A 56,452-nucleotide genomic window follows, 5' to 3' on the forward strand; every position below is an offset into this window, starting at 1 on the left:
CCACAGCAATCTCGTCCGGAGTCACACACTCTCAACGCCACACCGGACCCCCAGGACACGCACCACCACAACCGACCTGACCAAGCCCTACTAGGAGGGTGATCAGGGCGGCGGCGCCGGCCATGGCCAGGACGGAGGGCAGTCGCAGGGCGAGGAGGCTGTCTCCGAAGACGGCGAAAACGCCGTGCATGAACAGGTAGTAGAGGCCGTGGACGACATCGACCCGGTCCAGCAGGCGCCAGATCTCGGGGACGGTCCTATGAGCCACCTGCCAGGTCGCCGCCTCGTCGCGCCACATGCTGTTCTCGCGCGTGATCCCCCACAGGCCGAGAAGAAGGGTGAGGGCTGACGGACCGACCGCCCCGAGGACTGTTTTGGGCATGACAAATCTCCGGGTCGGCGTGAAGGAGGAGGCGACCGGAATGCCAGGCAGCCGCCGGACGATCCCGATCACGTGCGACACGCTAGGCAGCGGGGGTGATCGGGGTCGTCACCTGCGGTGACGAGCCCGGGGGTCCGCCGCAGGAACTACGGCGAGCCCAGCTGCGGCCGTTGGACGTAGTCCTCAAGTGCCCGGCCGACCGGAAATCGCAGGGGCATACGAACGACCGGCGTCACCGGATCTCCCGTGGATACCTCGGCCATGAGCCTCGCCGTCGGTTGGGGTGACGGGCATCGCTGATCGTCAGAAGGACGCGGGTCAGGACCCGCCCCCCCCGTGATCGAGAACTTCCCGGAAGGAACGCACCTGCATTCACTCGCTGACCTGGGGATTCACGGAACTCCGGGGAGAGCCCCGATACGAACCGAAAATCCCCACCCCTGCTCATGTTCCCCAGTTGCTTTGGGCTTCAAGGAAGTGAGGATCGTGGGGAGCATGAGCGCGTGGGCGCGGCCGACAGCGGTTTTCAGGTGGTGTACGACGGGCGAGGAGTGGACGACACGTGCCTGGTTGGCGCCGCCTGCGATGGGCGGGTGCTACGACAGATGCCATGAACGAAAGCGAGAGGCGGCCATTCGTCCCACCCGAGGTGGATCTTGTGTCGAAGGACAGGATGCTCGCTCTCACCGACGGCGTGGTGGCCATCGCCATGACGTTGCTCGTGCTGGACATCAAGCTGCCCGAGGGGCTTCGCGGGGCGGAGCTGCGCCGGGCGCTGGATGAGGTTCAGTCCCAGGCGGGCGCCTTCCTGCTGAGTGCGGTGGTGATCACGCTGTTCTGGCGGGCCCACCACGCGGCGCTGCGGAACGCGGGGCCGATCGACTCGTACCTGTTCTGGCTCAACGTGACATTCCTGGTATTGGTGTCGTTGATTCCTTTTCCCACCCAGGTCCTGGAGGCCTACGGCGACCAGTTCCTCGGTCCCGGTCTGTACGGGGCCGTCATCGGTACGGCCGCACTGGTGCTGTATGCGATGGACCTGCGCACCAGCCGCTCGGCCGGCGCACACTGGCGCCGCGTCCCGCTCCCTGCTCAGGCCGTCGTGTTTCTGCTCTCGGTGGGGATCGCGCGAGTCTCGCCCACCGCTGCGATCTACAGCTGGGCCGCCACCGTGCCTCTTTCCATGGTGGCCGCCCGGATCGCGGCACGGGGTCGCTGACCGGATGTTCCAGGCTGCTCGGGGGAACGACCTGTGTCGTGCAGGAAGGTGCGGGCGGCGCGGCCCCTATGGTCAGCTGGCATGACGCACGAATCGCAGGACGCATCCCACCTGAGCCGGCGCACCGCGCTCGCCGGGCTCGCCGGTGGGACCGCGGTCGCGCTGGCTGCCGGTTGCACCTCCTCGAACGGAACCTCCGCACAAGGGACCGCACCCAGGCCCACGGCGTCGGCAGCCGGGTCGGCGGACGACGCCACGCCCGGGGTGATGACGCTCTTCCAGGACCCGGCGTTCAACTTCAGCGGCCTCTGGGCCCTCGGCGGGGCCGGGTTCGGCGGCAGCGAGGTGGGCGAGGTGCTCACCGCCGTGAACACGATCAACAAGGCCGGCCTCTCCGCGCAGACGTACGTCGAGACCTTCAAAAAGCTCGGCGACCAGCTGATGGGTGCGCCCGAGGGCAGCAAGCCCGACCGGCAGACCAGGCGCCTTCGCGCGCTGCGGGCGGCGCAGTACTACGCCCAGGCTCTGTTCTTCGTCCTCGGCTCCAACGACCCCGACAGCGAGGAGCAGTTGTACAGGGCAGGGCGCGGCGCCTGGGACAAGTTCTGTGAGCTGTGCGACCCAGCGCCGGTGACGGCGAATGTCCCGTACGGGAAGACCCCGCTGCCCGTGTGGTTCTTCCGCCCGGACGACTCCGGCAAGCAGCGCCCCACCGTGATCCTCACGAACGGCAGCGATGGACAGAACGTCGACATGTGGGCCTATGGCGTCTCGGCCGCCCTGGAGCGTGACTGGAACGCCCTCGTGTACGACGGGCCGGGCCAGGGGCAGTTGCTCTTCGTGGACCGCGTGGTCTTCACACCGCGTTGGGAGACGGTGGTCACGCCGCTCGTCGACTGGCTGGTCGCCCGTTCCGACGTGGACGCCGACAGGATCGCCCTGACCGGGCTGAGCATGGCGGGCGACCTGGCCCCCCGGGCCGCGGCCTTCGAGAAGCGGATCGCCGCCCTGGTGGCGATGCCCGGATGCCTGGAACCCTGGCTGGGCTTCCCGCCGGAACTCCGGGAGATCCTCACCCCGAGCAAGGTGGAGACCAACAAAATCTGGAACAAAGAGGTCGTCCCCGAGCTACCTGCGGCCGATGCCGCGACGATGAAGAAGCGCTTCGAGCCCTTCTCCATCGAGGCGATGCTCGCCGCCCGCGAGGGCAAGGTCTTCACCGACTTCTACACCCCCGCCAAACGCATCGAGTCACTGACCATCACGAGCGTCGTGGGCCGCATCGCGATGCCCACCCTGGTCCTTGACTACGAGTACGAGCAGTTCTATCCCGGACAGCCGCGCCAGATGTTCGACAAGCTGACGTCCCCCAAGGACTACGTGAAGCTCACCGCGGCCACCGGCGCGCAGCTGCACTGCTCCCCGATGGCCCCGCAGCAGCACTGCGACGTCGTCTTCGACTGGCTGCAGGAGACGCTGCCGGGGCGCTGACCGCCGCTCCAGCGCCAGCTCGACCGCGCCGACCGTGATCAGCCCCGGTCCCCGTTCCCAGCGCCTAGCGATCCGAGCCCGCCGCCGCGAGAGACGGTCGCCGCCAGCACCCCACCGGCCGACCCGCCCATCGGCGCCAACGCGATCGGGTGCTGCATACCGAACAACTTCGTGAACGCCGTCGGCAACGCCATATCCGCAATCATCGCCGTTGGCGGCGTACGGGGTTATCAAACAAATGAATCGGCCGCCGACGCCCTGAACTTCCGCAACGGCCTGACGCCCGCCGAGCCGACCATGACCAACGCGGCGCACACAAACGACGACCTCACCAACCCAAGGCCGCCGCCGACAGATCACCCGCTGCGGCGACTCCACCGCTGCCGAATCGCGTCCAGGGCCGTGTCCTGATGCGGCGGCCCATCTCGCCGACGCGACAGGTGATAGCGCCGCCGTGCGTGAATACGTCGGACTCCCCAAGCAAGACCGCGACGTGCCGGGTGTGCCGCTGATACCAGCCATTGCTCACGACGAGTGATCATGTTGAGAAAGGCGCAGGCCGGACGGCCATCGTCCGACGTGCCACCTACGGACGGGTGTGCGGTTGGCCAATCCAGGGGGACCATGGAAGCCGAAGCACTCAGCAGATCAGGTGCCGCCCACAGATCAGTGGACGGGCCACGGACCATAGCCGGGCGGCAGCCCAGGTGGTCCGGCCGGTGGAAGGAGTGCCCGCGTGAGCGCAGCCGATGGGAGTTCGGCTGACGTCGGTCAGCCCGTGGAGAGGCCGTCGCAGCCGAGCGGGCTGATGGACCTCCTCGGTGTCGCGGCGGTGCTGCTGGACGCCGATGGGCGGATCGTTCTGTGGAGCCCGCAGGCCGAGGAGCTCTACGGCTACACCGCCGAAGAGGCGCTCGGGCAGTACGCGGCGCCGCTGCTCGTCCACGAACAGTACTGGGAACTGATGATCAAGCTGTTCGCCCAGGTCATGGGGACCGGTGAGGGCTGGGCCGGAGCGTTCCCCATCCGGCACAAGGACGGCAGCACTCGCCTGGTGGAGTTCCGCAACATGCGGCTGCTGGACGACCGCGGCGACTTCTATGCGCTCGGGCTCGCCACCGACGAGCCGACATTGCGTGAGCTGGAGCGGGATGTCGCGCTGTCCACCCGGCTGGTCTCCCAGTCCCCCATCGGGCTGGCGATCCTCGACACCGAACTGCGCTACGTGGCTGTCAACCCTGCCCTGGAGCGAATGCACGGCATACTCGCGAAAGATCATCTTGGCCGGCACTACCGCGAGATCATGACCTCCGCGAAGTTCGAGGTGCCCGAGGCCGGGATGCGGCAGGTCCTCAAGACTGGGATTCCCATGGTTGACCAGTCCACCATCGTCGGCCACAGCCCCGGCGACCCGGACCAGCACGCCTGGTCGATCTCTCTGTACCGGTTGGAGGACCCACGGGGGCGCGTTCTCGGGGTGGCCGACCTGGTCGTGGATGTCACCGACCGGTATCAGGCGGCCATGGAGGCCGCCACGGCCCGGCGGCGCCTGGCCCTGATCGCCGACGGCTCCGCCCGCATCGGAACGACCCTGGAGGTGGAGCAGACCGCCCGGGAGCTGGCCGAGGTCACCGTTCCCGAACTCGCCGACGTGGTCGCCGTTGACATGCTCGACTCTGTCCTGGATGAGAACCGCCCACCCCCCACAGACGGGCCTGCGCTCTTTCGCGCCCTCGCGGTGAAGTCCGCCTACCCGACCGAAGCCGTCGAGGCCGCCGACTCACCCGGCGATATCGCTTCCTACGCTGCCGACCGCCTGGCCACCCAGACCGTACGCACCGGCCGGTCACGCCTGATCTCCCACGCGGACGACAACGACCTGGCGCGCATCGCCCGCGACGACCGCGCCGCCACCCTGCTGGCCCGCGCCGGCGTGCACTCCTACATGTCGGTGCCGCTCATCGCGCGCGGTCACATCCTCGGCTTCCTGGGGCTCACGCGGGCCCGCAACCCGGTGCCCTTCGACGAGGACGACCTGGCCCTGGCCGGTGAGCTGGCCTCCCGCGCCGCCGTGTGCATCGACAACGCTCGCACGCACCAGCGCGTGCGCAGCGCCGCCGAGACCTTGCAGCGCAGCTTGCTCCCCAGCCCCCCGTCGCGCCTTCCCGGTCTGCAGATCGCCTCCCGGTACCGGCCGGCGCAGGCCACGTATGAGGTCGGCGGCGACTGGTTCGACGTCCTGCCGCTCGACGGCGACAAGACCGCACTCGTCGTGGGCGACGTCATGGGGAGCGGGATCGCCGCCGCCGCCGCCATGGGCCGCCTGCGCTCCGCCACCAGTGCCTTCGCCGACCTCGACCTCGACCCCGCCCAGGTCCTCCAGCACCTCGACAAGATCACCTCAGGGCTGGAGCACTACATCGCTACCTGCCTCTACGCCGCCTACGATCCACGCCGCGCGGAATGCCACCTCGCCAACGCCGGCCACCTGCCTCCTGTCCTCGTACGCAGCGGCAAGCGGCCCGAACTGCTCGATCTGCCCACTGGCACTCCGTTGGGAGTGGGCGGCGTCGCCTTCGAGACCATCACCTTCGACCTCGGTCCTGGCGACCAGCTGGTCCTGTACACCGACGGCCTGGTCGAAAGCCGTCACCATCCCATCGACGAACGTCTGGAAACCCTCCTCCACCTGCTCGACAGGCCCGACCGCTCTCTGGAGGAAACCTGCGACCGGCTCCTTCACGAACTCCGGCGGCCCGACGACTCTGATGACGTCGCACTGCTCATCGCCCGCATCGAGACCTTCACGCCCGGCTCTGAAGATCCTCAGCCCAGCTCGTCGCTCCTTTGATCAACGGCGCGGGGGCGCTGGAGACCTGGATGGTTCACGTATGACGCGCCCTTGGCCCCCCACCCCGCTCGAACCGGTCGGGTACCGCCGTGACGGGGGGCCGATCCATCCGGTCCTCGGGGCATCTCCCGACGACGACTCCAACAAGTTGCCCGCGACGTCCTGTCTACGCGCTTGTCGGCGCCGCCTGCTGCACGACCTCGAAGGACCACAGCGTGGACCCGCTCGCCGCGGGCTTGGGACGCTCGCCGCTCTCCGCGTCACCGCCCTGGTGGGCCGCTTTCATGGGGCCCTCCATCCAGGCTTGGAAGGACTCCTCGTCCCGCCACCGCGTGTAGACGAGATAGCTGTCGGTGCCTTCGACGGGGCGGAGGAGTTCGAACCACTCGAACCCGTCGGAGCTCTCCACGGCATGGGCACGGGAGGCGAAGCGCTTCTCCAGCGTCTCCCGCTGCTCGGTCGGGACGGTCAGTACGTTGATCTTGACTACGCTCATGGCCCCATCCTGCCGCACGGCGGCCGGCAGACGAGGAGCGGCTCGTGCATGACACGGTTCCGCGGGGCGCCGCCCGGACCGGCACCGGGCACGTGACGCCCCCGCGGTTCCTGTCCTGCCCAGTTGAGTCCGAGTTGGGCGAGCTGCGCGCGCTGCTGCTGGGTGAGTCGTGCGCGTCGGGTTTTGGTGTTGGACAGGAACACCCCCAGCCGCACTGCCGTGCTTCCTCCAGGGTCGCTACATGCCCTCGTGGCACGGTGAGGGTGCCGGTGCGGTTCTTGTATTGCCGTAGGGCGGCCGGCTCCTTGGGGGCGGGTATTGGCGTGATGCCGAGTTCCTCGAGCCGTTCGGTGCCCTTGCCGGACAGCTGTCCGACGCCGTACGCGCGGCGCTGTTCCGCGACCAACTGCCTGAGGGGGTAGGCACCCTCGTTGTGGTCGTAGGGCATGCGCCTGTACGGGCTTCGCGTTCGACGTACCGGCGTGCGGCATAGCCGCGGGCGAGCAGGCCGAGTGCGGCTCCGCATGCTTCTGGAATCGGTCGTCCGCGCAGGGGGCTGGTGATCTGTTCGGCAATTTGGGTTTAGTCGTGAAATGCGATCCTCTCTCTAGTCTTGACTGATTCCAGTTAAGCCGTACGGTGGAGTGAGAGTTTGTACCGTATCCGTCTCCCGAAGGCCGTCATGGAACGCACAGTCCCCGGAGAATCCCGCAGGTGGGCACCGGCTGCCCTTGGCCCTGACCTGCCCGTGCCCCCCGCCAGGACGTGTGTGGAGCCGTTCGTGGGTGGGCCGTGGTTTCTGCCGTGGTCACCGGCCGCGTGTGGTGTGGCAAGGAGGGTGATAAGCGACGTACTGCCCCGGTGGGGTCTGGGGGAGCTCGTGGCGACCGCCGAGTTGCTGGTGAGTGAGTTGGTGGGCAACGCGCTGCGGCATGCCGCAGGCCCGCTGTGCCTGACCCTGGAGTGGGCGTCGGATGTGCGCTGTCTGGTCAGTGACGGCTCTTCGCATCCTCCTCGCCTGACGGAAGCCGGCCTGGAGGATGAGGGGGGCCGGGGACTGGCGCTCGTGGACATGCTGGCCGCACGGTGGGGCCATGAGCACGGGCCGGTCGGAAAGCACGTGTGGTTCGAACTGCCCGTCGACGCCGACCCCTCTGGCCTGGAGCAAATGGACCCGCCGGGGGAGGGGCAGCACGGCCTGGATGGGCTGGAGGCCCTGGCGGGCGACAGGAAGAGCGAGGCGGCATGATGCCCGCGACGACCGGCGCTGAGCCCATGGCACAGGCGGCGACACGGTTGCGTGAGACCGGCATACGGGTGACGGCCCAGCGCATGGCGGTGCTGGTAGCGGTGTCCGAGTCGCTGGACCATCTCGATGCCGACACTGTGCGAGAGCGGGCTCAGCAGGTGACAGGGCACCTGTCCTTGCAGGCGACCTACAACGTCCTGCGCGCGCTCACGGATGCCGGTCTGGTGCGGTGTACGCAGATTGCCGGTCATCCGGCCCGCTATGAGACCGAGCGTCACGACAATCATCACCATTTCGTCTGCCGCCATTGCGGCGACATCCGTGATGTCGAGTGCACAGTGGGTGCGGCTCCGTGCATGGAGCCGCAGTTGCCGGAGGGGTATCTCACCCAGGAGGCCGCCGTGACCTTCTGGGGCTTGTGCCCCGGCTGCCGGGCGGCGTCTCAGGCGTCCTGACAGTGCGCGGCTTCCGCCCGCATCCCGGTCTTCGGATCGGACTGTTCATGCGCTCCCGTGGCGCGACCGCCGCTGCAGCATCGGGCAGCAGGGTGCTGGACGAAGGTGTTGTTGCGGCTGTTGCCCGATCCCCGGCCGCCCGCATCGCGTTCCGTGTCGCCCGGGTGGCCGCTCATCCCGGTTTCCGGGCGCCCATTCCGACACGGCCGGGTCACCTCGCCCGGCAGCCCGCCCTCGCCGGCAGGGGGGACACCGGACGGACATGGGCAACAAAGAAATCCCGGCCGCCGAACCGGAAGGCCGCTGGATGTGCGTCCGGTTCAAGGGCCGGGGGCCCGTAGCGAGCTCCCGCCGACTTGCGTGATCTTTCGGATACGCCCGCGGGGGCTCGGGGTGGGATGGGCATGGTTCTCGGGCCATGTCGTGCTGTTACGTGCTGTTGTGTGCGGATGCGGGGTGGGCTTTTCCGGAGGGTAGTGGTTGTTCTGCCCAGATGGTTTTGCCTTGGGGGGTGTAGCGGGTTCCCCATCGTTGGGCGACCTGGGCGACGAGGAAGAGTCCGCGTCCGCCTTCGTCGGTGCTGAGGGGGCGGCGTAGGTGTGGCGAGGTGTTGCTGCTGTCGGATACTTCGCAGATGAGGGTGCGTTCGCGGATCAGGCGGAGGCTGATGGGCTGGGAGGCGTGCCTGATCGCGTTGGTGACGAGTTCGCTGACGATGAGTTCGGTGGTGAACGCGACGTCGTCGAGGTTCCAGGCGGTCAGTTGCCGGTTGGTCATCTGCCGGATGGTGTGGACGGCTGAGGGGACGGCGGGTATGTCCCAGGAGGCGACGTTGTCGGCGCTGAGTGCGCGGGTTCGGGCGACAAGGAAGGCGACGTCGTCGCGCGGATGCTCGGGCAGCAGCATCCGGACCATGGTGTCGCAGATTTCGTCAAGCGGACGGTCGGGGTGGGCCAGTGCGAAGCAGAGCCGTTCGAAGCCGACGTCCACGTCACGGTCGGAGGCTTCGATGAGGCCGTCGGTGTAGAAGGCGATCACGCTTCCTTCCTCGACGTCGATCTCGGCGGACTCGAATGGCAGGCCGCCCAGTCCGAGGGGTGGGCCGGCAGGTATGTCGGGGAATTCCACTGGTTCACGCAGGTGCGCTATGGCCGGGCTGGGATGTCCGGCCCGTGCCACGGCGAGTTTGCGTGAGATGGGGTCGTAGACGGCATAGACGCAGGTCCCGCCGATCACCCAGGCGCCGTCCGCGGCGGCATCGTCTTCGTCTGCGAGTCGGATCACCAGGTCGTCGAGGCGGGCCAGGAGCTCGTCGGGAGGCAGGTCGAGGTCGGCGAGTGTCTGCACCGCGGTGCGCAGTCGGCCCATGGTGGCCGCGGCCTGGATGCCGTGTCCGACGACGTCCCCGACGACCAGGGCGACCCGTGCGCCGGACAGCGGGATGACGTCGAACCAGTCTCCGCCGACCCCGGCTTCGGTGTCGGCGGGAAGATAGCGGTAGGCCGCCTCGACCGCGCTCTGCTCGGGCAGGCCGTGGGGGAGCAGGCTGTGCTGGAGGGCGAGTGCGGTGTTGTGTTCGCGGGTGAAGCGTCTGGCGTTCTCGATGCAGACGGCCGCGCGGGCTGCCAGTTCCTCGACGAGAAGCTGGTCGTCGTCGTCGAAGGGGTCTGGGTGCTTCCAGCGCAGCAACGTGGCCACGCCCATGGTCATGCCTCGGGCCTGAAGGGGGACGACCAGGTGGGAGTGCACGCCCAGGAGTTTCAGTTTTGCCTTGCGCAGCGGGTCCTGCACCAGCCACGACGTCGACTCGTCGACGACCGGATCGCGGATCGAGCGACCGGTGTTCAGACACCGGCTCTGCGGGGAGGTCGGCGGGTAGCGGGTGGGGTCACCGGCCGCGACCACGACCTCGGGGTGATCTTCCTGGATCGAGAGGTGCGCTGCGCGGCGCAGCACCGTCTCGCCGTCCACCGCGACGGGCGTGAGTTCGCCGACCGCCAAAACCGAGTCCAACAGATCGACCGCGACGAAGTCGGCAACCTGGGGCACCACGATCTCCGCCAGCTCGTGCACGGTGCGGTCCAGGTCCAGGGTGGTCCCGATGCGGCTGCTCGCCTCGTTCACCAGGGCGAGTCGCTGGCGGGCCCGGTCGTGGTCGGTGACGTCCACCGCGGTGTGGCACACGCCCAGGACGCGGCCTGTGCGGTCCTGCAGCCGGAAGGACGCGCAGAGCCTGACGCGCTCACGGTCCTGTCGGTAGGGCTCGTCCGGTTCAGGAACGGCATGCTGGAACGTCAGTAGCGTCTGCCCGCTGCCCAGCGCCTGCCTGGCCTGCCACTCGAGGGTGGATTCGGCTTCCCCGGGCACGGCTTGCCCGACTCTGCGGCCGACGCGCAGCTGGACGGGCACGCTGTCCATGCGTTCCAGCACGTGGTTGACCAGCAGGTACCGCAGCTCGGTGTCCACCACGGCTATCCCTATGGGCGACTGGTCGAGCAGGCCGTGCAGTACCGCCTGGTCCACTTCCCACCTGTGGGACGCGCTCACCTCGGTGACCACGGCAAGCCAGCTTCGGCGCCCAGCACTGTCCTGGACTGGGCAGGCTCGCAGTGCCAGCTCCACGCGGTGGCCGGCGCGATGCCTGACAGCGATCAGGCCTTCCCAGCCGTTGCCCGCACGGCGTGGCTCGGACACGGCGGACGCGAGGTCTGCTCCGCCGGTCAGCAGCGAGACGGCAGGCAGGCCCAAAATCTCACGCGCCCGGTAGCCGAGCAGCACCTGTGCGCCCTTGCTCCATCGCTCGATCAGACCGTGCGCGTCGATGCCGACCACAGCCGCATGGGTGATGTCGAACGGCTCAGCGAGGTATTCGTACGCCGTGCCCTGTGTCGCCATGGTGTGGATCCCCTCGAGGGGCCTGGCTCATAGGACCAGAGTCTCACGCCAGTGCACGCCCTTGCGCGGGCACCGTGCCTCCCCGAGGTGCTGTCCCGCCGGATGCCCCGGGCGCCCGCCCCGCCGGCGAGACGGCAACCCTGCAGAGCCGGCCGACGGTCCTTTTCGACCCCTCCAGCTCCGGCCCCTCCAGCGCCGGGCAGTGAACCTCAACGTGTGTGTGCCCGCGCAGCGGCGTTGGACGGCGTGGGTGTCGATGCCGAGGCGGGCGCCGTGTTCGATCACCAGCCGATGAACGGTCCGGCCGATGCTGATGGCGAGGGATGGCCGATGGGGGAGGGATGCAGGAGCTCATCGAAGGCGACCCGGAGCAGATCGGGCCCTCCCGGCTGCTGGGACCGCTCGGGGCCGACGGCAGGGGGCACCGTATACCTCGCCCAGTCGCCCAGTCGCCCAGTCGCCCAGTCGCCCAGTCGCCTAGTCGCCTAGTCGCCTAGTCGCCTAGTCGCCCAGTCGCCCAGTCGCCCGGCGGCCGACCGGCACTACGCCCGCGGAGCAGAGGGACCAACACCGTCCGCTACCGCGCCCGGTGGCGCCGAGGTCTCCGGCCTCTCCTTCGCGAACCCCACCGAACGCCTCCTCGCCCTCCTCCTGCTCCGCCGCCTCTGACACGAGCAGACTGTCTGGGTACGCGAGCCGACCGTCTGGGTACCGAGCCGACCGTCCACATGCGCTTGTCCGTCATTGCGGCACCGCACTACCTTGCCGATGTGGATCTCTTCTCACGTTCTTGGACGGCGTTGCGCACGGCGGTCGCCGAGCTCCCGGACGCGGACTTCGCGCAGCTGTCCGGCTGTACCGGCTGGCTCGTGCGGGACCTGGTGTGCCATCTGGTCATCGACGCTCAGGACGTCCTGATCACCCTCGTGACTCCAGCCGAAACGGAACCGACCCGCGACGCGGTGACCTACTGGGACGTCGCCGAAACGCCGCCGACCGGCGACGACCCGCTCGACGCGCTGATCGTCCGGCTGGCCGCCGCGTATGAGGAGCCTCGGCTGCTCAAGTTCCACTTCGACGACGTCGGCTCCGCCGCCGGCCGCGCCGCCGAACTCGCCGACCCGGGCCTCCGGGTGGGCACCCGCGACGAGGTCCTCACCGCGGGCGACTACCTCTCCGCGTACGTCCTGGAGTGGACGCTGCACCACCTCGACCTGGTCGCGCACCTCCCGGACGCGGCGGAACCGCCCGCGGAGGGGCTCGCCCGGTCCCGCGAGATGCTGGAGAAAATCGCCCAGGCCGCGTTCCCCGCGTCGTTCTCCGACAAGGACGCGCTGCTGGTCGGCACCGGACGGCGTGCCCCGACCGACGCGGAGAAGGCCGAACTGGGCGAGCTGGCCGTGAAACTCCCGCTCGTCCTCGGATGATCGTCTAGCTGAACGGAACCTTCGGCGCGGGCAGGACGACGGCGGCGCGGGAACTGGTCACCCGGCTTCCCGACGCGCGGATCTTCGACGCCGAGCACGTCGGTTTCCCGATACCGATGGGCGGGACGAGCTCGAAGTCCATGCGCGCGTGCTGCCATGACGGACCCTCAACATCATCCCTCAGGAAGAGCTACACCCGTCGGGGTTATGCCGTCAGTCTGACGTCTTGCAAGAGACCGCTTTTTCAACGACGTCGCGCTCCACGTCGGCGTAGGCAGCGACGTCGCGCTCCGCGTCGGCCGACGGTGTCGGCGCCGAACACCCCGAAGAAGAACTCGATGACGACGGCTCCGGCCGCGGACCGACGTCGGCTCAATCCCGTCATTGATCGACTCCGTGAATGACCAGTTGACGACTGCGTGGCTGTGTGTGGCATCTCCGATCGTCCAACGCTGCTGATGTCCGCCGTCGTTGATGTCAGTTGGTGATGTCAGGTTGGATGGCCCCATGGAGCGTGTCGAGGCGGAGCTGTTCACGGATGGCGGGAACGACGCTGTGGTGCGCCTGCCCGGTACTCCGCTGCGCCGGAAGCACACGAGATTCCGCGGCCGTACTGAGCGCTCAGGGACCTCGGCTTGGGAAGTTGCGGTGATCCAGGCCTGGCTGTGGGGCTGACCCGGCCGAACGGCTGAGTCGTGGCCCTTGCGGGCTCGGCTGCTTTCACCGTCATTTCCCCGCTAGTTCTGGTGCGGTTGTGGTGCGGAGCCGGCGCCGGTCTGGTGCAGTTGTGGCGCGCTGCTTGGGTTACTCGTAGACGACTGCGGCGCCCAACGCGCGGGCGAAGAACGTCCAGTCGCCATTGCGGGGCATCTCCTGGTGAAAGTTCCTGTACCAGCCTGGGGAGTCGTCGATCCAGCCGGCCAGCGCATCCAGGAAGCGGTCCAGGGTGGCGTTCTCCCACTGCTCGCCTCGCTCAACGAAGTCGTCGCGGAGGTGAGCGATGAAGGCCACCAGGGCTTCCCTGCTCATGACTTCGTCTTCCGGGCTGGGCGGTAGCTGCAGCATGGCGACACCCTAGCCCGCGCCCCCGCTTCCCCATCGAGGGATAACCGCTTCAGGAGAGAGGCGGGGGCATCCTGTCGTTGGCCTGCGGCTTCATTGCACAAGACAGGGGGCACGAACATGCCTGCCGGTTACCCTTGTTGACCGCTGCTGCCCCCTGGATGTGGCACGGGGGGCGTTCCTGCGCGGTTGAAGAGCAGTGCGCCGTCTGACCTCTGCGGACACTGGTTCCGCCGTGCTGGCGGTCGTCAGTCCAGGAAGTAGGACCAAAACGGAATTGTGGGGTACCGGTGGTCTTCGGGCGTCGGCGCGGGGCGGCCGAACTCGTGGTGGAAGTAGTCGACCAGATCAGTGCCGTAGTAAATGATGTCCGTCTGGTACATCGACAGCACAGGCATACCGGTTCGGCTCGGATCTGCCGCCAGGTACCGGTGCGAGAAGATCGGCACCATCACAGGGGCCTTGGCCAACTGGGCGCGGGCTATGTCCAAGGCATCCTGAGTGTTCGCCGGCCGTGGTTCCCACTCCGGGTGCCAGAACGTGTTGTGCTCCACGTCGAACAGCAAGCCGTCCACCGGCCGGGCCAGGCGCTCCGCCAGGACTTCCGGAGAACTGTTGCGCCAGTCGGGCCAGCTCCGACTCCCCGTGGGCAGTCCTTCGCTCAGAAGCATCCGGTGCTCTGGAGCGAACCGGAACTCCCACCGCTCCTCGACCCGATTGAGCTCCCGTTCGCTCATGCCCCGCTCGACCTCGTTCCCGGCAGGGAGCATGGCGAGCAGCGCCCTGGCGTCTTTCGAGGTCAACGGTGTCTCGGGACTGATCCGGGTCATGGTCGAAACGGTAGGGCATCCGAACGACTGCGGGTGAAGACCGTCCGGCTCTGTCGAGACATCAGCTCGGGAAGCGACGGCGCCTGGGCATACGAATACCTGCTGACCTGGCCTTATGCACCGTGATATGGGGCCCTGGTAGGCACGCCCGCACTGCTGTTGACCGAGGTTGACCGTTCTTATGGGCACGCTATGGGCACGCGCTCGGTTCGGAGGCGTGGAGGGGGCCGCTTCGCGTCAGCCGCCGTGCTGGTCGAGGTGATCCACCCGAAGATCAACGACGCGCCCCATCTGCCCGTAAGCCCCAACGCCCGAGGAGCATCAACTGTGCGCCGGCATGACTCGGGAAGCGCAAAGGCGCCCGGTGACATCAAGTACCCGGGCGCCCTTGGAGGACCAAAACCACCCCCTACGAAAGGAACTTGTAGCCGCTCCAGCCGCTCGCGATCTGCGCCCGCGCACCGAACGAGCCCTTTCCGTCCCCACTGTTGCGCCACACCTTGCCACTGGTGTCGCGGGAGACCAGGTCCGGCCTGCCGTCGTCCGTGATGTCGCCGACCCCGACGACCGCGTTGTACGAGCCGCCCCAGTTCGACAGCACCTTGACGCGGGCCGCGAACGTGCCGTCGCCCTTGCCGTTGTAGCGGTAGAGGTTGTTGGACGTGTCCTGGGCCAGGAGGTCGGCCTTGCCGTCGCCGGTGATGTCACCGGTGCCGACGATCTTCTTGTAGCCCTTCCAGTTGTCGTAGAGCTTGACGCGGGAGGCGAGCTTGCCGTCGCTCGTCCCCTTGTAGAGGTAGACCGCTCCGGTGGACGAGTTCCTCGCGATCAGGTCCGGGCGTCCGTCACCGCTCACGTCGCCGGGCGAGGTGAGCGCGTTGTACTGCGTCCAGCCGCTGGTCGCGAGGGTCGTGTACGTCGTCGACGGCTTGACCGCCGCCCCGCAGCCCGGCTTGTACAGTCGCAGCGCGCCGCTGCTGTAGCGGACGAGGACGTCGTTGCAGCGGTCGCCGCTGAGGTCGCCGAAGGGGATCGCCATGACGGTCGTGGGCCAGCCGGTGCTCGTGTACTTGTCGCCGAACTTGCCCGTCCCCGTGCCGCTGTGGAAGGTCAGCCCGCCCGAGGAGTTCAGCGTGAGCAGGTCGCCGCGGCCGTCCGGGCCCTCGGGGCTGACGAAGTCGCGGCGCACCGCGGCTCCGCGCTGCAGGTAGCCCTTGCCGCTGGTCACCGTGTTCGGCGTGGCGGTGCCGAGGCCGGTTGCCTTCAGGGTCCAGGTGAAGTGGCCGTTGGGGAAATAACTCCCGCTCGCCGTCTTGCCGTTCCAGGTCGCCGTCACCCGGTCCGGGGTCGCGCCGCCGGTGAGAGTGCGGGTGGCCTTGCCGTTCGCGCCGCTCTGGACCGAGGTGAAGGTGAGCGACCAGGAGGTGACCGGGCGGGACAGCACCCAGGTGCCCTGGAAGGACACCCCCGGGGCCACGTAGTCGCCGACCGACGTCTCGAAGGCCGTCACGGCGGACGGGGCGATGCCCGTGGTGGTGACGTGGGTGCGCTCGTAGTCGTCGAACCAGGCGACCAGGCCGGTGTACTCGTCGACCGTCCAGCGGTAACGGCGGTCCACGGTCAGGCCCTTGTCGGCCAGGTCGGAGGCGATCGTGCGCGTGGTGCCGGTGGCCGCCTCGGTGAGGACGAGCGTGCCCGCGCCATGGTCGTGGCGGACGGTGAAGCCGTCGCCGAGAAGCACGTCGCCGGGGGTGACCGCCGTCGACGTACCGGCCTTGGTGTCGTACACGCCCGCCGAGTCCGTCCCGCAGGCCCAGTACACCCAGCGTCCCGCCGCCTGGAGTTCGCTCGGCACGCAGGCCAGGCCCGGGACGGTCACCGTGGTGAGCGTCGTCTCCTGCGGGATGCTGTACGAGGTCAGCTTGCCGCCGGTGGTGGCGCTCCACAGGGTGGAGCCGTTCAGGGCGGCGGCGCGCACGGACCGCTTCAGCTTCTGGCCCTGGCCGAACTCACCGACGTACTGCGCCGGGGTGGTGCCGCCGGAGTTGAAGACGGCGTAGTCGTCGGAGACGTCGACGATTCGGCCGCCCTGGCTGCCGAAGTCCAGATCGTGGCCGCCGATTTCCACCAGCCGGTCATCGCCGAGGCCCTCGCCCTCGTCGGTGCCGCCGTTCGCGTCGAGGTAGACGTCCCGGGCGTCGAGGTTCCCCCACAGCGCCGAGCACGTAATGCCCTCGTACGGGCAGAGGGCGGCGTAGATCGAGCCGCTCGCCGTGGCCTCGGACGCCGTCAGCGTGGCGGAGCCCTCGGTGGTGAGGGTGCGCACGGACGTGGTGTCCGCGGTGGCCTTCGGGTCGTCCTCGGCGACACGCAGACTGCCGCGGCTGAGCGCGATGCCCGTCTTGGCGTTCTCCACGGCCGGGGCCTGCTGGACCTTCGCCGGCTTCAGCGTGCCGTCCTCGGCCTGGCTCACCCGCCGCACCCACCAGTCGGTGGCGTCGGTGCCGCCGGTGACCAGCGCACTGCCGTCACCCGCCGCCAGCGTGTACGCGCCGGCGCTCGCCAGCAGGGTCTGCTGCACCGAGGGATCGTTGACGTTGACCGCGAGCAGCTGGGAGCCGAGCGAGCTGGAGGACAGCGGCAGCAGCAGCCAGTCGCCGACCAGGACCGGGTCGCCGTCGAGCGTGCCCGGATTGGTGGGCAGCGTGACGACCTGCTCGTCGGCGGTGAGGTCGGTGCGGGACTTCAGGTGCAGCTCGGCGGTGCCGGCCTGGTACCAGCCGATGCGGTTCTCGCTCATCACATAGTGGGAGGCGTAGGTGGCGTCGGTGAACGCGTAGGTGTTCACGGCCGAGGCGACGTCGATGTAACCGATTGTGCCGGTGTCGACCGACCAGAGCACACCGGCGGAGTCCGCCGCGAGGACGTCCTCGCTCCCCACGCCCGTCTCGTCACCGGTGACCCTGCGGGTGCGCCACTCGCCGTCGGCCTTGTCGATCAGGGAGTGGGTGGTGACGATCGTGTCGCCCGCGAGTGCCCGGTAGTAGCCCTGGCCGTATTGGATGGAGCCGTTCCAGCTCACCTTCTTGGAGGTGGCCGTCGCCGGATCCCACAGGGTGGCGTACGCGTCGTTGGCCGTGGTCGGCAGAGCGACCAGGTCGCTGTCCGAGCCGTACCAGGCGTTACGGCACTCGGAGCCGATGTACGTGCAGCCGGTGCCCGGGGTGTAGACACCGTCGGCGTTCTCGACGGTGACGGTCCTGCCGGTCGCGTAGTCGGTCCACAACAGTCCGGTCCTGCCGGTCTGCCGGTGCAGGAAGCCGGTGTCGCCCGCGACGTACGGGCGGTCGGTGCGTGGTGTGGTGGAGCTGGGGTCGACCAGTGTGATCGCGGTGGTCTCGGCCTCGGCCGCCTCCGCGGAGCCGCCGCCCTCCGACAGGACGACGACGGACGCGGCCACGACAGCAACCGCGAGCGAGGAGACGGCGGCGGTCAGCCCGCCCCGTCTCAGGGCGTGTCTGCCCACGTGATGTTCCCTCCCCTACGAGGGTCCGTGCCCTCGCACAAGTGGCCGGATCTTACCAAGGGTTGGTAAAGGCGGGGATGCTCTCGCAGGTGAGAGGGGACGGGCAGGCCACCCGGTGCAGGCAGGCAGCGGATTGATCACGCTTACAACAACAAACCCCAGGTCACCGACCTGGGGTTTCTCTCTGGCGCGGGTGACGAGAATCGAACTCGCGCGCTCAGCTTGGGAAGCTCGGGTTCCTTGCGGGCGGTTTGCGGGCTGCACTGGGACGGAGAAGCACTGGGCCTCAGCGAGCCAGCACCTTGTTCCCTGGTGTTCCCCGTGGTTCCCCGCTAGATCTGGCACGAACCAGGTGCTTCGTGAAGGCTGCATTCAGCGCACAGAGGAGCTTCCGTCCGGGGCTGTCGAGCGCCGTGACCATCGATGCCATCGGTCAATGAACGATCGATCGACAATAAGGCGTCACGCATCGGGGCGCCTTTCTGCCATCGTTGACCAAGGGCACAATGTGACGGTTGAACCTGCTGGTTCGCGCAGGGTCATGGGGCATCCAAGGGGGGATCGTGCCATTCTTCATACCAATCATTCTTATCGGTGTCGGTGTGGCGACCGGCGGTAGCGGGGTCGCCCTCGGCGGCAAAGGCGCCCACGACCTCAAGCGTTCGAAGGACCGGCTCAAGGAGGCGGGTAAGGACTACGAGCGACGCCTAGCCCAGGCCGAGGACGCACTGGCAGCGACGAACACTGTCCTCGATGCACTGGGGGAGCAGCAGAGGCAGGCGCTCGTCGAAGTCGTCGTACGCATGGGCGACTTCCTGCGTCGCCACGAGCGACAGGTGCGCGAGAGCGAGCGGCTGCTGGTCGAGGGCATCGACGTCACCATGACTAAGATGCCCGGGCTTCGCGGCCTCGATGTCGACGCCGTGACATGGATCGGCGGGGCTCTCGGATCCGCGGCGGCGGGCGCGGGCGCGGGCGCTGGGATCACGGCGGCGGCGAGCAGCTTCGGAGTCGCGAGCACCGGAGCGGCGATCTCGGGGTTGACGGGCGCCGCGGCTGAGAGTGCGACCCTCGCCTTCCTAGGCGGTGGGTCGCTTGTATCGGGTGGCGGCGGGATGGCCCTGGGAGCTACGGCGCTCAACTTTGTCACCATCGGTCCCGCGCTGCTCGTCGGTGGATTGGTCGTCAAGGGCCGAGGCGCGAAGGCGATGACCCGGGCGAGGGAGTTCGAGGCGGAGATCGCCGTGGCAATCGCTGAGCTTGACGAGACGGACGCTCACTTGAAGGGCGTCGACGCTCGCGCCGCGGAGCTGCGCGAGCTTCTCACGGACCTCACCTTCCGAGCGCTTGAGGCGCTGGAGCGCCTGGAGTCCGAGCCGTTCGATCCGCCGAGGCACGCCGCGCGCTTCCAGCGGGCCATGACACTGGTCATGGCGGTCCGCGACGTAGCGGCGACTCCGATTGTCGACGCCGAAGGCAAGTTGGACGAGCGCAGCGCGAACCTCACCATCAGGTACAGACCATTGACTGAGGAGACTCAAGATGCCTGACCAACCCAAGGTGCATGTAGGAAGGGTCGTCAACGCGGCTAAGGGTTCAGTTTGGGCGATGGACGGCTTCGCTGCGCTGAACCAGATTGTCGAAGCCGCCCGTGAGTGCATCCACATCCACGAGGTTGAGAGCACCAAGAGAGCCCGGGTAGAGGCCTACGAAGCCACGGAGGTCGCTCGGATCCGGGCTGCTGAAGCCGTCCTCAAGGACTACTTCGCACAGGCATTCGCGGAACGACGCAACATCTATGAGGAGATGTTCGCCCGGCTGGACAGGGCACTCGACGAGGGCAACGGCGACGTGCTGCAGACCGTCGTGCGTGGAATCGTCGACATCGCCAAGAGTTCGCCGCTCGCGGACATCGGAGACCTCTCACAGGTCCGGGCGGCACTGGACGACCCAGATCAAGTATGGGAGCTCTGACCGCGACGCGTTCGGAGATGACACCACCGCCGGGACGCGAGCTGGTCCGGCGGCGGCGCAGGGCGGAGAGGCGGCTTGCTCAAATGACATGTCACGGGCCCAGGACCATGATCGGTCCGGGGCCTTCGCCTGGTGCTCCCGGCACGATTCGAACCTGCGACACCCGCTTTAGGAGTTCGATCGGGGGGCGAAAGCTGGGCCCGATGTCGCTAAGAGATGGTTGATGAAGGCCGTCTAACGCTGCTGTTATTCGCCGTCGTTGATGTCAGCGTTGGATGTCAGGCAACACTATGCCCCTAGGGCCTCTCCGATGGGTTGTGTGAGCTGGTCAGGGCGCCGTGGCCTAGTGTTTGCTGCTGAACGAAGGGGGTCGCTTGTCACGCGATACAGCCGAAGCAGAGGCGGGGATGAAGGGGATCACGTTTCCTGCCTGGCACGGAAAGCACTACGTGACCCTGGCTGAGCTACTGGTCCGTCTCGGCAGCTTCGGCCTGGACCTGAAGTGGCGCGTCGAGTTCGACGAGATCGTCGATCCTCGCTGTGTCGAGATGGAGAGACGGTCTGCCGACGCCGGCATGGACACGTTGACGCTGTTGTCGCTGACGACCCCCTTCCTCCAGCTGATCGACGCCGAAGCACGTGGGTCCGCCGAGGACAGGGTGATGGTCGTCCTGACCGAAGTAGACAGCTCGTTGTGGGACGTCAGGGCTGTCGACGAGCGCGTACTCAGCGAACTTCGTCACCACTATCCGGGTGCAACGGACCGGTCTTCCGCGATGTGATGTATCGCCTCAACTACCGACTGGACGGCACCCGGGCGGCAGGAGAGACGTACAAGCGGCGGCGCCGCGCCTTGAACACCGCCCCTGAACACGCGGTTGACGTCGGGGAGCTCCCGGAGAATCCGCTTCTACGGGCCCGTAGGAAGCGAGGGGGCTCTAACGGCACGGTGGATCGGCGGGTCCTCGTGAACGCCGTACAGGTGCGCCAGTTGCTCACTGCCGTCTCGTACGTCGGGTCATGGGACCGCAACCGTGGTCGGCGTCTCGTAGCGTTCTACGCGGTGCTCTACTACGCGGGACTCCGGCCCGCTGAGGCGGTCGGATTGCGGCTGTCGGGCTGCCACCTACCCGAGACGGGGTGGGGCACGCTGACGTTGCGGGAGACACGTCCCGTCTCTGGCAAGCAGTGGACCGACTCCGGGGAGAGGCACGACCGCCGGGGCCTGAAAGCCCGCGAGGCAGACACGGACCGACCAGTCCCCATCCCGCCCGTCCCGCGCGGGCGGCACGGATCACGTCCACGTGCTGGTCGGTCCAGTGGGCGAGGGCCTTCACGACGTCGAGCAACCCTGCGCGGTCTGGAACGCGACGGCATCGTCACCCGTACGGTCCACCCCACCTGCCGGGTCGTCGACGTTCTCGACGCCGTACTCGGCCGGTCCGGCGGGTCTGTCGGCCGAAGGCGTCGTCGGTCGGTCGTCCCCGCTCCGTGCCCGCCCGGCGTAGTTGTGCGGAATGTGCGTGACCACCCGATCAACGAGACACGCTCCAGGCGCCCAACGAGTGTTCGACGAGGGGCGTGTACGTCAGCTGGTGGTGAGCACCATCCGGAAGCGGGCGCTGCCGGAGAGCATCTTTTGATACGCCTCGTCGGCCTGGTTCAACGGCACGGTCTCGGTCATCGGGCGGATTCCGTGCAGGGCGCTGAATGCCATGGTGTCCTGCACGTCCTGTGCCGTGCCGGACGGGTGGCCGCGGATGATCCTGCCGCTCATGAGCAGCTGGACCGGGCTGATCCCCAGCGGGTCGGGACTCGCCCCGATGGCCACCAGCTCGCCGCGGTGCGACAGCCCGTCCACGGTCGCTGTGATGGCGTCGGAGCTGCCGGCGGTGGCCAGGACGACTTTGGCACCGCCGAGGGACTGCAAGGCCTCTGCGACGGGGGTGTTTGCCGTGCTGTCGATGTAGTGGTGAGCGCCGAGCTGCTTGGCGAGGTCGGCCTTGCCGGTTCCCCGGGCGATCGCCACGGTTTCGAAGCCCATGGCGACCGCGTATTTCACGCCCAGGTGGCCCAGGCCGCCGATGCCGAGTACGGCGACCAGATCGCCCGGCTGAGCAGAGCTGCGCCGCAGCCCGTTGTACGTGGTCACACCCGCGCAGGCCATGGGCCCCGCATCGCTGGCCGCCAGCGCGTCGGGAATCCGGGCCAAGGCGTCGACCGGCGCGATCATCGCCTCGCCGAAGCCCCCGTCGTACGACCACCCGGGAACCTTCAGGTTCTCGCACACGATGAAGTCGCCTTGCCTGCAGGGCTTGCAGTAGCCGCAGCTGCCTCCGAACCAGCCCACCGCCACCCGGTCGCCCACCTGCCAGCCTCTGTCCTGCGTGCCGTCGCCGAGCTCCTCGATGTGCCCGGCGATCTCATGCCCGGGAACCAGCGGGAACTGGACGCCCGGCAGACCGGCATTCACGAAGAAGGCGTCGCTGTGGCAGATCCCGCAGGCCTCCACGGCAACCCGTACATGGCCTGGGCCCGGCTGCGGCACCTCACGCTCGGTGATCTCGAACGGCCCGCCCGCGGCGGCCACCTGCGCGACTCGATAGGAATTCATGTGTCTCTCCGGGAACGGGTACGGGGACGGCGGCCCCGAAAACCAGCAGACCAGCTCCGGGCCGATCGCGCGCGCCGAGCGGAAGGAGTTGCTTGTGCCGTGGGGTCGGCGGTCAGGGCCTTGAGTACTGCGTGGGAGGGCCGACTCAGCCGACGCCCAGCAGTCCGGAATGGTCCCCCTGCTGCTGTGGGTCAGCGCGGCACTGCACCGCGCACTACGGCCATGTGGCCTTCGTGGCGCGTCCACTACGGATTTCACGGCAAAGCGCGGACTGACAGTCCGGCGGTAGCACACCGGACAAGCAGAAAATGCCGTATGGGGAGGGCGGCACCTCTTGGCGCATATCGTCTGGCACGTGAGGCCTGGGGACACGGTCCCCTCTCCAGCCACGTGTAGGTGAACAGTCAATCGTCCTGGGGTGTTCTCTGCCCCTTCCGTTGGCCGTGGGTGCGCTCGGGAAGCCGCCGCGGACTGCGGTACGGCTCTCCTGACTCCTGCCGTCTGAGGCGGGGAGACGTCCCCGTTTCTGGAGGCGGGTGCCGGTGCGCGAGGCCGCGCGGCGCCGTGAAGGGCTGCGCGCACCTTGCCTGCGCCGTGCGCCCGGCGCACGCTGGTCGTATGGGCGCTCGGGACGGTCCTACGCTCATCACTTCCGTGCAGCGGGCCTTCCGTCTGCTGGAGGCGGTGAGCGCCCACGAGAACGGCGCGCCGGCGAAGCAGCTGGCACGTGAGACGGGCCTGCCCTTGGCCACCGCCTATCACCTGCTGCGGACGCTGCTCCACGACGGATACGTACGAAAGCTGGACGACGGCGGGTTCGTCCTGGGTGACAAGCTGCAGACGCTGCACACCGTGGGCCGCGGGCAGGCGCTGCTCAGCCGTGTCCGTCCCACGCTCGCCGCTCTGCGGGACGAACTCGCGACCGCCGCCTACCTCACCTTCTACGAGGAGGGCGAGATCCGGGTTGCCGAGATCGTCGACGGCCCCCGGGCGCCCCGGGTCGACCTTTGGGTGGGATTCGAGGACGCGGGGCACGCCACCGCGCTGGGCAAGTCCGTGCTGCGAGAACTGGACGACGACTCCCGCCAGGACTACCTCTCCCGGCACCACCTCGCCGGCCTCACACCGCGGACCATCACCAGCCGTCCGGAACTGCTCCGGCGACTCGACTCCTCACCCGTGGCCCCGGCCGTCACGGACCTGGAGGAGTACGCCGTCGGCACGGTCTGCGTCGCCGTGCCCGTCTACAGCGGGGAGATCCTCGGCTCGCTCGGCGTCTCACTGCCGGCGGACCGGCTTCCCCGGCTTGAGGAGATCCTGGCGCGGCTGATCCCGACCGCGAGTCGCGTGACCAGGAGCCTCTCGCTCACTATCTGAAAATCCTCTCCTTGTGGCGCCCGAGCCGAACCCGTTTCCTGGATGAAACAGACATTTCAGGAGTACGCCCCGCGCACAGGTGAGGACTGCGGACGAAGTATGAGTCAGGCCCGAGACCATGGTGGCGGCCACTGGCCGATACAGCCGTTCAGGGACCGAGTGGCCGGTCCCGGGGCGTCGGCCCGGAGGCGCGTCGTCTCACAGTTTGCCGCCCGTACGTCTGTACTGCCCGTGCTGATCGTCTCCGTCGTCGTGGTCGTCGACCTCGTCGGCGGAGCAGGGATGATCTGGCTGCCACTGCTCGCGGCCGGGCCCGCGCTGGCCGCCGCCACCAGCGGGCCGCGCGGAGTCCTCTGTGTCGGTCTCCTCGCCGCGGCGCTGAGTGCGGCGCTCGGAATCCGGGACGGTGTTCCGGGCCGCGAGCTGGCGGCCGTACTGTCCGCCCTGGTGGCCGTCACTCTGGCGAGTGGCCTGGCCAGCGCGCTGCGCGGGCGTCGTGAACGGGTGCTCGCGGCCGTCCGTTCGGTCGCGGAGGCCGCCCAGCATGCGCTTCTCAAGCCTGTACCGGCGACTGTCGGCCCGTTTCAGGTGGCCGTCCGCTACAGCGCCGCGGCGGCGGAGGCCCGAATAGGCGGGGATCTCTACGCGCTGGTACCCACTCCGTACGGGGTCAGGCTGATCGTCGGCGATGTGCGCGGCAAGGGGCTGCCTGCCGTGTCGACCGCTGCGCTTGTGCTCGGTATCTTCCGCGAGGCTGCCTACGACGAGCCCGATCTCCTCGCCGTCGTCGCCAGGATCGAGCGGAGCCTGGCGCGCAACCTCGGTACTGACGACTTCGTCACCGCCGTGGTCGCCGGATACCCGCAGGCCGGGCATCTGGAGGTGGTCAACTGCGGACACGCGCCTCCGCTTCTGGTACGCGCATCCGGAAACGTCGTGGCGGTAGAGCCCACCGATCCGGCCCCGCCCCTCGGGCTGCGCGCCCTCACGGGCGAGACCCCCAGTCTCCAGGTGCTGCCCTTCGCCGACGGGGATCAACTGCTGCTCTACACCGACGGGGTCACCGAGGCCCGCAACCACGGCCGTGAGTTCTATCCGCTCGCCGAAGGGCTGGCGCGCCACTTGACCGACGAGCCCGCGCGCACCCTCACCGCGCTCCACGACGAACTGCTGGCGCATGTGGGCGGCCGACTGCACGACGACGCGGCGCTGCTCCTGCTCCACAAACCGGCCATTCCCGAAGCGAGCGTTCCCGAACCGGCGTCCGAGGCCGGTCGCGGCAGCGGCTCGTGCTCCGTCTCGTCCCGCTCCCGCTCCTCAGCCGCGGTCGCGGGTGTGGGCGGCGGAAGTCAGGCTGCCGAGAAGACCCAGGAGCGGCGGCTCCTCACCGCCTTCGCACCTTGCGGCCGGAACAGGAGCGCCTGACGGCTGTTCCGTCAGCGTGTGATTCACGGTCCAGGCCCCACTCGACGCTGGACAGGGCGCCGCCGAGGAGTCCTGTGGCGGCGCTGAGCACCGTTGACAGCTCTAGATGTTCGTCCACGGAGTTCAGGGACGGTGGACGGCCCGCCGGGCCATTTTGATCAAGCTATGCTCAACTCGCATATTTCATGTGTTACAGGTGATAGATTCTGCGGTATGCGGATGACTCTGGCAGACCGAGTCCGATCGGCGGTGGCAGCGCTCCTGCACGCCACGGGCGAGTCCCAGACCGACCTCGCAGCCGCCCTGGGCGTGAGCCAGGCCCAGGTGAGCCGCCGTCAGTCCGGCAGCGCCGCCTGGAGTCTGGACGACTGCGAGGCCGTCGCCGAGCACTTCGGTATCGACGTGCTGGACCTGCTGGCCGGCCCGACCCGGGCCTCCGAAGCCCTGCCGGACACCCGGCGCCGCGCGATCGGCCGGCGCGTCCCCGCAGCCGGCCCGGTTGCGCAGGAGGAGGTCGCACGATGACGAACTTCGACGCGATCGACGCGCTGCTGGCAGGGGCCAAGCAGGAGATTTCCCTGCCGCCGGTGGAGGAGCGTCGGGCGCTGCGCGAGGCGCTGAACCTGTCGCGCGCCCAGGTGGCGCAGGCGCTCGGCGTCAGCCCGTCCACGGTCGGCGGCTGGGAGTCCGGGCGCGATCCAAGCGGCGAGGTGCGCGAGAAGTACGCGTACTTCCTGGAAGGCGCCCGCACCAAGCTGGCCCCGGCCGAGGAAGCGACCGTCGCCGACGCGGACATGGTCCTCACGGAGGACGACGGCACCGGCATCGACATCGATGCGGCCGACGGTGGCCCCGACGAGGTCGAAGCTCTCGCCGCCGCCCAGCCGTGCGTGCTGTGCGGCGGCCCGGCTCGCCACCAGGTCGCCGGTTTCCCTCAGCACCTGGACCCCGCCGAGTGCAGCAGCACGGCGGAGCCCGTACCAACGACAGAATCCGTACCGCCGGCCAGGGCGACGGAGCAGGCCCGACAGGACGGGGCCGCAAAGCCCGGCCGCCAGCCGACGTCGACGAGGGTCGTCCCGGTCGGCCGGCGTATGCAGGCCGCCTCCGAGCTCCCCGACCTGATCGGCTCGGCCGTCGCGGCCGCGCTCGCCAAGCACGAGGGTGATGTCGACGCGGCGACCGCGGCATTGGTGAAGCGCGCCATCCCGGACGCGATGGCGCTGCTGGACGAGACCCGCAAGGGCGGCCGCTACGACATCGTGGCGCACCCCTGGATCCCGGACGTCCTGCGCAAGCAGACCGCCCGGGGCGCGGACCAGATCTGGGAGGCCCGCCCCAAGTGGGCGCGGCCCGAACTGCCGCCCGGCGCCCACGAGGTGACGGCCCTCGACATCAACGGTGCCTACCTCTCCGCGCTCAAGACCCATCTGCCGATTGGGCAACTCGAGCACTCCACGGGCTTCGACCACGACCGCCGCCGCGCCGGTGTCCACCTGATCACGCCGCCCGCGTGGGAGCACGACGCGGTCCTGCCCAACCCGCTGGGGAACCGGGACGAGCCTGGCCCGCTGTGGGTGACCGAACCCACCCTGCGCCTTCTCCTGCGTCTCTCCGGTCCGAAGTACGGGCTGTGTGAGCCGCCGGAGATCCATGAGTCGTTCACCTCGGGCGCCACGGAGGGCCTGCTGGAGAAGTTCCGGATCGCGCTGAAGGACGCCCGGGACCGGGCGATCGTCGCCGACGACGAGGTGACGCTGGAGTACGTGAAGGCGATGTACTCGAAGTTCGTCTCGACGATGGGGGAGTCGAACTTCAACCGGGAGCTGTACCGCCCGGACTGGATGCACCTGATCCGCTCGCAGGCTTTCGCGAACCTGTGGATGAAGGCGTACAAGGCGTACGACGAGGGACTGATGGTCGTGCGCGCGATGGGTACCGACGAGCTGCACGTGATCGGTGACTGGCGGAGTGTCTTCCCGGAGGGCCGCGGCGTTTCCGAGGTGAAGATCAAGGACGCGTACACCGTCGGCACCGACCCCGCACCCGATTCCGAGTAGCCGCACCCCCGTCACGCGGAGACTCGGATAGGGATGGGCTGGATCAACGTCATAAGGGAAGTCAAAGCATGGGGGTACGGCGAGCAGACGCCGTCCGGCGACGAGAGCGAGGAAGCGGACAGGGGGCCGCGGATTCCGCCTTAGGCGCGTAGGTCGCTCACGGAGACCACGCGCGATCTGGCCGATGCCCGGGCCGAGTTGACCGCTGCGCCGAAACCGCAAGGACAACGACTTCCATCAGTATCTCCTTCTCCAGATCCGCGGCCGACTGGGTCTCTGCGTCCCGGTGTTGGTTGTCGTGCACCCCCAGTAGAGGCCGAGAAGGTCAACGCTCTTCAGCGGTCGCGTGGGGATCTGTCGTCCGGCATGGGGCGCCCCGCCCACCCCATGCCACGCAAACACTCGGTGGTGAGGCTATGATCCGCCGCACCGTCACCACTACGCCCGCCAGCGGAAGTTGAGCGAGCATCACGCACTCGGAGGGCAGGCTTACAGCGGAGCGCTCCGGGAATTCCGTGCCACACAGAAGAGCACGGGATCAGCCCACCCCAGTCACGCGCGCTTCACGGATAGGCCGAACTCGCCATGCGTGCACGAAATTAAGGTATTCTGACACTGTCATAAATTAGCCTGGGAAGGATAGGGTAAATGCCGGAGAGGAATCGGGAGTTCGGCAAATACGGCGCCCGTGGCATCAAGGGTCATGAGGCGGCCGCGCGCCAGCTCGATAACCTCGCTGGTTTCATCGCCACTCCCATCACCGCACGCCGCGGCCTTATGGCGCGTCTGCACTACCTGACCCGTACCGACCACGCCCGTGAGGCGGCACATGAGGCCGGCCTTGCGGTCACCGACCGCACCCTGAAAGCGTGGCTGGACGGCAAGCGCAACCCGTCACAGAAGAACCTGGAGAGGATCGAGGCGGCGTACAGGATCGTGCGTCGGCACAACGTCTCCCGTTACCTGGTCAACCGCCTCAACCGTGACGGGCGCGGTACTCGCGTGGAGTTCCACCCGCTCAACCAGAGTCAAGTTCCCCGGCCGCGCCAGCGCGTGATCGAGTTCCGCACGCTCAACGTCCGCCATTGGGACCGCATCGTCGAGGCGTGGGCCAGCGACGATGACGAAGCACTCGACGATGCCTGGGTCAACGACGCCGTAGTGGATCTTGGAAGTCAATGGGGCGAATTCGAGTACGTTTCGAACATTGGCTTCGCTGCCTGACGATCGTTTTAGGTACTCAAATCCCGTGTCATTTTCTCGGATGGGATGTCAGGCGGTCGTCATGTTCTGAGAATAGACAGTTCGCAGGCGATCAAGATCCGTGACACAGTCTCAGCCGCGGTGGCATGACGATGGCATTGGGCTTGTCTACGGTTGTGATCAAAACCGGGTTTGAACCCCGCGGCGGTGGTCCGGTAGTTGTGACCGTGCCCCGGCGTCTCGGCTCCCGCAGGACCTCCGGCGGCCCGGGACATCAGAGGCGTCACCGCCGCCAGGGCTGACGGTCAGTACACGTCGCGGACGTAGCGCTTGTCGGCGCCGAGCTGCTTGACGTAGGCGGCGGCCCCGCCCTCGTCGAGGCCGCCGTGCGCGACGGCGATGTCGCGCAGGGCGCGGTCGACGTCCTTCGCCATGCGGGAGGCGTCGCCGCAGACGTAGAAGTGCGCGCCGTCCCGCAGCCAGGACCACAGCTGGTGGCCGTGCTCGCGCATGCGGTCCTGGACGTAGATCTTGTTGCGCTGGTCGCGGGAGAAGGCGGTGTCCAGGCGGTTGAGGGTGCCGTCGGCGAGGAGGGCGGTCAGCTCGTCCTCGTAGTAGAAGTCGGTGGCCCGGTGCTGTTCGCCGAAGAACAGCCAGTTGGACGCGCGGTGGCCGCGGGCCCGGCGCTCGTGGAGGAAGCCGAGGAAGGGGGCGATTCCGGTGCCGGGGCCCACCATCACCATGGGGGTGGCGGGGTCGGCCGGTGGCCGGAAGTGGGGGGAGCGCTGGACGAACACCGGCACGGGTGTGCCGGGGGCGGCGTCGGCGAGGAGGGGCGAGCAGACGCCCTGGCGCGGGCGGCCGTCCGGATTCTCGTAGCGGACCACGGAGACCGTCAGCGAGACGAGGCGAGGGTCGTCGAGCGGGCTGGACGATATGGAGTACAGCCGCGGCTGGAGCGGCTTCAGCACCTCTGCCCACTCCCGGGCGTCCGCGCGCACGGGATGTCCGGCGATGACGTCGACGGCCTGACGGCCCCAGGTCCACTTCGCCAGCTCGTCCTTGTTGTCGGGGCGCAGCAGTTTCTTCAGTACCCGGTCTTCGGTGCGTTCGGCGACGAAGCGGAGCAGGTCGGGGGTGGTGCGGGTGATGTCCAGGTGCCGGTGCAGGGCCTCGTGGAGAGGGACCTCACCGATGCCGTTCAGCTCCACGGCGGCCGCCGGGTCGAGGCCGGTGGTGGCCAGCCATTCGGTGACGAGATCGGGGGAGTTGACGGGGCGTACGCCGAGGGCGTCGCCGGCCTCGTAGAGGAGTGGGGTCTCGCTGTCACTGGTGTCGAAGGTGAAGCGGCGGACCTCCTTGCCCGCGCCGGGCAGGCTGAGCAGCTGGTTGCCGACGAGGCGGGCGGTGACGGGAGCGGCCTTCTTCGAGCTGGGACTGGGAGCGAGGGCGGGGGCTGGAGCCGGTTCCGTCTCGCCGGTCAGAGCGGTGAGGACCTGGTCGAGCCAGGCATGGGCGGAGGGTTCGTAGTCCGGTTCGCAGTCGGTGCGCGGGGCGAGGCGTATGGCGCCCAGCTCGTCGAGGCGGTGGTCGAGGCGGCGGCCGTGGCCGCAGAAGTCGTCGTAGGAGGAGTCGCCGAAAGCGAGGACGGCGTACCGTACGCCGTCCAGGCGGGGGCTGTCAGGGGCGGCCAGGGCGTCCCAGAAGCCGGAGCCGTTGTCGGGCGCCTCGCCGTCGCCGAAGGTGCTGGTGATCAGCAGGACGTCCGCGCCCGTCGGCAGGGAGCCGGGGTGGGCGTCGTCCATGCCGACGAGGGTGGGCTTGTGCCCGGTCGTGGTGAGCCGGTCGGCGGTGGCCGCCGCGAACTCTTCGGCGTTGCCGGTCTGTGACGCCCACAGGACGACGACCTCCCGGGCGGGCGCGGAAGGCTGAGGTTGTGAGGTGGTCGAGGGGGTGGCGGGCACGCGGGAGTACATCCCGGCGAGCACGCCGTTCACCCACAGTGCGTGCTCGGGGGAGAAGGGCGCTCCCGGCGGCAGCACGGGCACGCCGGGGGCACCGGACTCGATTCCGGCGAGAAAGCCCACCAGGTACTGGCGTTCGTGCTCGGCCAGCACGGGCGGCGGCGGGCCGGCCCCCAGTGCGAAGACGCTCGCGGGGCCCTGGGCGACAGCGGCCGATGCGGTAGCCCAGGCAGGAGGCTGAGGCACTGGTGCGCCGGGACGGTCGGCGGCCGAAGCCGGTGGCGGAACCGGCACCGACGCCGGAGTCGCGACCTTCGTCAGCGACACCGCGCAGACCTTGAACTCCGGCTGGAAGGAGATCGGGTCGACGGCGTCACTGGTGACGGCGTTGACGCTCAGGTATTCGCCGAACAGGTCGTTCCAGTGGAAGGGCGCGAAACAGCAGCCCGGCCGTACCCGGTCCGTCACCACCGCGGGCAGCACGGCCCGCCCTCGCCGTGAGGCGACCTCGACCGCATCTCCCTCCGCGATGCCGAGCGCCTGCGCGTCCTGCGGATGCAGTTCCACGAACGGCCCGGGGTTGAGCTTGTTGAGCTTGGCGACCTTGCCGGTCTTGGTGAGGGTGTGCCACTGGTGCTGCAGCCGCCCGGTGTTCAGGACGTACGGATAGTCGTCGTCGGGCATCTCGGCCGCCGGGATGTCCGGGCGGGCGTAGAACACCGCGCGGCCGCTCGCCGTGGGGAAGACCGGACCGCCGCCGTCCTCGTCCACGTACCGGATCGGGTTGCGGTCGGGGCCGTCGGCGCTCGTGGCCGGCCACTGGACGGGGGTCCGGCGCAGCCTCTCGTAGGTCACACCCCGCAGGTCGTAGCCGGTCTTCGGGTTCCAGGCCCGCTTGATCTCCTCGAAGACCTCTTCGGCGCTGTCGTACGAGAAGCCCTTCTCGTATCCCATCTCGCGGGCGACGGCCGCGATGATCCGCCAGTCCGCCATCGCCTCTCCCGGTGGTTCCACGGCCGGGCGAGCGAGGGTGAGGTTGCGCTCGCTGTTGATCAGGACGCCCTCCGTCTCGGTCCACAGGGCGCCGGGCAGCGCGACATCGGCGTACGCGTTCGTCTCCGTCTCGGCGAAGACGTCCTGCGTGACGACGAACTCGGCGGTCTCCAGGCCCTGGATGACCGTTTTGCGGTTGGAGACGGAGGCGACGGGGTTGGTGCAGATGATCCAGCACGCCTTGATGTCGCCGTCGGCCATCTTCTGGAACATCTCGACGGTGCCCTGGCCGACGCCGTCCTTGCGGACCGTGCCCGGGGGCAGTTCCCACAAATCCTCGACGAAGGCGCGGTCCTCGTCCACGAGCACCGACCGCTGTCCGGGCAGGCCCGGGCCCATGTATCCCATCTCGCGGCCGCCCATGGCGTTGGGCTGGCCGGTCAGGGAGAAGGGTCCACTGCCGGGGCGGCAGATCGCGCCGGTGGCGAGGTGGAGGTTGACCAGGGCGTTGGTGTTCCAGGTGCCGTGGGTGGACTGGTTCAGGCCCATCGTCCAGCAGCTCATCCACTGGCCCGACTCGCCGATCCACTGGGCGGCCCGGCGGATGTCGTCCTCCGGTATGCCGGTGATCTCCGCCACCGCCGCGGGCGGGTAGTCGGCGAGGAAGTCGGGCATCGCCTCCCAGCCCTCGGTGTGGCGGGCGATGAACTCGGGGTCCGTGTGCCCGTTCTCGTACAGCAGGTGCAGCAGCCCGTTGAGCAGTGCCAGATCCGTGCCCGGCCTGATCTGCAGAAAGAGGTCGGCCTTGTCGGCGGTGGCGCTTCGGCGTGGGTCGACGACGATCAGCTTGGCGCCTGAGGCCTTGACCCGGTCCATCATCCGCAGGAAGAGGATGGGGTGGCAGTCGGCCATGTTGGAGCCGATGACGAAGAAGACGTCCGCGTGCTCGAAGTCCTGGTACGAGCCGGGCGGGCCGTCCGCGCCGAGCGAGAGCTTGTAGCCGGCGCCCGCGCTGGCCATGCACAGCCGTGAGTTGGACTCGATCTGGTTGGTGCGGACGAACCCTTTGGCGAGCTTGTTGGCGAGGTACTGGGCTTCGAGGCTCATCTGGCCGGAGACGTAGAGGGCGAGAGCGTCCGGTCCGTGCTCGTCGACGATCGCCCGCAGCCGCCGCGCCGTCCGGGTGATGGCGGCGTCCATCGGGGAGGGTTCCGCCTCCGCCCCGCGTTCGGCGCGCACCATCGCGGTGGTCAGCCGCCCGGGGGCGGCGAGCATGTCGGCCGTGGTCGCGCCCTTGGTGCACAGCCGCCCGAAGTTCGCGGGATGCTCCTTGTCGCCGGACGCCTTCAGGACCGTACGCCGTCCGTCGGCGCCCATCCCGATGCTGAGGACCATGCCGCAGCCGACACCGCAGTACGAGCAGACCGTCCGTACCTGAGTGGTGTTCGTCGTCACGGGCGGCCCCTCCATGCGATCGGATCCTGTCCTCCCTCGACGCTACGAAGTGCCCGTTACGCGGTTGTCACGCTGCTCGATCATCGGGAGTTACGCCCTCCACACAGCGGTGTTCGAGGGGATGTGAGAAGCCGCCTGGGTGTACGCGGCCCGCCGGGAGGTCGCTCCAGCCGGCTTTGCCGTCATCGGGACGCCGGGATCAGCCGCTGCAACGCCCGCGGCCGGGGCTCGGCCCGCAACCCGGCCTGAACGGATGCCGTGCCAGGCCGTGCCCGAACACGTCAGGCCAGGCGGACCAGGTCGCCGAGCCGGATCCGGCCCGGCCGCAGGACCTGGGCGTAGACGCCGGCGCAGGGCTGGGGCCCCATCGATTCCAGTGGGGTGACCCGGTTGTGTTCGGCCAGGACGCGGAGGGCGCCGGTGTCCGGAGGCAGGGTGCCGTGGGCGAGGGTGGGGATGGCGCAGCGTGGGGTGCGGGCGATGACGCGCAGGGTGAGGTCGGCGCCGATGCGCAGAGTCCGGTCCATCCAGTCGTTCTCGGTGAAGCCCGGCGCTGTCGTCGTACGGATGACGATGTTCGGGCGGTAGCGCTCCGCTTCGGCCCTACCATTCGGGGCCAGGGCCGCGATCCGGGCGACGGTGGAGGTCGTGAGCAGGTGTACGGGCGCGAAGTCGAAGAAGGTGCCCTGTGGGGAGCCGCTGCCGAGTCGGCTCGTCTGCGCGCTCTCGGGTGGTGTGGAGTCGTCGCGCAGTACGTCCTCGGGGTCGGCCCGGTCGAGCGTCGCTTCGTGCGGCGGGGTGTCGGTCAGCCGGACGGGTCGGCCCACGAGGTCGGTCAGCAGGCTGTCGATGCCGGGGTCGTCGGACCACAGCACCTTGCCGTCCGGCGCGGTGATGCGTACCGCGGACCTCTTGGTCTGCGCGGTCAGCGTGAGCAGCCGGCGCCACAGGCGGGGGTGTTTGGCGCTGGCGACCTTGCCGGTGTCCCGGTCGACGAGGGCGAGACGGCGGTCGAGGGTGAGGCCGCGCTCGGTGACCTCGACGTCGGACAGCTCTTCGCCCAGCATCGACTTCACCGGGTAGCGGCACAGCACGCTCACTGCTCCTTCGCGAGTCACTTGGCGGAGTATCCAACTCTGTAAATCTCACGGCAAGAGAATTTGAGCCCCGCGCTGCTCGCGGCCGGCTGGCACCTGGCCCACTACGAGGACGCCCCGCAGCACTTCCTGGCCCGTGCCGTACGCGTCCGCTGAGCCCCTCGGCTCAGTGCACCAGCGCCGCGACGAGGGCCGCCTCGTGGCGGGCGATGTGTTCCCGGTCCGCCCGGTACAGCGCGTCGTGGCCGTCGGCGATGTGCTGGGCGAAGGCGGCGACATTGGCCGCGGCCTGCGCGTGCATGTGCCGTACGAGGTGGTCGAGCCGTTCGCACGCGGTGCCGGGCAGTGCTTCGCGGCCGGGCCGGTCGAGTCCGCAGGCGTCGGCGAACAGCCGCAGTCGGCGCGCCTGTTCGTCCACCGGCAGCGTGAAGCCCTGGTTGTCCGGGCTGGTCAGTGGCACGAAGCGGTAGGCGGCGTAGGCGAGGTCCCAGACCCGCGGGCCGGGGTGCGCGGTGTCGAAATCGATGAACGCGGCCGGCGTCCCGTCCCGGAAGACCGTGTTGTACGGGGCGATGTCCCCGTGACAGATCACCTCGGCGGGCTCCCGCGCGGGCAGATACCACCGTGCGTCGGGCGGTGACACGAAGCCGACCGTCGCGTCGTGGTACGCGCGCAGCAGCCGGGCGACGGCTGCGAGGGCGGCGTCCGTGCGTACCTAGTCGGGCAGCGGGTAGTGCGCCACCTCGCCCGGCAGGAAGTCCAGGATCTCCCGGCCGTCGGCGTCGAAACCGTGGGCGAGCGGGGCGCCGGTGAACCCGGCCTCGCGGAGGTGCCGGAGCAGGGCTTGGACGGTGGTACTCCACGGTCCGGCGGGGCGCCGGACCGTCCGTCCGCTGCGGACGACGTGGTTGACGCCCCCGCCCGTCAGCGTTTCCTCGCCCTGGTGCGCTGTGGCCATCAAGTTCCCTAAGAATTCGGCGAGTTAAGAGGAAGATCGTATGTCGCAGGTGATGGGTGACACGGACTACGGCCGCGTCGGCGAGGGCTATGCGCGGATCCGCCCTATCCGATCCCCGGATCGCCGCCCTGGTGCATGCCGCGCCGGGTGACGCCCGCACAGTCGTGAACGTCGGGGCGGGCGCGGGCTCGTACGAACCCGCGGACCGGCACGTCCTGCCCGTCGAGCCGTCCCTGGCGATGCGCGCCCAGCGTCCGGCACATTTCGCGCCCGCGATCCACGGGGTGGCGGACGCGCTGCCGTTCGACGACGACGCATGCGTGGCGGTCTGGCATCGTTCGTCAGCGCGTGGGAGGGCGTTCGGTCAGTGAGCGGTGAAGCCGCCATCGACCGGCGGCGCGACACCGACCACGAGGCTTGCCCCCGGCTGCACAGCCGGAGGACGGCTGCGGCGATTTCGTCCGCGCGCCCAGCCTCCCGATCGGCTGCTCCTTCATGAGCTCTGCCATGGAGGCGGCCTGGCTCTCGAGCATGCCAGCGGCCATGGGGGTGTCGATCACCCGGGGCCCAGCGCATTGATCCGGATGCCCTGGGGGCGAACTCGAACGCGGCGCTCTTGGTCAGGCCGATCACCCCGTGCTTGGACGCATGAGGCGGCACGCTCCGGCATGCCCAAGAGCCCTCTCAACGAGGAGCAGTTGACGGTGCCACCGCTGCCCTGCTCCCGCATCTGGCGAAGCTGGTGCTTCATGCCGGCCCAGACGCCGCGCAGGTTGACCGCGTTCACACAGTCGAAGTTCTCGGCAGGCTCGTCGGCACCATCACTGGGCGGCGCCTGCACACCCGCGTTGTTGAAGGCCATGTCAAGGCGACCGAACGTCGTGACCGCGCGTTCCACCATCGCGGCCGTCTGGCTTTCGTCCGTGACGTGGCAGGTGACGCCGATCGCACGGCGGCCGGCCGAGGTAAGTTCTCCCGGCCGGCAAGCCAGACGCCGCGAACGCGACCTGGGCGGGGGCGGGATCGCGCAGGATGACGAAGGCGAGCCCGTCGGCGTCGTCGCGTTCGGCGACCGTCCAGCCCGCGCACAGCAGGCCGAGCTCGCCTTCGTCGAGAGCGATGTCCCGTTTGCTGTCCGGCACGGCCGCGGCGAGGGGAGTGATGACACAGAGGGCGCCTCCGGGGCGCAGTCGCTCGCGCAGCCGGTTCGTCACACGGGTGCGGTCGCGGATGAAGGCGAAGCTGAGGCGGAAGGTGATCAGGTCGTAGGCGGAATGGGGAAGGTCGTCCAGGCTGTCCTGCTCGATGTCGAGGCGCCGGTAGGTAATGGCCGGGGTGTCCTCGCCGTCGCCGTCGCGGTGGGCGAGGGCGACCGCGGCCGGGGCGTAGTCGATCGCGTCGACGGCGTAGCCGCTTTCGGCGAGGTGGCGGGCGAGTTCGCCCAGCCCGCAGCCGATATCCAGGGCGAGTCCTCCGTCGGGGGCCGGGGCGTGTGCGGCGAGCAGTTGGCGCTCGACGCCGCCCAGCCGCCGGAAGGTCTTTCCGCCGGTGTAGTGCGCGTCCCACTCGTCGGGCGTGGTGTATCCCACCTCAACGGCTCCTTGCCTGGTCTGGGGGCGGTCTCAGATGAAGGTGTTGGTGCGCAGGGCGCGCAGGGTGCGCAGTCCGCGTTCGACGACTTCCGGGTCACCGTGGGTACGGCCGTAGGCGATGCCGCTGACGGCGTCCAGCGCGGCCTCACACCGCAGGCGCTGTCGGTCGTCGTCGGTCAGGGGCCGGCCGTAGCCGGTGAAGAACGCCTCGACGAGATCGGGCCGGCCCAGCCAGGTGTCGGCGAGACGGACGAAGTCGCGTACGGCGGGGCCGAGTTCGCTCCGCTCGAAGTCGATCAGCCCGATGTCCACGGCACCGGTAGCGCCGTCGTCGCGGAGGAGGACGTTGCGCGGCTGGAGGTCGCCCAGGGTCGGTACCCACAGGACGGCGGGCAGTGTGTCGCGGAGTCCGGCGCAGGCGAGGGCGAGGTCCTCGTCGCCGGAGGCCAGCAGCGGGCGGGCGGCCTGAAGATGGCGGTGGATCTTGCCGGGGCCCGGTGGCGGAGCGGGCTGGGGTTCGGACGCTTGGTGGAAGCGTGCGGCGAGTTCACCGAGCTGCCGGTGGACCTCGCGCTCCAAGGCGGCGGGCAGGGCTCGGCCGTGCAGGGGGCGTCCGGGCAGTTCGGTGAGGATCACCGAGCGGTGGGCGCCGTCGGTGGCGACGAGCCGCGGTGCTCGTGGTCCGAGGGCGGGGACCCAGTGGCGGTAGGCGTGCACCTCGCGGCGGTGGAACTTGTCAGTTTGGTGGATCTTCACGTACCAGGTGCCACCGCGGGGACCGGTAGCCCGCCACACCCGGCTCTCCTCCCGCGCCCACGACGTGTCCGTCCACCCGGTGATCCGACCGACCGTCTGCTCGGCGAAGGCGCGCACCAGGCCTGGCGGTGCGTCGGCGGCGGGCACCAGGTGGAGCCGGTCGAGCCGGGGATCGTAGGCGATCGGGTCGCCGGGGTCCTGGAAGTGCAGGGCCAGGTGGGCGTTTTGGCGGTGGGCGTCGAGCCCGGCTCGGCAGTACGCCACCATCGGCTCCGGCAGCGCGTCCAGCGGGAACCAGCCCATCCCATCGCACCGGTCCGGCTCCATGATGCGGGGTTCGCCCTGCCAGCTGCGCGCCTGAAGGAAAACCCCGATACGGGCCTGGCCGGACGGGGCGCGGTGATGGACCGTGACCGCCCCGCCGACGTCCGCCGGGTCGATCACGACGCCGGTCTCTTCCCGGGCCTCCCTGACCCCGCCCTCGACGATGTCCTCGTGTGGTCCGTCCAGGTGTCCCGACGGCAGATGCCACAGGCCGGCCGCGTACACGTCTCCCGCCCGCCGTGACAGCAGCACCTGCTCACTTTCGGCGCCGCTGCGGCGCAGGATCACGTGCACGTCGACCGGCACCGTGTACCGCCCGCCGGCGGCCGGCCCGCTCACGCTGTACCTCTCGGGCGGCGGGCCGGCAGCACCGTGACCGTGACGGTCTCGGCCAGCCGACCGCCGGTGGCGTACCGGGCCAGCAGTTGTTCCGCCTCGGTTTCGAACTCGGAGTGGGGCTCGAACAGGTCGGGGCGGGCGAACGAGGTGGTGCGCAGGTAGCCGACCACCTGCTCGGGCGTCCAGCTCCTGGCGGAGCGGAACAGGTGCCTGCTCACCTTGCTGAAGGCGGAGTCGGCCAGGTCGTCCTCGTACGAGCGGCTCGGCTCGGGGTAGGGGCCGCGGGTGCCGGTGATCCGGGGGAGTGTGGGCGGCGGGGCGGCGGCGACCTGGCCGGTGCCCGCGCCGAGGTCCAGCAGTGTCGGGGCGGGCACACCCGTCATCGCCTCGGCCGCCAGCCATACGACCGGCTCGGGCACGCCTGGCCGGCATCGGGCGTGCTCCGGGGCTGTCGGACCGCACATCAGGTCCGCCTCGCGCGGGTCGGCACTCCGGGCGGGCATGCGATGGGCAGGGCGGTTCACCGCGGGCCTCCCTCGCGCTGCGGGCGCGGGTCGATCAGCGGCCAGGACAGGGTGTGGCGGCCGTGCCCCGCGCTGGCCCACTGCCGGCCGTCCGCGTCGAAGTGCAGCCGGTACGCGGCGGGTTCTCCGGCCGCCCGCCACCGGGCAGCGATCTCCTCGATCTCCTGCCAGATGGCGCGGGGCCCGAACTCGGTGACGGCGCACGTGCCATCGCCGTTGGACCGGACGCGTACCCACGAGCCGCACTCCGGAGCGCCGATCTCCAGGTGCTCGGCGCCGAAGTTGCGTACCAGCCCGGGACGCAGGTGATCGAGAGCCAGCCACATTCCCCGCGCCTCCCTGGGCGGTGGTGGACGGTGGACGCGTACGGTGTGGCCTTCCTCGGTGGCGATCTGCTGGCGGAATTCGGCGGACAGAAAGAGGCGTTCCCACCCCCAGCCGGCGCGGTGCCCGAACTCCACCGCCTGGAGCTGAGCCTCGATGCGGCCCGCTGCCGTCCTGGCAACCCGGGCCAGGCCCGGCCACGACGGCGAGCTGGTCCCGACCGTCGCCAGCGCCAAGCCGCCGGGCGCGAGCTGCTCCACCAGGGCGGTCGGCACGCGCGGTACGGCGAAGGAGACGTACACCCGGTCATACGGTGCCCCGTCGGGCCAGCCTGCCTCACCGTTCCCGGTGATCACGGCTGGCCGGTAGCCGAGGGCGGAGAGGTGTCCGGTGGCGGCGGTGGTGATGTGCTCGTCGAGGTCGAGGGTGGCCACGCCCGCGTCGCCGCAGACGGCACATGCCACCGCAGCGGTTACCCCGGCGCCGGTGCCGACATCCAGCACCCGCTGGTCAGGGCGTAGGTCCAGCTGCTGCAGCAGTCCGGCCGTCATTCCCAGAACGCTCGACATGGCGGTGATCGCGCCGCCCATCCGGATACCGCGAGGGCGCCCGAGGAGGGGTTCGCCGTCGTGCTGTACGGCGACGCTGGCTCCGCTGTGGAGCACGCGCAGCAGCTCCGGCCGGTCCGAGGGTAGCGACCAGTCCAGTAACTCCCAGCGCGGCGGGGTCTCGTCCGGGGCGCTGCGCCGCACGTATGCCTGCGGCATCAGGGCTTGGCGCGGCAGCGCGAGCAGGGCTTCGCGCACCGGGCCGGGCCGGAGGCTGTCGGTCTCTTCGAGACGGGCGACCATCGTCCTCCGGGCGGCAGCAGCGGCGTCGGCGTTGGCCGCTGTCGGGACTGGCGTTGGGGTGGTGCTGGATTGGGACAGAGCAGGTTCGGGCACCGTGGTGACCTCCGTGAGCGGGTGGGACGGACTGGGGGGAAGCGGGGGTTGGGGCTAGGCCCAGCCCATCTCGGTGTAGTGGCGCCCGTGCCGGATGCCGTCGATCGCGGCCCGGGTGTAGGGCACGGTCCGCTCCGGCAGAGCATCTGGATGCCACCAGCCCCAGCTGACGCACTTGTCCGGCTCTATGACCCGTGGCTCGCCCTTCCAACGCCAGGCCCGGAACACCAGCTGCAGGCGCGGCTGCGTGCCGGGCGCATCGAGGAGATGGACGGCGTGCACGAACTCGACGTCCTCGGCCTCGATCACCAGTGCCGCTTCCTCCCACGCCTCCCTGATCAGACAGGTGACGGCGGACTCCTGCTCGCAGTGACCGGCCAGGAAGTGGTGTTTGTTCGCCGCGTAGGCCGAGTTGGGGTGCCGCAGTCCCAGCAGGACTTCGCTGTCCCGCTGCAGATACAGGTGCACGCCGATGATGTTCGGGACGGTCTTCGTGTCGGTGCCGCGGACGCGGATCACGGGATACTGCCCGTCGGTGTCACGGGCCATGTGCGGGGCGACTCGGTCGTGGTGGATGACCGCGGTGGTCTTGGGGTCCATGGTGAGCCAGTGGATCTGCTCGGGATCGGTCCAGCGCAGCATGATCCCCTCGGTGAGGGGCAGCGTGGCGGGGTCGCCGTTCCAGGTGCCGCGGTAGACCAGGATCCGGCTGGTGGCGTCGCCGCTGGGGTCAAGGTTCTCGACGATGGCGAACGGGGCCAGATCGGGGATGTGGAGGCCGGTTTCTTCCAGTAGTTCGCGGGCGATGGCGTGATCGAGGCTCTCGCCGTCCTCGGGGTGTCCTCCGGGCAGCGACCACTGCCCCGCGCTGCAGATGGGCTTGTTGGCGTCCCGTAGATGCAGCAGGTAGTTCTGGTGGTCGTTGACGAGGAGTGCGGCGGTGGTCGTGGGCACGGCCGGTGCGGTCACGGTGTTCTCCCTCCATAAAGCGGGCGGGGCCGAGGGGTGCCGCGCCCCTGTCAGAGTGCGGCACCCTGGTGGTCATCGGTCGGTGGACAGGGCCAGGAGTTCAGCGAACAGGCCGCCGCCGTGGGCGAGTTCGTCGTAGCTGCCCTGTTCGGCGATCCGGCCGTGTTCCATCACGAGGATCCGGTCGGCGATCTTGGTGTTGATGAGCTGGTGGGTGACCACGATCGTGATGCAGTCGCCGCCGATCGCCTTGATCTGTTCGAGGACCTTGTGCTCGCCCCGGGCGTCCATCTGGCTGGTCGGCTCGTCCAGGATCAGCAGGCCCGCTCTCCGGTACAGGGCCCGGGCGCACGCCAGGCGCTGCCACTGCCCGCCGGACAGCTCGGTGCCGCCCCACAGCTCCCTCGCCAGCAGCGTGTCCAGGCCGTTGGGAAGCTCCTCGACCGCCTCCTGCAGGCCGACCGCCTCCAGTGCCTGCCACACCAGGTCGTCCTCGGTCTCGTGGGGTTGTCCGAGGGTGACATTGTCGCGGACGGACAGCGGCCACTGGGCGAAGTTCTGTGGGACCAGCCCGGACAGATCCCACAGGTGGTCCGGATCGAGGCCGGCGACATCGTGGCCGTTCCAGCTGACCTTGCCCTTGTCCGTGAGGAAGATTGCCGTGAGCAGTCGGGTGAGAGTCGATTTCCCGGAACCGTTCTCGCCGACCACGGCAAGGATCTGGCCGCGTCGCACCGTCAGCGACACCCCGGCCACGGCCGGGGTCTCCTTGCCGGGATAGCGGTAGACGGCCTCGTCGACACGGATCTCCTCCAGCGGACCGGTGAGAGCGAACTCGCCCCGTTTGGGGGCGCGTACGGCGGCGTAGTCGAGAAAACTGTCCATGTCGGCGAGGTACAGGGCGCTGTGGAACATGGCGGCGCCATAGATGACCAGCTGGCTGAGGGCGGCGAGCGTCGTCTGCACGGCGACGACCGCGGTGGCGGCGGTCGCCGGCTCGATCCGGCCGGTGGCGGCCAGCCAGGCGAGTGCGGCCCACGCGGCGATGAGGAAGACGCCGCCGATCGCCGAACTGGCGAGCACGATCCGCAGCATCCTGGGCGCCACGGCGAGGGTGCGCGCGTCAACGCGTTCGGAGATCGTCCGGTTCCAGAACACCAGGTAGCCGGTCATGCCGTTGGCGCGGATCTCGTCGGTGAACTTCGGGGAGGTCGCCCAACCACGCATGTTCTGCCGTACGTTGCGGTCGCCCACGTTGGCGTAGTGGGTCTCGTAAGTGACCTTCGCGTGCAGGATCGCGCCCACGGCGGCAGGGATGACGGCGAGCAGGAGCAACGGCAGCATCAGCGGGTGCAGCACGGACAGCACCCCGCCGGCGGTGATCATCCGGACCACGGCGGCGGTGAAGCGGGTGGCGTCCTGCACCATCACGTGGCTGCGGATCACTCCCATCTCCGCGGCCTCCTGGCGGTCCGCGAAGCCGTCCTCGCCGCGGGCGGCGGCCTCCACGCGGCAGACGGCCTCGACGAGGGCGCTGTCCGCGGCGGTGGTAAGCGGCGGTGTGATCCGCCCGTCGGCGTACGAGGACAGCGCGGTCGCAACCCGTCCGGCCGCTGCCGCGCCGGCGATGACCAGCAGCGCGGGCAGCGCCTGGTGGAGGCGCTCGGACACGGCACCGTCGGACAGGATCGGACGCATGGCGTGCGTCGTGGACTTCAGCAGGACGGCCGCCGCCGCGCCGGTCAGCAGCTGACAGCCGAGCAGCAGGAGCACGGCCCGCCGGTCAATGGCCCAGGCCATCCGCGCGGTCTGCGCCAGGACGTGCGGCAGCCGCGCGCGCATCGTGCTGAACGCTGCCTCGTTCAGCGGGTTCTTCGCGTGCCGGCCCTCGTAGCGGATCTCGGCAGGCGGCGGAGGAGGCACAGCCGCCGCTGTGCCGCGGCTGGCTGATCCGGCACCGGCCGGGGCGCCCTGCGCTGGTACGAGATCACGTTTCACGCGGCACCTCCGCCCGCGGGCGCGGTCATGGTCCCGTACAGCCGTCCGGCCGTGAAGTTCCGCAGGACCTGGAGGGTGTAGGGGTGGCAGTCGGACGGTGGACGGCCCGGGTCGACCCACAGCATGGCGCGGTGTTCTTCCGGTTCGGCGTTGCGGGGCTCGCCCTGCCACCGCTGCGCGGTGAAGAGCACGCTGATGATCCGCGCACCGTCCGGGGCCTGGTCGTGCACCAACTGGCAGAACTCCAGGTCCGTGGGTGCGACGCGGACTCCGGTCTTCTCGGCCAGCTCGCGCAGAGCGCCCTCGTCCAGGAACTCGTCCCGCTTCAGCGTGCCGCCGATGACGGTGATCTGGCCGGGGGCGGTGGCGGAGGCATCGGTGTGCTGTACGGCGAGGACCCGTCCGTCGCTGCGCTGGAGCAGCACGATGACGTGGGCCGGACTCAGGTAGGGAGCGTTCACGCGGCGCCCTCCTCGGCCAGCCGGGCCAGGGTCGCACGCGCGCGCTGGGTGACCTCGCGGTCGTCGTGGATCACTCCCCAGGCCAGACGGCTCGCGGCGTGCACCGTGGCCAGACAGACGAGCGCGCGCTCCTCCGGGCCGGTCAGGCACCGGCCGTAGCCGGTGAAGAAGGCGTCTCGCAGGCGCGGGTTGTCGGCCCAGGGCCCGCAGGCCATGGGCACAAGGTCCTGGACGAGGGCGGCGAACCGCGCCCGCTCGTAGTTGATCAGTGCCATCGGCTGGGAGCGGTCTGTCCAGAGCAGATGGCGTTCCCGCGCGTTGCCATGGATGAGCCCCAGCGGGACGCGCCCGACGAAGCGCAGCTCGTCGGCGCGCGTGCGCACCAGTTTCTGTTCCTCGGCCGTCATCCGGTCTCCGGCGGCTTCGATGGACCGTTGCGCGCCGCCCGCGGCCGACGGCACTGCCTCCGCCGCCTCTGCGCGGGTCACCCGGTTCAGCTTGCCGGCCTGGTGCAGCTCGGAGAGCAGCACGCCGGCCTGCCGGTGCGCCGACTGCCGCTGAGCGTCAGTCAGTTCCAGCCGGGACAAGGGTGTGCCGGGGAGGGCGGTCAGGATCAGGGCGAGGTGCTGGGCCGAGGACGCCACCAGCCTCGGCGCCCGCGCGGCGCCGAGGAAGGGAACGGCCGACCGATAGGCGAAGGTCTCCCTCGTGTAGAAGACCGGCCTGGGCGCGATCTTCACGAAGTAGCGTTCGCCGTCCGTCTCCCGGACCACCTCCCACATCCGGGGAGTGGGCCCGGGGCGCGAGGCATCGCGTACGACGGTGAGGGGGCCGATGGCGATCTCGGCCCAGGCTCGTGCGGACTGGTGCAGCGTCTGCCTCTCGGTCATGCCCCCCACCTCGGTGCTCGGCGTGACGTATCCGCGACGGCTGCGACGGCGGCGTCAACCTTGCGCACGGCCGGTGTCACCACGGTGTTCACGGTGTTCGTCACGAGAGCGGGCCGTTCGAACGCAGGGGGGACGGCGACGGGAGCGGGGATGGGGTTCACGGGTTCCTCCTGCGGTCGGGGTGTGCGATTTCGTGCCTCAAGAACTGACCTGATCAACGGGTCGTCACGGGCGGCGCCGGGCGAATCTTCAGGCGCAAGTTCGAATGCGGGGGCCGGGGCCTAGGGGCCGTTGGGTGACGCCGTCGTGATGTGCCGTTCGATCCACTCTCCCGGGGGCCGTTACCCGATCGAGGGATTGCTTTTGAGGCTGAGCACGACAGGTGTCGTATTTGCAGGACATCTGTCGTCACCCCTGTTCGGCCTCCCGGCAGAGGTCCTTGGGGCTGTCTCCGCGAAGTGCTGGGAAGCGGCGTTGTCGGTGGGCTCTGCCAAGGCGGGTCTGCCGGAAGGGACGGCGGCGCCTCGGACCAGGCGTCGACGCCTTCTCCGGTGGCGCGGGAGTCGTTGTCCGCGCCACCCGATCAGCGGTGATGTCAAGATCGTGTGCAGGGCGTGGTCAGCCGTCGGCAGGCCATCCCGGGGGCTGGCTGCATCGGGTCGCCTCGACGGTGTGTCGTGATGAGCGTGAGCGGATCCTCGTCCACCGGCGGTCGGAGCAGGTGGCGCGCTTCCCGGGGCTCAATGAGGTCGTCGTCGGTGGCGCCGTGGATGTCGGCGAGTCCTATGAACAGGCCGCGGCGCGAGAGCTGGCCGAAGAGCTGGGCATTCGTGTGCTGCCGCGCTTGCTGTTCACGTGTCTCAACCGCAGCGGTTTGAGCCCTCACTGGCTCGGCGTGCACGAAGCCGTGATGCCGGACACCACCCCTGCCTGACAACCCGTCTTGTCGACGACATAGCGGCCCAGAGGTCGGTTCCACGGTGCCCCGCAGAAGCGCCCTCGGTGTAGATCCTCACTCGTAGACCCGGGCCGTCATCACCATGTCCCCGACGAACTTCCAGCTAGGTGATTCGGGAACCTCCTCCCCGGTTCTCGCGAACCACCCGGGGCAGTCGTTCAGCCAGGCGGCCCAGGCCTCCAGGAAGGCGGGCAGGGAATCGTTCTCCCAGTCATCCGGGTTCGCCGTAAGGTCCTCGGCGGCCAAGCGCAGGAAGGCCACCAGATCCTCTCTGGTGCGCACCTCGCGCGCCCTGTCCGCCAGCACTGCCGCTATCTCCTCGCAGGCGTTGCGCGAACGCGAGCCGGTGGAGTCGCGGACGAGCGTCGTCTCCAGCGGTGCTGTCAGCTCATCGGGCAGCAGGACGTCCCTTGGCGGGACATGACCTCGCAGCGACGACGTGCTGTCTGAGGGGACGGCTGGAGCCCGGCGGCGGGTAGCGCGTCTATGCGCCTCAGGGGCTCTCCGACGTGTTCAACGTCGTGGTCCGCAGTAACGGGTGGAGCGAGCCAGCACCCATGGGTTGTCGTAGATCATCCGCGCTGGTGTTCTGCGCGGTGTGAGCGCGGGGTTCAGTGGTCCGTATCGCTCTCCGAGCGGGGCGAGGAGTAGTCCGGTGACTTCGTCGGTGGTCAGGTGTGTCGCGCAAGCGAAGGCTGTGACGTGCTCGTCGTTGAGGTCGGCACCACGGGGCCGTGGCGCACCGACCTCACCGATCGGGAACTCGGCGACGAACTGCGCGCCCTGCAGGGAGCCGTGTACTGCTTCGTGGCCGCACTGACCATGATGCGCGACTGCCCCGTTCAGCGCCGCTTGGTCTCCAGGAATCCTGCGATGCGTTCAATGGCGTACTGGAGGTCCTTGACACTGGGCAGGGTGACGATGCGGACGTGGTCGGGTTCTGGCCAGTTGAAGCCGGTGCCGTTGGTGATGAGGATGTGGGTCGCCCGCAGCAGCTCGATGACGAAGGCTTGGTCGTCCTGGATGTCGTAGAAGTCGGGGTCCAAGCGGGGGAAGAGGTAGAGGGCGCCCTGGGGCTTCACGCAGGTCACGCCCGGGATCTCGGACAGCAGTTGGTGGGCGACGTCGCGCTGTTCCCGTAGTCGGCCACCCGGCAGAACGAGGTCGTTGATCGACTGGTGGCCGCCGAGGGCTGTCTGGATCGCGTGCTGGGCGGGGACGTTGGCACACATCCGCATGTTGGCCAGCAGGGTCAGGCCCTCCAGGAAGTCCGTGGCGCGCTCGCGGGCGCCGGTGACCACGACCCAGCCGGAGCGGAATCCGGCGACGCGGTACGCCTTGGAGAGGCCGCTGAAGGTCAGGCACAGAATGTCCTGCGCGAACGTCGCCGCGTGTACGTGTTGTGCGCCGTCGTAGAGGATCTTCTCGTAGATCTCGTCGCACATGAGGACGAGGTCGTGCCTGGTGGCGAGGTCGACGAAGCCGCGGACGGTCTCCTCGGAGTAGACCGCACCGGTCGGGTTGTTCGGGTTGATCAGCACCAGGGCCTTGGTGCGGGGGGTGATCCGGCTCTCGATGTCGTCGAGGTCGGGGTTCCAGGCGTCCGACTCGTCGCAGCGGTAGTGAACTGCCCTGCCACCGGCCAGAGTTACGGCCGCGGTCCACAGCGGGTAGTCGGGTGAGGGGACGAGGATCTCGTCGCCGTGGTCGACCAGGGCCTGCAGGACCAGCGAGATCATCTCGCTGACGCCGTTGCCGATGAAGACGTCCTCGACCGTGACGTCCTTGAGGCCCTCCTCCTGGTAGAAGTTCGCGACCGCGGTGCGGGCCTGGAAGACCCCGCGCGAATCGGAGTAGCCCTGCGCCTCGGGAAGGCTGTGGATCATCCCGGTCAGGATCGACTCAGGGGCCTGGAACCCGAACACGGCGGGGTTGCCGATGTTCAGCTTCATGATCCGGTGGCCCTCGGCTTCCAGCTTGTGGGCCTCCTCCAGGATCGGACCACGGACGTCGTAGCGGACGTGTCGGAGCTTGCTGGACTGAGTTACCTGGCGCATGTGCTCAATGCCGATTGTCCAATGACAATGCATTGACCATCGGAGAATTGTAATGTTACGTTCGCGCCATGACGCACAACTTCTTCGGGGCGCTGCTCTCGGTCAATGTCGGGCAGGCGGAGGCGATGACCGTCCAGGGGGAGACGATCATCACCGGCTTCGACAAACGCCCCACGGACGGCCCGGTCCGGGTCGAGGCGAGTGGGCTGGTCACTGACGACCACGTCGACGACGCCGACGATCTGGACCGCGCGCTGCTCTTCTACCAGCGCAGTTACTACGACAGCTGGGACAGCGAGCTCGGCCGCCGGCTGCCTCATGGCACCTTCGGCGAGAACCTGACCATCGAGGGTCCCGCGGACGACGAGGTCATGCTCGGCGACGAACTGCGCATCGGCGACGTCCGGCTGCGGGTGACGCAGCCACGCATCCCCTGCCGGAAGATGGCGGTCCGGCTCGGCGAGGAGGACTTCCCGACCCGCTATCTGCGCAGCGGACGGGTCGGCTTCTTCTGCAGCGTCGTCGAACCCGGTCTCGTACGCCCTGGCGACAAGATCGAGCTGCTGCACCGCGGCGAGGACGACATGTCCGTGGCCGACCTGGCCCGCGTAATGCATCTGCAGCGACCTGGCGTCGAGGAGCTCAGCCGCGTGCTGGCCTGCTCCGCGCTGCCGACGGCGCTGCGCACCAAGGCCGAGAGACTGCTCCGCCGCGCCCAGGGAGACGACGCGTGGTCCGGCGACCGTGCGCTCCTCGTCACGGCCCGCCGCCAGGAAGCGGCCGAGGTGGTCTCGTTCGACCTGGCCGACCCGGACGGCACGCGCCTGCCGGACTTCGAGGCGGGCCAGTTCCTGACCCTGTCGCTCGATGTGCCGGGCGCCGACAAGCCTGTCGTGCGGACGTACACGCTGGTCGGGCGCAGTGCGGACGGCCACGGCTACCGTATCGCCGTCAAGCGCGAGCCCGCGCCGGCCGCGTCGCCGGATATCCCTGCCGGGGTCGCCTCCGGGCATCTGCACGCACAGGTCGAGGAGGGGGCGCAGCTCCTGGCCCGCTCGCCGCGCGGGCGGTTCGTCGTCCAGCCCGGCGACCGGCCGGTGGTGCTCATCAGCGCGGGGATCGGGATCACGCCCATGCTCGCCATGCTGGAACAGCTCGCCGAGCGCGAGCCGGGACGCCCGGTCCTCTTCGCGCACGGGGCCCGCTCGTCGCACGATCTCGCCTTCGGCCCCCAGGTGCGCCGCCTGGTCGCGTCCGGTGAGCAGCTGCACAGCCATCTGATGTTCAGCCGTCCCGGGTCCGAAGACGTCCTCGGACGGGACTTCGACGAGGCCGGGCGGCTCACTCCCGCCGCACTGGAGCGGAGCCTGCCGTCGCTGGAGGCTGACTACTACATCTGCGGGCCTGCCGACTTCATGGAGGACATGGTCACCGGCCTGACCGACCGGGGCGTTCCCGCCGACCAGGTGCACTTCGAGTTCTTCGGGGCGGCACGGTCGTTCGGCGACGGGGCCGGCGATGCCGCGGAGGCCGGTCCGGTGGCGGTGGACGCCGACGGGCGGCCGATCGTCGTGACTTTTGCCCGTTCGGGGATCGCTGTCGAGTGGCGGGAGAACACCTTCAGCCTGCTCGCGCTGGCCGAACAGGCCGGTCTGCGCCCCGAAGCCTCCTGCCGCACCGGGCTGTGCGGGACCTGCGTGTCCAGGATCGACGACGGCGAGGTCGAGTACGCGATCGACCCGATGGACGGCGTGCAGCCCGGACAGGTAACAGTGTGCTGTGCTCGTCCCACCACGAGCGTCATGATCGATCTGTAGGAGTGATCGATCTACACCAATGGGAGAGTGATGTCGGCAGACCCCAGCCTGTTCACGGACCTGCTGGACGAAGAAGTCCAGACCGGACCGGTCTACCGGCGCATCGCGGATGCGATTGCCACCGCCGTGACGACCGGCCGCCTGGTGGCGGGGGACCGCCTGCCGACCCACCGTGAGCTGGCGCGTGAGCTGGGCATCGCCGTTCCGACGGTGAGCCGCGGGTACCGCGAGGCCGAGCAGCAGGGGCTGATCAGGAGCACCGTCGGGCGAGGCACCTTCGTCTCGGGCGTCTCGGGCATTCCCCACCTGCGGGACACCCCGGCTTCGGCGCAGTCGGCCTCCGGGCAGCCGGCCGGTACCGGACGGCTCGACATGGCGGTCAACGCCCCGGCCAGGGGCATGCACGAGGAACTGCTGCGCCGGGCACTCACGGCGGTGTCGACCACCGGCGACGTCGGCGCGCTCCTCGGCTACGCACCCGACCTCGGCAGCTACGAGCACCGCCGGAGCGCGTGCAGGTGGCTGGCGCGCAGCGGTCTGGATGTCGACCCCGGGCAGGTGGCGATCTGCCACGGGGGCCAGGGCGCCCTCCTCGTGGCGCTGGCCACGTCGCTCCGGGCCGGCGAGGTGCTCCTCACCGAGGCGCTGACGTATCCCGGGGTCAAGTCCGCGGCGCAGCTGCTGGGCATCAGGATGTCTGCCGTCGCCATGGACACGGAGGGTCTGATCCCTCAGGCGCTGGAGGAGGCCTGCACATCCGGTACGGCGCCACGAGCTCTGTACTGCATGCCCACGGCGCACAATCCGACCGCCATCACCCTCTCCGCGCGGCGACGGCAGGCGATCGTCGACATCGCTCGCCGCCACGACCTGCTGATCATCGAGGACGACGTCTTCGGACTGCTGCTCCCGGACACGGACACCGACGTCACCCCGCTGGCCGCCCTGGCACCCGAACGCACCCTCTTCCTCACCAGCCTGTCGAAGACCCTCGCGCCGGGGCTGCGCTGCGGTTTCCTCGCCGGACCGCCACAGCTGGCCGACCGCCTCGGTGCCCTCAACCGCGCGACCGTCTTCAACCCCTCGCCGCTCTCCACCGCCGTCGCCATGCGCTGGCTCGACGACGGCACCGCGGACCGGCTGCTCGACTGGCAACGCGAGGAGATGGCACGCCGACGAGCGGCGGCCGAGCAACTGCTGGGCGGGCACCGGGAGATCAGCCACGTCAGGACCGCCGCGCTGCACGCCTGGGTGGAGCTGCGTGAACCATGGAGCGCGTCCGAGGTGGTCGCGCTCGCGGACGGCCTGGGCATCTCCATCAGCCCCACGGTGTACTTCGGCGCCGGAGACCAGGCCGGCCCCCGGGGGGTCAGGCTGTGCTTGGGCAACGCCCCCGACGTCCCCACCCTGACCACGGCGATCCGCACCCTGCTCGACGGCCTGGACCGCGGGCCGACCTGGGCCTCGGGCACCCACGTCTGACGGCTCCTCACGCGCACTCGGACCGAAAGACCAAGGAACCGGAGACCGACCAATGCCTCGCGAACATGTCATCGACGGGAGCCGCGTCCACCACGCATGGGACGCCTCCCTGGAACCCACCCTGCGCACACAGCCGGGCGACGTCGTCCACTTCGACCTCAAAATGGCAGGCCACGGGCAGATCCGCCAAGGAATCTCCTACGAGCACACCACCGCCGACTTCACCATGCTCTACCACCTCCTCGGCCCGATCCACGTGGAAGGAGCACGCCCGGGCGACGTGCTCGAAATCGATATCCTCGAACTGACCCCCGGCGCGTGGGGCTGGTGCGCCGTACTCCCGCAACTGGGCCTCCTGCCTGAGGACTTCCCCGATCCCTTCATCCGTTACTTCGACCTGAGCGCAGGCGACCTCACCGAGCTGGTTCCCGGCGTACGCATCCCGATCAACCCGTTCCTCGGCGTGATGGGCACCTTGCCGGACGACATCGACACCGCCTCGGCGTTCCCCCCCCCCGCACAAAGGAGGCGGCAACGTCGACACCCGGCACCTCACCCAAGGCGCCACGCTGCAGTTGCCCGTCTTCCGCGGCGGCGCGATGTTCTCCTGCGGCGACCCCCACGCGGCACAGGGCGACGGCGAGGTGTGCGTCAGCGCCATCGAAACCGACATGACGGCCACCCTGAGATTCAACGTCCGCCACCAGACGCTCGCCACACCCCGCTTCACCGTCCCGGCATTCTCCGGACCGCAGGCAGACACCGACGGCTACTACGGCACGATGGGCATCCACGCGGACCTGATGCAGGGCGCCAGAACGGCCGTACGCGGCATGATCGACCTGATCGTGGAGCAACACGGCCTGGCACCCGAGGACGCCTACGTGCTCTGCAGCCTCGCCGGAGACCTCCGCATCTTCGAGATCGTGGACGCCGGGGTCTGGAACGTCGGCTTCACTCTGCCGCGCTCCTTGTTCGAGGCAACGGGATGAGCCAAGGCGCGGCCGTTGCGGCGACCGGCTGACACCGCATCCTCCCTTCACGAAGCTTCCTTCTCTGTCCTTACGACATTTTCGAGGAGTCCCCATGTTCCGCGGCCTCAGTGCCTTCCCCCTCACCCCGACCAGCGAGGACGGCATCGACGAGAAGGCGTACTCCACCCTCGTGTCCAGACTCGCGACCGCAGGAGTCGACTCGATCGGCGCCCTGGGTTCCACCGGCGGCTACGCATACCTCTCCCGTGAGGAACGCGCGCGGGCGACACGGATCGCGGTCGAAGCGGCCGACGCCACCCCGGTCATGGTCAGCATCGGCGCGCTGCGCACCTCCCAGGTCCTGGCGCTGGCCGAGGACGCACAGCAGGCCGGGGCCTCCGCCGTGCTGCTCGCCCCGATGACGTACCAACCCCTCACCGAGGATGAGGTCTTCGGCCTCTACGAGGACGTCACTCGCGAGCTGTCGGTGCCGCTGTGCGTGTACGACAACCCGGCCACCACCCGCGTGCACTTCACCGACGAACTGCATGGCCGGATCGCCCACTTGCCCGCTGTCGCCTCGATCAAGATTCCAGGAGTACCCGACGATCCGGCCTTGGCAAAGGCGCGAGTGGACGCACTGCGGGCGCTGGTTCCCGAGACGGTCACCATCGGCGTCAGCGGTGACTGGGCGGCCGCGGGTGGCCTGAACGCCGGGTGTGACGCCTGGTATTCGGTCATCGGGGGGCTGTTCCCGCAGACCGCTCTCGCCCTCACGCGCGCCGCCCAGGCAGACGACGCAGCCGAAGCCACAGCTCTGTCCGAGGAGTTGGAGCCGCTGTGGGCACTGTTCCGCCGGTACGGGAGTCTGCGCGTCGTGTCCGCCGCCGCCGAAGAGCTCAGTCTGGTCGGGGAGCCGAATCTGCCGCGTCCGCTGCGCGGCCTGGACACGGCCGCACGCCAAGAGGTGGCAGCCGCGCTGAACTCCCTCGGCCTCATCGCCTGAACGAAGCGTCTCCACCATGACCCGACAGCACGCCCCGCCTACACAAACACTGCCGACACGTCGCCGCGGTCCGACGACCGCAACCGGAACCTGCGGGCGCCTGCTCACGGGCGGCATCGGCAGCCGACTGCCTGCCATCGTCGGACCGGGGCCGAACCTCCCATGAACAGCCACGTTCCGAAGAACCGCATGCGTGCAGAACACCCGTGCAGAACACCCTGGAGATCACGGATGAATGAAGTACGGTCACGCGAGGCAGAGAATGTCCGGCAGGCGTGGGGTCGGGTCACAAGGTGGCTTGAGCGGAACGCCCCCAAGAACGCGGCTGCCCTGTGCGGACCTGCAACACCGAAGATGATCACCGATGCCGAAGCAAGTCTCGGCGTGAGCTTCCCGCAGGAAATGTGGACGTGGTTGCTGACCAACAACGGCGTGCGAATGGCCGACGATGACGCAAGCGGCAAATTCGCCGGCCCGTACAGCAGCTTCCTTCCCTCCAGCTGGCACCTGCTGTCCGTGGAACAGATCGTGCAGGTGTATGAATGGCGCACCGAGCTCGAAGCAATGGAGCCGTCGCCTTACCCGGACCGCGAATGCCTGGGATGGCACCGTGACTGGATCCCCTTCGCCGTGGAGACGGACTGGCTCTACGGCCGGTTCATCGACACCGGCACAGGCATGCTGGGACGATGGAGCGACGGTGACCTGAACCAGTTCGAAACCCATGACTCACTGGCGGAATACTTCCACTCCCTCGCAGACGAGATGCGCAGGCACGGGAAGGCCGAGGACGGCCGTCTCGCCTGGTGAACTCGCACAAACACGTGTGGCCCCGAGCTGAGTCAGTCACTGACATCCGAGTCGGATGGATGCCGCGTAGGTCCCGCAGGCCGACCACACCCCTGCGCAGCGGTTCGACGAGATGCCGCGCGGCGGCCACTGCGTCTTCGACGGCGAGGTTGATGCCGATTCCGATGCCGATGCCGAAGACCGGTGACATCGCGTGCGCCGCGTCACCGATGCACAGCAGTCTCGGGCGTGCCGGCGCCGGAGGCGGTCGAGCCGTACGTCGAGCATCTTCACTTCGTCCCATGACCGCAGCGCACTGCCCGTACTCCCCACAGTCGATCATCGCGGTGAGGATCCGGTCGCCTGCGCCTCCCGCAAGCCCGTGCGGGTCGCCCTCCCGCCGTGGCAGCCGGAACCACCAGGCGTCCATGGGGCAGGTGAACTGCCGCAGTCGCAGTTCGGGCCGCGACCGGGCCAGCGAGCCCCACCGTCGCAGGCCACCGTGAGGGTGGCCCGCAGTTCGCCGGTACGGCCGTCGGACGTGCGGTACTGCACCCCGGTGACCCGTCCGTGCTCCACCAGGAAGGACGTCGCCTCGGTGTACATCCGCACGGAGAAGGACGGCTCCTTTCGGGCCTCGTCGGCAAGGAGGTCGAGCAGGTCCCATTGCAGCACCATCGCCACGTAGTTGTACGGGCCCGGCAGCGCGCTGAAGTCCGAGACGCTGATCAGCGAACCGTCAGCGCCGAGCGGCAGCTGGACCCTGGTCACCCGACGTTGCTGCAGACGGGCGAAGCGCTCGGCCAGACCGAGGTCGTCCAGCAGCGCCAGGGTCGAGGGATGCACTGTGTCGCCGCGGAAGTCGCGCAGAAAGCCGCCGTGCCGTGCTTCTCCAGGACCGTGACGGCCACGCAGGCCCGGGCCAGCAGCAGTCCGAGGACCATTCCCGCGGGGTCGCCGCCCACCACGCAGCACGTTGTCCGCTCCATCGCAGCCTTCCCTTCGGTGACATCCCCGACCCAAGCTATTCGGGCATATAGCATCAAAAATGAACAACTTCGCCGTGTGGGTTCGTGCGTGACGCCCCTGGAGGCCTGATGAGCCAGCAGCCGGTCCTTCTGCCCTACGCCGATCCGGCCTTCATGGCGGATCCCTTCCCGCTCTACCGGCAGCTGCGCGAGGACGGCCCGGTACGGCGCGCCGTCATCGCCGGCGGCGTCGAGGCATGGTTGGTCACGCGCTACGAAGACGGCCTCGCAGCCCTGTCCGACTCACGACTGAGCAGCGACGTACGCGATGCCTCGGACCCCCGGCTCCTCGAGCGGCTGCCGGCCACGGAGCGCGAGTCGATGCTGCGCACCATGCTCCGTTCCGACCCGCCCGACCACACCCGCCTGCGCCGCCTGGTCTCCAAGGCGTTCACCGCCCGCAGGGTGGCCGAGCTGCGGCCCCGCGTCCAGGAGATCACCGACCGGTTGCTCGACGCGATCGTGCCCGTCGGCAAGGCCGACCTCGTCGAGGACTTTGCGCTGCCGCTTCCCGTCACTGTGATCGGCGAACTGCTCGGAGTGCCTGTCGCCGACCGGCACGACTTCCAGCGGTGGACCGACGACATGATCCTTCAAGGAGGCGAGCCGCCGGACCCGGCCCGGATCGACCGAGCCTGGCGCCAGATGCGCTCGTACCTGACCAGACTCCTCGAGGAAAAGCGAGCCCGGCCCGGGGACGACCTGCTCAGCGCGCTGATCGCCACCCGGGACGAGGAACACCGGCTGGACGAGGACGAGCTGATCGCCATGGCTTTCCTGCTGCTGGTGGCCGGATACATCACCACGGTCAACCTGATCGGCAGCGGCATCGCCGCGCTGCTCGCCCACCCCGACCAGCTGAGGATGCTGCGGGACGATCCGGAACTGCTGTCCGGTGCGATCGAGGAGTTCCTGCGCTACGACGGACCGGTCAACCCCGGCATCGCCCGGTTCGCGCGCGAGGATGTCGCCATCGCGGGAGTGACAATCCCGCGCGGAGCGACCGTGCTGGTCGCCTCCGCCATCGCCGACCGCGACCCGGCGCAGTTCCCGGACCCCGACCGCCTGGACATCACCCGGCAGGACAACGCGCACCTCGCCTTCGGACACGGCATCCACTACTGCCTGGGGGCGCCGCTGGCCCGGCTCGAGGGCCAGATCGCCATTGGAACCGCCCTGCGCCGCCTGCCCCACCTCAGCCTGGCCGTGCCGACCAGCGAACTGCGATGGCGCTCCGGCGGTCTGCGCGGCCCCGAACAACTGCCCGTCACGTTCACCTCCGACGACGACTTCGGCTGACACCCCGCCGCCGCACGTGCAGCACGCCCTATGGGCTCGCAGAGAATCAACATGTTGCTTCCCGTGCTGGGGCTCATTGACGTGCTATGCGCGTCCCTGATGAGATGCGTGGTCAACTCGCTGTGTGATTCGGGGTGTTGTTCCCGCATCAGGACGAGCGGCAACGTCGGTTGTTGAGGGGCGCGGAGGCCCGGATTCTGGGGCATGGCGGGGTCCGGGCGGTTGCGTGGGCGGCCGGGGTCAGCGAGACCACGGTCCGATAGGGCGTGGGCGAACTCGAGGAGGGCGAGGCGCCGCTGGGACGGGTGCGCCGGCCTGGTGGCGGCCGCAAGCGGGCCACGGAGATCAATTCCGGGCTGCGTCCCGCGCTGTTGGCGTCGGTGGAACCGGATGTGCGGGGTGATCCGATGTCGCCGCTGCGCAGGACGACGAAGTCGACCCGAAACCTTGCAGCCGACTTTGCCCGCCAACGGCACAGGGCGAGCGCGGACATGGTCGGTGACCTGCTGAGGGAAGAGGGCTTCAGCCTCCAGGCGAATGCCAAGACCATCGAGGGCACCCAGCATCCCGACCGCGACGCCCAGTTCCGTTACATCAACGACCAGGCCACGGACCACCTGGGCGCCGAGGATCCGGTCATCAGCGTGGACACCAAGCAGAAGGAGCTGGTCGGCGACTACAAGAACGCCGGACGCCAGTGGCGGCGGCCGGGAGAGCCGGTGCGGGTCAAGACACATGACTTCCTCGACAGGCAGGGACCAGGCAAGGCGATCCCCTAGGGAATCTACGATCTCGCGGCGAACACTGGCTGGGTCAGCGTCGGATGCGATCACGACACCGCCGAGTTCGCACTCGCCTCGATCCGCCGGTGGTGGCAGGCTCGCGGCCAGCACGACTACCCGCGGGCCACCCGCCTGC

General features: G+C 69.2%; 47 protein-coding genes and 7 pseudogenes (1 of these 54 cut by a window edge). 28 read left to right on the forward strand and 26 right to left on the reverse strand.

Annotated features, from left to right (window positions below; all coding sequences use genetic code 11):
• Positions 1–31: 31 nt before the first annotated feature.
• Entirely contained in the window at positions 32–382 is a 351-nt protein-coding gene (locus ACZ4WS_RS31630) for a hypothetical protein (RefSeq protein ID WP_467985906.1), read from the reverse strand.
• 610 nt (positions 383–992) lie between these two features.
• Here ACZ4WS_RS31630 and ACZ4WS_RS31635 point away from each other — a divergent pair.
• The 4 genes from ACZ4WS_RS31635 (at position 993) to ACZ4WS_RS31650 (ending at position 5,943) form a co-directional block, all read left to right on the forward strand.
• Positions 993–1,601 carry a TMEM175 family protein gene (locus tag ACZ4WS_RS31635; protein ID WP_467985908.1) on the forward strand — a complete coding sequence of 203 codons (609 nt, stop codon included), beginning with the start codon at positions 993–995 and terminating at the stop codon, positions 1,599–1,601.
• Positions 1,602–1,682: 81 nt separating this feature from the next.
• Positions 1,683–3,092, forward strand: coding sequence for an alpha/beta hydrolase family protein (locus ACZ4WS_RS31640; protein ID WP_467985910.1), 1,410 nt, complete (start codon positions 1,683–1,685; stop codon positions 3,090–3,092).
• A 171-nt stretch (positions 3,093–3,263) separates the two neighbouring features.
• Positions 3,264–3,503 (forward strand): hypothetical protein, encoded by a 240-nt coding sequence (locus ACZ4WS_RS31645; RefSeq protein ID WP_467985912.1) that lies wholly within the window; start codon positions 3,264–3,266, stop codon positions 3,501–3,503.
• Positions 3,504–3,900: 397 nt separating this feature from the next.
• Positions 3,901–5,943 (forward strand): SpoIIE family protein phosphatase, encoded by a 2,043-nt coding sequence (locus ACZ4WS_RS31650; RefSeq protein WP_467986293.1) that lies wholly within the window; start codon positions 3,901–3,903, stop codon positions 5,941–5,943.
• A gap of 166 nt (positions 5,944–6,109) precedes the next feature.
• Here ACZ4WS_RS31650 and ACZ4WS_RS31655 read toward each other — a convergent pair whose 3' ends face one another.
• Entirely contained in the window at positions 6,110–6,439 is a 330-nt protein-coding gene (locus ACZ4WS_RS31655; RefSeq protein ID WP_467985913.1) for an antibiotic biosynthesis monooxygenase family protein, read from the reverse strand.
• Between the two features lie 682 nt (positions 6,440–7,121).
• Between ACZ4WS_RS31655 and ACZ4WS_RS31660 the strand changes: the two genes are divergently transcribed.
• Positions 7,122–7,688, forward strand: coding sequence for an ATP-binding protein (locus ACZ4WS_RS31660; RefSeq protein WP_467985915.1), 567 nt, complete (start codon positions 7,122–7,124; stop codon positions 7,686–7,688).
• 26 nt (positions 7,689–7,714) lie between these two features.
• The gene (locus ACZ4WS_RS31665; protein WP_467985917.1) at positions 7,715–8,143 is read left to right on the forward strand and encodes a Fur family transcriptional regulator; all 429 of its coding nucleotides are present in this window, start codon (positions 7,715–7,717) and stop codon (positions 8,141–8,143) included.
• 429 nt (positions 8,144–8,572) lie between these two features.
• On the opposite strand, the gene ACZ4WS_RS31670 is transcribed toward ACZ4WS_RS31665, so the two are convergent.
• Entirely contained in the window at positions 8,573–11,038 is a 2,466-nt protein-coding gene (locus ACZ4WS_RS31670; protein WP_467985918.1) for a SpoIIE family protein phosphatase, read from the reverse strand.
• Between the two features lie 770 nt (positions 11,039–11,808).
• Here ACZ4WS_RS31670 and ACZ4WS_RS31675 point away from each other — a divergent pair.
• The 3 genes and pseudogenes from ACZ4WS_RS31675 (at position 11,809) to ACZ4WS_RS31685 (ending at position 13,140) form a co-directional block, all read left to right on the forward strand.
• Positions 11,809–12,465 (forward strand): maleylpyruvate isomerase N-terminal domain-containing protein, encoded by a 657-nt coding sequence (locus ACZ4WS_RS31675; protein ID WP_467985920.1) that lies wholly within the window; start codon positions 11,809–11,811, stop codon positions 12,463–12,465.
• Positions 12,466–12,473: 8 nt separating this feature from the next.
• A pseudogene (locus ACZ4WS_RS31680) lies at positions 12,474–12,569 on the forward strand (ATP-binding protein); the annotation flags it as partial.
• 403 nt (positions 12,570–12,972) lie between these two features.
• Positions 12,973–13,140 (forward strand): DUF6959 family protein, encoded by a 168-nt coding sequence (locus ACZ4WS_RS31685; RefSeq protein ID WP_467985922.1) that lies wholly within the window; start codon positions 12,973–12,975, stop codon positions 13,138–13,140.
• A 129-nt stretch (positions 13,141–13,269) separates the two neighbouring features.
• Here the strand turns inward: ACZ4WS_RS31685 and ACZ4WS_RS31690 are convergent, their stop codons facing one another.
• From ACZ4WS_RS31690 to ACZ4WS_RS31700, 3 genes are all read right to left on the reverse strand, one after another.
• On the reverse strand, positions 13,270–13,530 hold the full coding sequence (locus ACZ4WS_RS31690) for a DUF7660 family protein (RefSeq protein WP_467985924.1): 261 nt from the start codon (positions 13,528–13,530) through the stop codon (positions 13,270–13,272).
• A 245-nt stretch (positions 13,531–13,775) separates the two neighbouring features.
• Positions 13,776–14,357 (reverse strand): hypothetical protein, encoded by a 582-nt coding sequence (locus ACZ4WS_RS31695; protein ID WP_467985926.1) that lies wholly within the window; start codon positions 14,355–14,357, stop codon positions 13,776–13,778.
• A gap of 409 nt (positions 14,358–14,766) precedes the next feature.
• On the reverse strand, positions 14,767–17,883 hold the full coding sequence (locus tag ACZ4WS_RS31700; RefSeq protein ID WP_467985928.1) for an FG-GAP repeat domain-containing protein: 3,117 nt from the start codon (positions 17,881–17,883) through the stop codon (positions 14,767–14,769).
• A gap of 563 nt (positions 17,884–18,446) precedes the next feature.
• Between ACZ4WS_RS31700 and ACZ4WS_RS31705 the strand changes: the two genes are divergently transcribed.
• The 4 genes and pseudogenes from ACZ4WS_RS31705 to ACZ4WS_RS31720 form a co-directional block, all read left to right on the forward strand.
• A complete protein-coding gene (locus ACZ4WS_RS31705) occupies positions 18,447–19,433 on the forward strand; it encodes a hypothetical protein (protein ID WP_467985929.1) in 987 nt (328 codons plus the stop codon).
• Positions 19,434–19,491: 58 nt separating this feature from the next.
• Positions 19,492–19,857 (forward strand): hypothetical protein, encoded by a 366-nt coding sequence (locus ACZ4WS_RS31710; protein WP_467985931.1) that lies wholly within the window; start codon positions 19,492–19,494, stop codon positions 19,855–19,857.
• A 407-nt stretch (positions 19,858–20,264) separates the two neighbouring features.
• The gene (locus ACZ4WS_RS31715) at positions 20,265–20,639 is read left to right on the forward strand and encodes a hypothetical protein (protein WP_467985932.1); all 375 of its coding nucleotides are present in this window, start codon (positions 20,265–20,267) and stop codon (positions 20,637–20,639) included.
• A pseudogene (locus ACZ4WS_RS31720) lies at positions 20,624–21,133 on the forward strand (tyrosine-type recombinase/integrase); the annotation flags it as partial. The gene ACZ4WS_RS31715 and the pseudogene ACZ4WS_RS31720, both read left to right, overlap by 16 nt.
• A 57-nt stretch (positions 21,134–21,190) precedes the next feature.
• Here ACZ4WS_RS31720 and ACZ4WS_RS31725 read toward each other — a convergent pair.
• Both ACZ4WS_RS31725 and ACZ4WS_RS31730 read right to left on the reverse strand, forming a co-directional pair.
• The gene (locus ACZ4WS_RS31725; RefSeq protein ID WP_467985935.1) at positions 21,191–21,388 is read right to left on the reverse strand and encodes a hypothetical protein; all 198 of its coding nucleotides are present in this window, start codon (positions 21,386–21,388) and stop codon (positions 21,191–21,193) included.
• Positions 21,389–21,445: 57 nt separating this feature from the next.
• Positions 21,446–22,471, reverse strand: a complete 1,026-nt coding sequence (locus ACZ4WS_RS31730) for an alcohol dehydrogenase (RefSeq protein ID WP_467985936.1) — start codon at positions 22,469–22,471, stop codon at positions 21,446–21,448.
• A gap of 618 nt (positions 22,472–23,089) precedes the next feature.
• Between ACZ4WS_RS31730 and ACZ4WS_RS31735 the strand changes: the two genes are divergently transcribed.
• The 5 genes from ACZ4WS_RS31735 to ACZ4WS_RS31755 all read left to right on the forward strand — a co-directional run bounded on the left by ACZ4WS_RS31735 (position 23,090) and on the right by ACZ4WS_RS31755 (position 28,557).
• A complete protein-coding gene (locus tag ACZ4WS_RS31735; protein ID WP_467985937.1) occupies positions 23,090–23,848 on the forward strand; it encodes an IclR family transcriptional regulator in 759 nt (252 codons plus the stop codon).
• A 99-nt stretch (positions 23,849–23,947) separates the two neighbouring features.
• A complete protein-coding gene (locus ACZ4WS_RS31740; protein ID WP_467985939.1) occupies positions 23,948–25,273 on the forward strand; it encodes a PP2C family protein-serine/threonine phosphatase in 1,326 nt (441 codons plus the stop codon).
• Positions 25,274–25,486: 213 nt separating this feature from the next.
• Positions 25,487–25,798 carry a helix-turn-helix transcriptional regulator gene (locus ACZ4WS_RS31745; protein ID WP_467985940.1) on the forward strand — a complete coding sequence of 104 codons (312 nt, stop codon included), beginning with the start codon at positions 25,487–25,489 and terminating at the stop codon, positions 25,796–25,798.
• Positions 25,795–27,333: a helix-turn-helix domain-containing protein gene (locus ACZ4WS_RS31750; protein ID WP_467985942.1), complete on the forward strand. Its 1,539-nt coding sequence runs from the start codon at positions 25,795–25,797 to the stop codon at positions 27,331–27,333. Before ACZ4WS_RS31745 ends, ACZ4WS_RS31750 begins: the two co-directional genes overlap by 4 nt.
• 648 nt (positions 27,334–27,981) lie before the next feature.
• The gene (locus ACZ4WS_RS31755; RefSeq protein WP_467985944.1) at positions 27,982–28,557 is read left to right on the forward strand and encodes a transcriptional regulator; all 576 of its coding nucleotides are present in this window, start codon (positions 27,982–27,984) and stop codon (positions 28,555–28,557) included.
• Positions 28,558–28,841: 284 nt separating this feature from the next.
• On the opposite strand, the gene ACZ4WS_RS31760 is transcribed toward ACZ4WS_RS31755, so the two are convergent.
• The 4 genes from ACZ4WS_RS31760 to ACZ4WS_RS31775 form a co-directional block, all read right to left on the reverse strand.
• On the reverse strand, positions 28,842–32,963 hold the full coding sequence (locus ACZ4WS_RS31760) for a molybdopterin-dependent oxidoreductase (protein WP_467985946.1): 4,122 nt from the start codon (positions 32,961–32,963) through the stop codon (positions 28,842–28,844).
• Positions 32,964–33,229: 266 nt separating this feature from the next.
• Positions 33,230–34,066, reverse strand: a complete 837-nt coding sequence (locus ACZ4WS_RS31765; RefSeq protein ID WP_467985947.1) for an MOSC domain-containing protein — start codon at positions 34,064–34,066, stop codon at positions 33,230–33,232.
• Between the two features lie 145 nt (positions 34,067–34,211).
• Positions 34,212–34,688, reverse strand: a complete 477-nt coding sequence (locus ACZ4WS_RS31770) for a phosphotransferase family protein (RefSeq protein WP_467985949.1) — start codon at positions 34,686–34,688, stop codon at positions 34,212–34,214.
• Between the two features lie 72 nt (positions 34,689–34,760).
• Complete coding sequence (locus ACZ4WS_RS31775) at positions 34,761–35,003, reverse strand: hypothetical protein (RefSeq protein WP_467985951.1); 243 nt, start codon at positions 35,001–35,003, stop codon at positions 34,761–34,763.
• An 89-nt stretch (positions 35,004–35,092) separates the two neighbouring features.
• Between ACZ4WS_RS31775 and ACZ4WS_RS31780 the strand changes: the two genes are divergently transcribed.
• The gene (locus ACZ4WS_RS31780; protein ID WP_467985952.1) at positions 35,093–35,374 is read left to right on the forward strand and encodes a hypothetical protein; all 282 of its coding nucleotides are present in this window, start codon (positions 35,093–35,095) and stop codon (positions 35,372–35,374) included.
• Positions 35,375–35,559: 185 nt separating this feature from the next.
• On the opposite strand, the gene ACZ4WS_RS31785 is transcribed toward ACZ4WS_RS31780, so the two are convergent.
• The 9 genes from ACZ4WS_RS31785 to ACZ4WS_RS31825 all read right to left on the reverse strand — a co-directional run bounded on the left by ACZ4WS_RS31785 (position 35,560) and on the right by ACZ4WS_RS31825 (position 44,124).
• Positions 35,560–35,949: an SDR family oxidoreductase gene (locus tag ACZ4WS_RS31785; protein WP_467986294.1), complete on the reverse strand. Its 390-nt coding sequence runs from the start codon at positions 35,947–35,949 to the stop codon at positions 35,560–35,562.
• Positions 35,867–36,592, reverse strand: a complete 726-nt coding sequence (locus ACZ4WS_RS31790) for a class I SAM-dependent methyltransferase (RefSeq protein WP_467985954.1) — start codon at positions 36,590–36,592, stop codon at positions 35,867–35,869. Before ACZ4WS_RS31790 ends, ACZ4WS_RS31785 begins: the two co-directional genes overlap by 83 nt.
• A gap of 33 nt (positions 36,593–36,625) precedes the next feature.
• Positions 36,626–38,014 carry a phosphotransferase gene (locus tag ACZ4WS_RS31795; protein ID WP_467985955.1) on the reverse strand — a complete coding sequence of 463 codons (1,389 nt, stop codon included), beginning with the start codon at positions 38,012–38,014 and terminating at the stop codon, positions 36,626–36,628.
• Positions 38,011–38,538: a hypothetical protein gene (locus ACZ4WS_RS31800; RefSeq protein ID WP_467985957.1), complete on the reverse strand. Its 528-nt coding sequence runs from the start codon at positions 38,536–38,538 to the stop codon at positions 38,011–38,013. The genes ACZ4WS_RS31795 and ACZ4WS_RS31800 overlap by 4 nt, the downstream gene beginning before the upstream one ends.
• Complete coding sequence (locus ACZ4WS_RS31805; protein ID WP_467985959.1) at positions 38,535–39,713, reverse strand: methyltransferase domain-containing protein; 1,179 nt, start codon at positions 39,711–39,713, stop codon at positions 38,535–38,537. Before ACZ4WS_RS31805 ends, ACZ4WS_RS31800 begins: the two co-directional genes overlap by 4 nt.
• Before the next feature lie 147 nt (positions 39,714–39,860).
• Entirely contained in the window at positions 39,861–40,775 is a 915-nt protein-coding gene (locus ACZ4WS_RS31810) for an NUDIX hydrolase (protein WP_467985961.1), read from the reverse strand.
• Between the two features lie 72 nt (positions 40,776–40,847).
• Positions 40,848–42,698 carry an ATP-binding cassette domain-containing protein gene (locus ACZ4WS_RS31815; protein ID WP_467985963.1) on the reverse strand — a complete coding sequence of 617 codons (1,851 nt, stop codon included), beginning with the start codon at positions 42,696–42,698 and terminating at the stop codon, positions 40,848–40,850.
• A gap of 71 nt (positions 42,699–42,769) precedes the next feature.
• The gene (locus ACZ4WS_RS31820; protein ID WP_467985965.1) at positions 42,770–43,234 is read right to left on the reverse strand and encodes an NUDIX domain-containing protein; all 465 of its coding nucleotides are present in this window, start codon (positions 43,232–43,234) and stop codon (positions 42,770–42,772) included.
• The gene (locus ACZ4WS_RS31825) at positions 43,231–44,124 is read right to left on the reverse strand and encodes a phosphotransferase (RefSeq protein ID WP_467985967.1); all 894 of its coding nucleotides are present in this window, start codon (positions 44,122–44,124) and stop codon (positions 43,231–43,233) included. The genes ACZ4WS_RS31820 and ACZ4WS_RS31825 overlap by 4 nt, the downstream gene beginning before the upstream one ends.
• A gap of 605 nt (positions 44,125–44,729) precedes the next feature.
• On the opposite strand from ACZ4WS_RS31825, the pseudogene ACZ4WS_RS31830 reads away from it, so the two are divergent.
• Positions 44,730–45,043: pseudogene (locus ACZ4WS_RS31830) on the forward strand (NUDIX domain-containing protein); the annotation flags it as partial.
• Between the two features lie 93 nt (positions 45,044–45,136).
• Here ACZ4WS_RS31830 and ACZ4WS_RS31835 read toward each other — a convergent pair.
• On the reverse strand, positions 45,137–45,388 hold the full coding sequence (locus ACZ4WS_RS31835) for a DUF7660 family protein (RefSeq protein WP_467985969.1): 252 nt from the start codon (positions 45,386–45,388) through the stop codon (positions 45,137–45,139).
• Positions 45,389–45,924: 536 nt separating this feature from the next.
• Complete coding sequence (locus ACZ4WS_RS31840; protein ID WP_467985971.1) at positions 45,925–47,139, reverse strand: pyridoxal phosphate-dependent aminotransferase; 1,215 nt, start codon at positions 47,137–47,139, stop codon at positions 45,925–45,927.
• A 68-nt stretch (positions 47,140–47,207) separates the two neighbouring features.
• Here ACZ4WS_RS31840 and ACZ4WS_RS31845 point away from each other — a divergent pair, with 68 nt between their 5' ends.
• The 6 genes and pseudogenes from ACZ4WS_RS31845 to ACZ4WS_RS31870 all read left to right on the forward strand — a co-directional run.
• Complete coding sequence (locus ACZ4WS_RS31845; protein WP_467985973.1) at positions 47,208–48,956, forward strand: MOSC domain-containing protein; 1,749 nt, start codon at positions 47,208–47,210, stop codon at positions 48,954–48,956.
• A gap of 30 nt (positions 48,957–48,986) precedes the next feature.
• The gene (locus tag ACZ4WS_RS31850) at positions 48,987–50,438 is read left to right on the forward strand and encodes an aminotransferase-like domain-containing protein (protein WP_467985975.1); all 1,452 of its coding nucleotides are present in this window, start codon (positions 48,987–48,989) and stop codon (positions 50,436–50,438) included.
• Between the two features lie 52 nt (positions 50,439–50,490).
• Positions 50,491–50,913: pseudogene (locus ACZ4WS_RS31855) on the forward strand (acetamidase/formamidase family protein); the annotation flags it as partial.
• Positions 50,914–50,950: 37 nt separating this feature from the next.
• Positions 50,951–51,430 (forward strand): annotated as a pseudogene (locus ACZ4WS_RS31860) (acetamidase/formamidase family protein); the annotation flags it as partial.
• Between the two features lie 94 nt (positions 51,431–51,524).
• Positions 51,525–52,418 carry a dihydrodipicolinate synthase family protein gene (locus ACZ4WS_RS31865; RefSeq protein WP_467985976.1) on the forward strand — a complete coding sequence of 298 codons (894 nt, stop codon included), beginning with the start codon at positions 51,525–51,527 and terminating at the stop codon, positions 52,416–52,418.
• 231 nt (positions 52,419–52,649) lie between these two features.
• Positions 52,650–53,153: pseudogene (locus ACZ4WS_RS31870) on the forward strand (SMI1/KNR4 family protein); the annotation flags it as partial.
• Here the strand turns inward: ACZ4WS_RS31870 and ACZ4WS_RS31875 are convergent.
• From ACZ4WS_RS31875 to ACZ4WS_RS31885, 3 genes are read right to left on the reverse strand one after another with little or no spacing between them, the layout of a single operon-like run.
• Positions 53,077–53,637, reverse strand: a complete 561-nt coding sequence (locus tag ACZ4WS_RS31875) for an FAD-dependent monooxygenase (protein WP_467985977.1) — start codon at positions 53,635–53,637, stop codon at positions 53,077–53,079. The pseudogene ACZ4WS_RS31870 and the gene ACZ4WS_RS31875 sit on opposite strands and share 77 nt — an antisense overlap.
• On the reverse strand, positions 53,547–54,053 hold the full coding sequence (locus tag ACZ4WS_RS31880) for an FAD-dependent monooxygenase (RefSeq protein WP_467985978.1): 507 nt from the start codon (positions 54,051–54,053) through the stop codon (positions 53,547–53,549). The genes ACZ4WS_RS31875 and ACZ4WS_RS31880 overlap by 91 nt, the downstream gene beginning before the upstream one ends.
• Positions 53,975–54,250 (reverse strand): FAD-dependent monooxygenase, encoded by a 276-nt coding sequence (locus tag ACZ4WS_RS31885; protein WP_467985979.1) that lies wholly within the window; start codon positions 54,248–54,250, stop codon positions 53,975–53,977. The genes ACZ4WS_RS31880 and ACZ4WS_RS31885 overlap by 79 nt, the downstream gene beginning before the upstream one ends.
• Before the next feature lie 54 nt (positions 54,251–54,304).
• On the opposite strand from ACZ4WS_RS31885, the gene ACZ4WS_RS31890 reads away from it, so the two are divergent.
• Together ACZ4WS_RS31890 and ACZ4WS_RS31895 are read left to right on the forward strand one after the other, a co-directional pair.
• The gene (locus ACZ4WS_RS31890; protein ID WP_467985980.1) at positions 54,305–55,534 is read left to right on the forward strand and encodes a cytochrome P450 family protein; all 1,230 of its coding nucleotides are present in this window, start codon (positions 54,305–54,307) and stop codon (positions 55,532–55,534) included.
• A gap of 134 nt (positions 55,535–55,668) precedes the next feature.
• Positions 55,669–56,452: pseudogene (locus ACZ4WS_RS31895) on the forward strand (ISAzo13 family transposase) (its annotated part continues 50 nt past the right edge of the window); the annotation flags it as partial.

Source organism: Streptomyces sp. NPDC029292, from assembly GCF_055569295.1.

Excerpts from the sequence above, each read along its gene's own strand:
- ACZ4WS_RS31630 (WP_467985906.1), bottom strand. The coding sequence starts at position 382 with ATGCCCAAAACAGTCCTCGGGGCGGTCGGTCCGTCAGCCCTCACCCTT.
- ACZ4WS_RS31635 (WP_467985908.1), top strand. The coding sequence starts at position 993 with ATGAACGAAAGCGAGAGGCGGCCATTCGTCCCACCCGAGGTGGATCTT.
- ACZ4WS_RS31640 (WP_467985910.1), top strand. The coding sequence starts at position 1,683 with ATGACGCACGAATCGCAGGACGCATCCCACCTGAGCCGGCGCACCGCG.
- ACZ4WS_RS31650 (WP_467986293.1), top strand. The coding sequence starts at position 3,901 with ATGGACCTCCTCGGTGTCGCGGCGGTGCTGCTGGACGCCGATGGGCGG.
- ACZ4WS_RS31655 (WP_467985913.1), bottom strand. The coding sequence starts at position 6,439 with ATGAGCGTAGTCAAGATCAACGTACTGACCGTCCCGACCGAGCAGCGG.
- ACZ4WS_RS31660 (WP_467985915.1), top strand. The coding sequence starts at position 7,122 with ATGGAACGCACAGTCCCCGGAGAATCCCGCAGGTGGGCACCGGCTGCC.
- ACZ4WS_RS31665 (WP_467985917.1), top strand. The coding sequence starts at position 7,715 with ATGGCACAGGCGGCGACACGGTTGCGTGAGACCGGCATACGGGTGACG.
- ACZ4WS_RS31670 (WP_467985918.1), bottom strand. The coding sequence starts at position 11,038 with ATGGCGACACAGGGCACGGCGTACGAATACCTCGCTGAGCCGTTCGAC.
- ACZ4WS_RS31685 (WP_467985922.1), top strand. The coding sequence starts at position 12,973 with ATGGAGCGTGTCGAGGCGGAGCTGTTCACGGATGGCGGGAACGACGCT.
- ACZ4WS_RS31690 (WP_467985924.1), bottom strand. The coding sequence starts at position 13,530 with ATGCTGCAGCTACCGCCCAGCCCGGAAGACGAAGTCATGAGCAGGGAA.
- ACZ4WS_RS31695 (WP_467985926.1), bottom strand. The coding sequence starts at position 14,357 with ATGACCCGGATCAGTCCCGAGACACCGTTGACCTCGAAAGACGCCAGG.
- ACZ4WS_RS31710 (WP_467985931.1), top strand. The coding sequence starts at position 19,492 with ATGGACGGCTTCGCTGCGCTGAACCAGATTGTCGAAGCCGCCCGTGAG.
- ACZ4WS_RS31715 (WP_467985932.1), top strand. The coding sequence starts at position 20,265 with ATGAAGGGGATCACGTTTCCTGCCTGGCACGGAAAGCACTACGTGACC.
- ACZ4WS_RS31730 (WP_467985936.1), bottom strand. The coding sequence starts at position 22,471 with ATGAATTCCTATCGAGTCGCGCAGGTGGCCGCCGCGGGCGGGCCGTTC.
- ACZ4WS_RS31735 (WP_467985937.1), top strand. The coding sequence starts at position 23,090 with ATGGGCGCTCGGGACGGTCCTACGCTCATCACTTCCGTGCAGCGGGCC.
- ACZ4WS_RS31740 (WP_467985939.1), top strand. The coding sequence starts at position 23,948 with ATGAGTCAGGCCCGAGACCATGGTGGCGGCCACTGGCCGATACAGCCG.
- ACZ4WS_RS31745 (WP_467985940.1), top strand. The coding sequence starts at position 25,487 with ATGCGGATGACTCTGGCAGACCGAGTCCGATCGGCGGTGGCAGCGCTC.
- ACZ4WS_RS31750 (WP_467985942.1), top strand. The coding sequence starts at position 25,795 with ATGACGAACTTCGACGCGATCGACGCGCTGCTGGCAGGGGCCAAGCAG.
- ACZ4WS_RS31755 (WP_467985944.1), top strand. The coding sequence starts at position 27,982 with ATGCCGGAGAGGAATCGGGAGTTCGGCAAATACGGCGCCCGTGGCATC.
- ACZ4WS_RS31760 (WP_467985946.1), bottom strand. The coding sequence starts at position 32,963 with ATGGAGGGGCCGCCCGTGACGACGAACACCACTCAGGTACGGACGGTC.
- ACZ4WS_RS31775 (WP_467985951.1), bottom strand. The coding sequence starts at position 35,003 with ATGGCCACAGCGCACCAGGGCGAGGAAACGCTGACGGGCGGGGGCGTC.
- ACZ4WS_RS31780 (WP_467985952.1), top strand. The coding sequence starts at position 35,093 with ATGCGCGGATCCGCCCTATCCGATCCCCGGATCGCCGCCCTGGTGCAT.
- ACZ4WS_RS31805 (WP_467985959.1), bottom strand. The coding sequence starts at position 39,713 with ATGGTCGCCCGTCTCGAAGAGACCGACAGCCTCCGGCCCGGCCCGGTG.
- ACZ4WS_RS31825 (WP_467985967.1), bottom strand. The coding sequence starts at position 44,124 with ATGACCGAGAGGCAGACGCTGCACCAGTCCGCACGAGCCTGGGCCGAG.
- ACZ4WS_RS31840 (WP_467985971.1), bottom strand. The coding sequence starts at position 47,139 with ATGCGCCAGGTAACTCAGTCCAGCAAGCTCCGACACGTCCGCTACGAC.
- ACZ4WS_RS31845 (WP_467985973.1), top strand. The coding sequence starts at position 47,208 with ATGACGCACAACTTCTTCGGGGCGCTGCTCTCGGTCAATGTCGGGCAG.
- ACZ4WS_RS31850 (WP_467985975.1), top strand. The coding sequence starts at position 48,987 with ATGTCGGCAGACCCCAGCCTGTTCACGGACCTGCTGGACGAAGAAGTC.
- ACZ4WS_RS31865 (WP_467985976.1), top strand. The coding sequence starts at position 51,525 with ATGTTCCGCGGCCTCAGTGCCTTCCCCCTCACCCCGACCAGCGAGGAC.
- ACZ4WS_RS31875 (WP_467985977.1), bottom strand. The coding sequence starts at position 53,637 with ATGGACGCCTGGTGGTTCCGGCTGCCACGGCGGGAGGGCGACCCGCAC.
- ACZ4WS_RS31885 (WP_467985979.1), bottom strand. The coding sequence starts at position 54,250 with ATGCTATATGCCCGAATAGCTTGGGTCGGGGATGTCACCGAAGGGAAG.
- ACZ4WS_RS31890 (WP_467985980.1), top strand. The coding sequence starts at position 54,305 with ATGAGCCAGCAGCCGGTCCTTCTGCCCTACGCCGATCCGGCCTTCATG.